Genomic DNA, 57249 nt, shown 5'->3' on the forward strand with positions numbered 1-57249 from the left:
GCCTATCGCGAGGTGATCGGCCGGCATTTTCCAGCGATGGCCGCCATGCAGGTGGTGGCGCTGGTCGAGGACCGCGCCAAGGTAGAGATCCAGGCGACCGCCGTTATTCCGGAATAAACGCCCATCGCTTCGTCATCCTGGGGCGAAGCAAGGAGCGCAGCGACGCGGCGCAGACCCCAGGATCCATGCCGTGAAATCAAAGCGTTGCAGCGGTCCGGAATTCTGCTCCGCCGCACTCCGTCGCTAAGATCGCGGCATGGATCCCAGGGTCTCCGCGACGGAGCTTCGCTCCTGCTCCGCCCAGGGATGACGACGTTGAAATCCTGGCTAGGCCACCGATCATCCCCTTGGCATCGCTGCTACCCGCGAAGCCCGGCCTGCCTGAGCAACGGCAGTACGTGGTCGCAGAAATAGGGCAGCTCCTGCGTGTAGTTGACGAAGGACAGGGCGATGCCTTGATAGCCGTGCTCCGCAATGGCGGCCATTTCGGCGACGATCGTCTGCGGCGTTCCAACCAGCGGATAGGTGCCGGCGCCGCCGGCGAAACGCTGCCGGTAGCGGTCATAGGCATGCGGGTCGTGCGACTGCGAGAATTCCTTCTTGCCGGCCATATGCGCATCGACCGCCTCGTGATCGGCCAGATCGACGGCATATCTGTTGTAATAGGCCTGCGCCTCTTCCATGGTCGGACGGCAGACGACATGGGCCACGGTGTAGACGCCGACCTGCCGGCCAACCTTGTCGGCTCGCTCGCTGATGTCGGCGACATGCTTGCCGGCATCGGCCATCTCGGAAAAGGTCGTGAACAGGTAGTCGCAATGGGCCGCGGCGAAATCGCGGCCGGGGCCGCCGAAAGCGGCGTTCATGGTCACGGGGCGCGGAACCTGCAGGCTGGCCGGCCGGCTGACCGCCTCCTTGAGGTGATAATAGGTGCCTTCGTAGTCCAGCGGCTCCGCCGATGCATAGAGCTTCTCGAGGATCTCGATCCATTCGGCCGCCTGGTCGTAGCCCTTCTCGACCAGCGGCGTGCCGAACATGCCGAATTCCTTCGGGTTCCAGCCGCAGACGATGTTCAGGCCGGCCCGGCCTTGGCTGATGTGATCGACCGTCGCCAGCGCCTTGGCGGCATAGAGCGGATGCACCAGCGGCACGTGCACGGTCATGAACAGGCCGATCCGGTCGGTGGCCATGCTGAGTGCCGCCGCCCAGGTGAAGGTCTCGAAGGACCGCTCGCGCACCTTGTTGCGGCCGCCAAAGCCACGCCAGCGCGCGATCGGCAACATGAACTCCAGCCCGGCGCGATCGGCGATCCGGGCGGCCGTTAGATTGTCCTGCCAGCTCGCCGTCCAGCGTTCCGGCACATCCGATATGGCAAGGCCGCCATCGGCGTTGGTCGAGAAAACGCCAAGCTTCAGTTTGTTGGAGCCGTGCAGCGGATGTGCTTTGTTCATGTCGCGACCTCCCGGCGAAGATCGCACGCTACGGCTCCGCGAAAATATTTCAAGCATGAAATAGCTTCGCCCTGCGCCTGTTTGTCGATATGAATTTGGCGGGATGAGAAAAGGACTAGGCATGAGCGAGTTCCGCCAGAATTGCACCGGCAAGGCCAACCTCGTCGGCTCCTTCGCTGCCATTCCTCACCCCGTCGCGGTCGAAGTGATGGCGCTGTCCGGCCTCGACTTCCTCTGCATCGACTGGGAGCATGCCCAGATCTCACGCGACATCATCGAGACCATGGTGCGCGCCGCCGATGTCCACCGCGTGCCGGCGATGGTGCGCGTTCCTGGTCACGCGCCCGAAGCCATCCAGGCGGCGCTGGACAGCGGCGCGCAAGGCGTGCTGGTGCCACGCGTCTCGACACCGGCACAGGCGGCAATGGCCGTGAAAGCATCCCGCTATCCGCCACGGGGCGAGCGCGGCGTCGGACCCGGTCGCGCGGCCGGTTATGGCTATCGCATTCCCGAATATCTAGCCGGCGCCAATGACCGGATCGTCGTGGCGGTCCAGGTCGAGACTTCAGAGGGATTGGCCAACATCGAGGCGATCGCTGATGTCGACGGCGTCGACGTGATCTTCGTCGGCCCCGGCGATCTCTCCGTGTCGATCGATGCGATCGGACCGAAGGGCGCCGACAAGCTCACGGACGCGATCCGCAGGATCGTCGGCGTGACGATCGCGCACGACAAGACCTCCGGCATATTCTGCGCCAGCCCGCAGGCCATCGGCCAATGGGCGGCAATCGGCGCCAGCTTCTTCGTCCTGGCCAGCGACACAATGTACCTGGGTGCGGGCGCCGCGGCCAATTATGCCGCCGCCCGGGCCGAACTGGCGCGGGAGGACCCGCGCTAGCGCTGGGTTGCACAAGCGATCAAGCCAGGAAACTTTTTAAGCTTAAAACTTTTGCCTTGAAAAGCGCCGCGCTTTGGATAAGCATTCAGGATGGATGGCGACTGTCGGCCTGGAGGGCTTTACGGGCAGTCATCATGGTGCTCCGGGTGGGAGGGGTTTCAGTCCTTGTCGTTTGTGCAGCCCCAATCATCGTCCAGCGCGCGCTACGCTTTCGATGGTGCGCGCGCTCAGTTCCATGACCTGCGTACCGAGACCATCGCCAACCTTTCGCGCGTGAATGCGTATGCGACCGCGACAAAATCGCGGCTGCGCTCGAGCGCATGGCCGCCATCATGAATTGACGCCCCGCTGGGAGGCGGGACGGCAAGAACCGTGCGGGCCAGCCCGCCCGATCAACAACCAGAGGGAACACCCCAGAGGGACCACCAATGAAGCTCAACCGTCGCAATCTCATCCTTGTCGCCGCGGCAATCGGCATCGCGGCCGGACCGGCAACCGCCTATGCCGCCGATGTGCTCAATGTCGGCGCCTACCCGACCAATCCGCCCTTTGAATACAAGAACGAGAGCGGCACGTTCGAGGGTTTCGAAGTCGACATCGTCAACGAGGCGGCCAAGCGCGCCGGCATGACCACCGACATCGCCGATCTCGGCTTTCAGGCACTGTTCGCCGCGACCACTTCGAAGCGCATCGACGTCGCCATCTCCTCGATCACGATCACGCCGGAGCGGCTGAAGTCGCAGTCGTTCACCCAGCCCTATTATGATTCCGACATGGGTATCGCGACCAAGACCGACAGCGCGGTCAACGCCGAGGCGGACCTCAAGGGCAAGATCGTCGGCGTGCTCTCGGGCTCGACCGGCGAGACCTGGGTCAAGGCGCATCAGGAAGCCGACGGCTTCAGCGATGTGAAGGGCTATGACACGCAGCAGAACCTTTTGCTCGACCTCAGCGCCGGCCGTGTCGACGCCGCCGTCAGCGACATTCCCGGCATGGAATATTCCTTCACCAAGATGAAGGACCTGAAGGTCAAGCAGCGCATCAAGACCGGCGAGCAGTACGGCCTGATGATGACCAAGGATCATCCGCTGCTCGGCAAACTCAACGACGCGCTGACGGCGATGAAGAAGGACGGCACGTTGGCCGCGATCCACAAGAAGTGGTTCGGCAGCGACGCCCCTGCCGATTCCTCGACCGTCAAGGAAATGCCCATGCCCAAGGCCTGAGCGGCGGCCAGACGGAATGCGTGCCGGCCCCAAAGGGGTCGGCACGTCCCGTTTTTCACGCATGACTTTCCCGGGACCAGCATCCGTTCGGCATAGCCGATCTCGATGTTCCGGGTCGGGCTCTGGCGTCAGATGACGCAACACCGTTCGGGAATGCCCTGATGTCGCTGATCGACACTTTCTTCAACGCCGACGTCATCGCGTCGAGCCTGCCGGCGTTGCTGCGCGGCTTCCTGAACACGCTGCTGCTCGGTCTGCTCAGCATCGGCATCGGCATTCCCATCGGCCTGGTGATCAGCCTGTTGCGGCTCTATGCGCCGAAGCCGCTGCGCTGGCTGGCGGTCGGTTACACCGACATCTTCCGCGCCTTGCCGGTCCTGGTCGTGCTGATCCTGATCTATTATGCGCTGCCTTTCCTCGGCATACGTCTATCGTCCTGGGCGTCGGCGGTGACCGCGTTCGCCATTATCATGTCGGCCTATTCGGCGGAGGTGTTCCGTTCCGGCATAGAGAGCATTCCGCGCGGCCAGTTCGAGGCGGCGCAGGCGCTTGGCCTGCCGTTCCTTTTGACCTTGCGCAAGGTGGTGCTGCCGCAGGCGGTGCGCGTCGTCATCCCGCCGATGACCAGCAACTGCGTCTCGATGTTCAAGGACACGTCGCTGGCCTCCACCGTGGCGCTGCCGGAATTGCTCAAGGAAGCGACCAATGCACAGTCGCTCTACGCCAATCCCTCGCCGCTGATCGGCGCGGCGCTGGTCTATCTCATCTTCCTTTGGCCGATGGTTCGTCTCGTCAGCCTGCTTGAAGCCCGCTTCAAGACCGAGAAGACCCGCTGACCACTCACCACCCCGCAAGCACTTCGCAGGAGATATCCTTGAGCAATCCCCAGGCCACCGGCGGCTTTCCCGTCGACACCATCCGCGCCATGTTTCCCGCCCTGCAGCGGGCTGGCGATTTCATCTTCATGGACAACGCCGCCGGGGCGCAGATTCCGCAGAGCGTGCTCGACGCGGTGACCAACCACCTGGTCTCGCATAATGTGCAGCGCGGCGGCCGCTATGGCCGCAGCGTCACCGTCGACCAGTCGGTCGCCGATGCGCGGACAAGCGTCGCACTGTTGATCAATGCTTACAGCCCGGCGGAAATCTGCTTCGGCATGAACGCCACCTCCTTCATCCGTCTGGTCAGCCTCGGCATCGGCCAGATGCTTGGAGAACGCGACGAGATCGTCATCACCGACATGGACCACGACGCCAACATCGCCACCTGGCTTGCGCTGGAATCGGCCGGCGCCAAATTCAAGTGGTGGCGCATGCGTGAGGATGGCAATCTGCATGTCGACGATCTCAAGCCGCTGGTTTCGGACCGCACTCGGCTGGTCGCCTGCACGGTGACGGCGCACTCGATCGGTTCGATCGTCGACGTCGCGTCGGTGGCGCAAATCGCCCATGCCGCCGGCGCCGAAGTGTTCCTCGACTGCGTGCATTACGGGCCGCATGGGCTGATCGACGTGCAGGCCTGGGGCTGCGATTATCTCGTCTGCTCCGGCTACAAGAATTTCTCGCCGCATATGGGCTTTCTGTGGGGCCGCTTCGAGACGCTGAAGCGGCTGCCGACCTTCCGCGAGGATTTCATTCCGGACGAGCCTCCCTACAAGGTGGAAGCCGGCACCTTCATCTACGAGAACGTGTCGGGCATGGATGCCGCCGTGCAATATCTGGAACTGATCGGCCGCAATCTGGCGCCCTCCAACAACCGCTCGCGACGCGAAAACATCGTCGCCGGCATGGGCGCTATCCGCGACTACGAACTCATTCTGGCGCGCGAGATGATGGGCGTGCTGAAGGGCTGCGGCGCAACCATCTACGGCGTCGCCGACGAGGCGCGCATCAACGAGCGTGTGCCGACCTTCTGCTTCAACATCGGCAAGCTGTCGCCGCAGCGGATCGTCGAGGAAATGGCCGAGATGCAGATCGGCATCCGCGACGGCCACATGTACGCGCCGCGGCTGATGAAGCGCCTCAACCTCAGCATGGACAGCGGCGCTATCCGTGCCTCGCTGGTCCACTACAATACGGTCGAGGAGATCCACAAGTTCGGTGAGGCTTTGCGCGCCATCATCGCCAAGCTGTCGTAATGAGTCAGGCTCGCGGCAATCGCACCGATCGATCCGGGCCGTCGCGCTGCCCCTCATCCGCCTGCCGGCACCTTCTCCCCGTATAGTGACGGGGAGAAGAGGCTGGCCGCACCCTCGGCACCCTGCTCGCAATCTTGGTGGTGGCGAAACCGGCCGTGAGAGCGTTTTTCTCCCGGTCACTATACGGGGAGAAATGTCCGGCAGGACAATGAGGGGCGGCGCTGACGTCGGCCATTTGCATGGCTTGCGACCTTAGGCGGCCTTCTTCTTCGCCAGCCTCGCCTTGATGCTCGCCACGTCGGCGCGCGGTGTCGCGGCGAACAGCGTCCTGGTGTAGCTGTGCTTGGGGTCGGCGAAGACCTCGTCGCGCGGGCCGTATTCGACCGCCTCGCCGAAATACATCACCATCACGTCGTCGGCGATGTAGCGCACCACCGACAAATCGTGGCTGATGAAGACATAGGTCAGCTGGAATTCGTCCTGCAGGTCGGCGAGCAGGTTGAGCACCTGCGCCTGCACCGAGAGATCGAGCGCCGAAACCGGCTCGTCGAGCACCAGCAGGCTTGGGTTGAGCATCAGCGCACGGGCAATGGCGATGCGCTGGCGCTGGCCGCCCGAGAACATGTGCGGGTAGCGGTTATAGTGCTCGTGACCGAGGCCGACCTTCTTCAGCATCTTCATGGCGAGGTCACGCCGTTCGGCGGCTGGCTTGTCGGTGTTGATGAGCAGCGGCTCGCCCAGCACATCGCCGATCTTCTGGCGCGGATTGAGCGATCCGTAAGGGTTCTGGAAGACGATCTGCACCTTGCGGCGCATCTCCTTCGTCAATCCGCCTTTGGCGATATCGACCTTGTTGCCGTCGATGAACAACTCGCCCGACGTCGCGGGATCGATCAAGGTGATGATGCGGGCGAGCGTGGACTTGCCGCAGCCGCTTTCGCCGACGATGGCCAGCGTCTTGCCCTTGTCCACCGTGAAGGAGACGCCCTTGACGGCATGCACGGTGCGCGGCCCAGTGAACAGGCCGCCGCCGATATGGTAGTCGCGAACGATGTTCTTGCCTTCGAGGACCGTGGTGCTCATGCCGAAGCTCCCGCTGCCGAAGGGGCAGGCTCGAACAGCATGTCGGACACAGTCGGCAGCCGGTCGCCGACGGCGTTTTCCGGCAGCGCCGACAGCAGCGCGCGCGTGTAATTGCTTTTCGGCGATTCAAACAGCGACAGCACGTCGGCCTCCTCCATCTTGCGGCCCTTGTACTGGACGATGACGCGGTCGGCGGTCTCGGCCACCACGCCCATATTGTGGGTGATCATGATCAGGCCCATGCCGTATTTGGCCTGCAGCGAGACCAGGAGATCGAGGATCTGCTTCTGGATGGTGACGTCGAGCGCGGTGGTCGGCTCGTCGGCGATCAAGAGCTTCGGATTGCAGGCGATGGCAATCGCGATCATGACGCGCTGGCACTGGCCGCCCGACATCTGGTGCGGAAACGAGCTCAGCCGTTCTTCCGGATCGGCGATGCCGACCAGCTTCATCAGCTCGATGGCGCGCGCGCGGCGCTGGGCGCGATCCATGCCCATGTGAAAGCGCAACACTTCCTCGATCTGGAAGCCGACGGTGAAGCATGGATTGAGGCTGGCGATCGGCTCCTGGAAGATCATCGAGATGTCCTTGCCGACGATCTTGCGGCGTTCGGACGGGCTGAGCTTCAACAGGTCGACACCATCGAAAGCCATGCGGTCGGCCTTGACCGTCGCGGTGTTGGGCAACAGCCCCATCACCGCCAGCATCGAAACCGACTTGCCGGAGCCGGACTCGCCGACGATCGCCAGCACCTCGCGCGGTTCGACCGAAAGGTCGATGCCTTGCACGGCCATGAACGGTCCGGCGGCGGTGTCAAAGGAAACGGTGAGATTCTTGATCTCGAGCAGGGACATGCTCACGACCTCTTCAGCTTGGGGTCGAGCGCGTCGCGCAGGCCGTCGCCGATCAGGTTGATGGCAAAGACGGTGATCAGGATGGCGAGGCCGGGAAAGGTCACCACCCACCAGGCGCGCAGGATGAACTCGCGTGCTTCGGCAAGCATGGTGCCCCATTCCGGCGTCGGCGGCTGCGCGCCCATGCCGAGGAAGCCGAGGGCGGCCGCCTCAAGAATGGCGTTGGAGAAGGACAGCGTCGCCTGCACGATCAGCGGGGCGATGCAGTTGGGCAGGATGGTGACCAGCATCAGCCTGAGATGGCTGGCCCCGGCGACCTTGGCCGAGACTACATATTCGCGGGTCTTCTCCGCCATCACGGCGGCGCGGGTGAGCCGGGCGAAGTGCGGCTGCAGCACGAAGGCGATGGCGATCATGGCATTGACGAGGCCTGGGCCGAGCACCGCGACCAGCACCAAGGCCAGCAGCAGCGACGGGAAAGCCAGGATGATGTCCATGATGCGCATGATCAGCGTGTCGACCCAGCCACGGCAGTAGCCGGCGAGCAGGCCGAGGATAACGCCGGAGATCAGTGCCGTGGTGACGACGACGAAGCCGATGGCGAGCGAGAATCGCGAGCCGTAAATCAGGCGCGAAAGCATATCGCGGCCGACGGCGTCGGTGCCGAGCAGGAACTGTGCGTTGCCGCCCGCCTGCCAGGCCGGCGGCGTCAGGAAGAAGTCACGGAACTGGTCATCAGGCGAATGCGGGGCGAGCAACGGCGCGAAGATGGCGATCAGGATCAGCAGGGCGAAGACGAAGAGGCCGATCACCGCGCCCTTGTTGATCGAGAAATAGTGCCAGAATTCGGCGAACATCTGCAGCCGCGCATCCTGCGGCTTGACGACGGTTGCGGCTTCGATGGTGGCTGGGCCTTCATTGGTCATGTCAATTCGCCCGGATGCGCGGGTTGATGACGGCATAGAGCACGTCGACGATAAGGTTCACCGACATGACGATCAGCGCGATCAAAAGCAACCCGCCCTGCACGGTGAAATAGTCGCGCTTGGAAATGGCATCGATCATCCACTTGCCGATGCCCGGCCACGAAAAGATGCTCTCGGTCAGGATGGCGCCGGTCAACAGCGTGCCGACCTGCAGGCCGATCGTGGTGACGACCGGGATCAGCGCGTTGCGGAAGGCATGCAGGCCGATGACGCGCCGCGGCGCCAGGCCCTTGGCGCGCGCGGTGCGCACATAATCCTCGCCCAGCACTTCGAGCATGGCCGAGCGGGTCTGCCTGGCGATGACCGCCAGCGGAATGGTGCCGAGCACGATGGTGGGCAAGATGAGGTGCGACACCGCCGAGCGGAAGGCGCCCTTCTGGCCCGAGATGAGGGAATCGATGGTCATGAAGCCGGTCACCGGCTTGAAGAAATAGAGAAGGTCGATGCGGCCCGAGACCGGCGTCCAGTGCAGCGTGCCGGAAAACACGATGATCAGCAGCAGCCCCCACCAGAAAATTGGCATGGAATAGCCGGCGAGCGCGGTGCCCATGGTCAGCTGGTCGAACCAGGAGCCGCGGCGGATGGCAGCAAAAATGCCGAAGGCAACACCGAAGATGACGGCGAAGATCATGGCGAAGATGGCGAGTTCGACCGTGGCCGGGAACCGCACCAGGAAATCCTTGAGCACCGGCGTCTTGGTTGAAAACGAGGTGCCGAAATCGCCGCCGAGGATATTGGTCAGATAGGTCAGATACTGTTGCCAGATCGGCAGGTCGAACCCGAACTGGTGCATCAGCGCCGTATGACGTTCGGGCGACAGGCCACGTTCGCCCGCAAGCACCAGCACCGGATCACCGGGCAGGATGCGCACGAAGCCGAAAGCGAGGATGGTTATCCCGATGAAGGTCGGGATGATGAGGGCGAGCTTGCCGAGGATATAACGCAGCATGGCGGGCGAGGTGGGGCGGCGCCTTGTGGCGCCGCCCCGTTTCGCGAACCTTATTCGGCGATATCGACGCCGTCAAAGCGATGGATACCGAGCGGATCCATCGCAAAGCCGGAGACGGTTTTCTGCATCGGCATGAACACCTTGGAGTGGGCGAGCGTCGCCCACGGTGCCTGCTCCTTGAAGATGACCTGTGCCTGTTCGTAGAGCTTGGTGCGCTCGGCCTGGTCGGAAACCGTCTTGGCCTTGTTGATGAGCGCATCGAAGTCCTTGTTGCACCATTCCGCGCGGTTGTTCGAACCGACGGAAGCGCAGCTCAGGAGCACGCCGAGGAAGTTGTCCGGATCGCCATTGTCGCCGGTCCAGCCGACGATGACGGCGCCGTCGTGATCGACCGCGGAAGCGCGCTTGAGGTATTCACCCCAATCGTAGCTGACGATGTTGACCGTGACGCCGACCTTTGCGAAGTCCGCCTGGATCAGTTCGGCGGTGCGGCGCGCGTTCGGCATGTACGGGCGCGAGACGGGCATCGCCCAGACGTTCATCTTGAGGTCCTTGACGCCGGCCTCTTCAAGCATCTTCTTGGCCGCGTCCGGATCGTACGGATCGTCCTTCACGTCCTTGTTGTAGGACCACATGGTCGGCGGGATCGGGTTGATCGCCACCTGGCCGGCGCCCTGGAACACGGCGTCGATGATGGCCTTCTTGTTGATGGCCATGTTGAGCGCCTTGCGGACACGCACGTCGTCGAACGGCTTCTGCTGGGTGTTGTACATCAGCGCGCCGACGTTGAGGCCTTCCTGCTCCGCGACCGTCAGGTTCGCATCAGCCTGCAGGCCGGCAATGTCGGCCGGTGCCGGATAGGACATGATGTTGCATTCGCCGGCCTTCAGCTTCTGCGCGCGCACCGCCGGATCGGTGGTGATGGCGAAGACCAGATCGTCGATCTTCTGCTTGCCGCCCCAATAGTCCGGGTTGGCCTTGTAGCGGATGGCGGCATCGGTCTGGTAGTCGACGAAGATGAACGGCCCAGTGCCGACCGGCTTTTGGTTGAACAGTTCAGGCGTCTTGTCGGCCTGCAGCTTGTCGGCATATTCCTTCGAGACGATCGAGGCGAAATCCATGCCCAGCGTCGGAATGAAGGTGATCGCCGGTTCCTTGAGGGTGAACTTCACCGTCAGGTCGTCGACCTTCTCGACCTTGGTGATGTTGTCGCCGAACTGGTCATTGTAATACTGGTAGGCAATGCCCGGTATGTACTGGAACCAGGGGCCGTTCTTGTCGACCTGGCGCTCGAAAGAGAACACCACGTCGTCGGCGTTCAGGTCGCGGGTCGGGGTGAAGTAGTCGGTGGGCGCGAACTTGACGCCCTTGCGCAGCTTGAAGGTATATTCCTTGCCGTCGTCGGAAATGGTCCAGCTGTCCGCCAGGCCGGGCGAAACCGAGGTCTTGCCGTGATCGAATTCGACAAGGCGATTGAAGACGGTACGCGAGGACGCGTCGAATGTCTGGCCCGCGGTATACGGCGCCGGGTCGAAACCCTCCGGCGACGCTTCAGCGCAATAGACCAGAGTTTTCGCGTTGGCCACGCCGCCCAGGACGCTTGCAGCCAGCAACGCGGCTGCAAAAGTCAATTTCTTCTTCATTGAGCACTCCCTGATGTTCTTCCAAGCCCCTCTATCAGGCTCGCGAAGCGCGCATATAAGCACCGTTTTTCCGGGTTTGGAACACCCCGTTTGCTTACCCCGCGGGAAGCAGGAAAAAAATCCGCAATTTTGTTAAATGGCAGAAAAAATTAGCACTTTTTTCTATTCACGATATTATTAACGACCGCATTTTTTTATTGATCAGACGTCCGGCGACAAGGGTGCCGCGCCCTGTATTCATCCGCCGCCGGTGCGGAAAGATGCCGTTCCAGCCGTGGCCGGCGGGAAAGGTTTTCGGCGGCAAATCTTTCGGCATCCTGCCGCTAGGGCAAGACTTGCACCGCCGCCGATAGAGGCAATACATAGATAGACAGCTGGCGGCAGCGGAGGGACGTCTCCATCAATCTGGAGGCGGCGCGGTAGGGCCCAGCGAGAACAGGCGACCAGGGTTGTCGAGGAGGAACGGGTGGCAAAAGCATCGAAGGCCCCGGTGAAAGCGTCCGTTAAGGCGAGGCCTAGACCAGCCGCAGGCGACGACGGGCAAGGCAAGGCCGCGGGCAAGGCCGCGACCGCGAAGGCGGCGGCCGGCAAGAAAGCACCCGCGGCAAAAACCGTGGCCACCGCCAGGACCGCCGCGAAGCCGGCGTCGAAGGCCGCGCCGACAAAGGCACCCGCGACCAAGCCCGGATCGGGCAAGGCCGGAACGGGCAAAACCGCGACGACGAAGAGTTCGCCACCGGCGAAGACTGCACCGGTCTCCAAGCCAGCGACAGCGGCCAGCCAACGGCTGCCGAAGGCGCTCACCGAACTCGCCGCCGGCCTGCCGCAAAAGCCATGGCTCAACAGCTATCCCAAGAACATGCCGGCCGAGATCGGCGCCCTTCCCTACGGTTCCATCGGCGACTTCCTCGTTGGCGCCTGCAAGCAGTTCGCCGGCCAGCCGGCTTTCACGTGCATGGGCAAGTCCATCACCTACGCGCAGCTCGAACAGTCTTCGGCGGCCTTCGGTGCCTACCTACAGTCCACAGGATTGCAGAAGGGCGCGCGTGTCGCCCTGATGATGCCGAACGTGCTGCAGTATCCCATAGCGATGATGGCGGTCGCCCGCGCCGGCTTTACGGTGGTGAACGTCAATCCGCTCTACACGCCGCGCGAACTGGAGCATCAGCTCAAGGATTCCGGGGCACAGGCCATCGTCATCCTCGAAAACTTCGCCAACACCCTGCAGGCGGTCGTCGCCAGGACCTCGGTCAAGCACATCGTCGTCGCGGCCATGGGCGACCTGCTCGGCGGCCTGAAGGGCTCGATCGTCAATCTGGTCGTGCGCCGCGTCAAGAAGATGGTGCCGGCCTGGTCATTGCCTGGCCATGTCAAGTTCAACGCGGCCCTCAAGGCTGGCCGCGGCATGGCTTTCAAGCCGGCCACGGTGGCCGCCAGCGATGTCGCCTTTCTGCAATATACCGGCGGCACCACCGGAATCTCGAAAGGCGCGACCCTCTCGCACAGCAATGTGCTGGCCAATGTCGCGCAGAATGCGCTGTGGCTGCAGGACGCCTACACCGTCAAGCCAAAGCCGGCGCATCTCAACCTCGTCTGCGCACTGCCGCTCTACCATATCTTCGCGCTGACGGTGAATGCGCTGATGGGCATGCAGATGGGCGGCCAGAACATACTGATCCCCAATCCGCGCGACATTCCCGGCTTCGTCAAGGAAATGGGCAAGTATCCGATCCATATCTTTCCGGGCCTCAACACGCTGTTCAACGCGCTGCTCAACAATGAGGACTTTCGCAAGCTCGACTTCAAGCCGCTGCTCTTGACGCTTGGCGGCGGCATGGCGGTACAGAAGGGTGTCGCCGAGCGCTGGAAGGCGCTGACCGGTTGCCCCATCAGCGAAGGCTACGGTCTTTCGGAGACCTCGCCGGTGGCGACGGCCAACAAGTTCAGCTCCGGCGAGTTCACCGGCACGATCGGCCTGCCGCTGCCCTCGACCGAAATCGCCATTCGCGACGACGACGGCAACAACGTACCGCTCGGCGAAGTCGGTGAGATCTGCATCAGGGGACCGCAGGTGATGGCCGGTTACTGGAACCGGCCGGACGAGACCGCCAGGGTGATGACCAAGGACGGCTTCTTCAAGTCCGGCGACATGGGCTTCATGGACGATCGCGGCTTTACCAAGATCGTCGACCGCAAGAAGGACATGATCCTCGTCTCCGGCTTCAACGTCTATCCGACCGAACTCGAGGAAGTCGTGGCGGCGCATCCCGGCGTGCTCGAAGTGGCGGCGATCGGCGTGCCGGACGAGCATTCGGGCGAAGTGCCGAAACTGTTCATCGTCAAGAAAGACCCAGCCCTGACCGCTGAGGCCATCACCGCCTTTTGCCGCGAGAACCTGACCGGCTACAAGCGGCCCAGATACATCGAGTTCAGGACCGAACTGCCGAAGACGCCGGTCGGCAAGATCCTGCGGCGGGCGCTGCGCGAATAGTGGGTCTCGCCAAGGACGATACGCCGGACCGGCGCCCGCGCCTCGACCCGGCGGAATTCATCAAGGCGAACATGCGCCTGACATCGGTGCCGGCGCTTCCCGAAATCTGGCTTTATACCGCCCACCCGAGCAGCGGGCTGAGGCGCCTTGTCGAAGGCCATGACGCCGATTCCCAGGAGCCGCAGCCGCCCTATTGGGCCTATGCTTGGGCAGGCGGCGCCGTGCTGGCGCGCTATGTGCTGGACCATCCGGAGATCGTGGCGGGCCGCCGCGTGCTCGACCTTGGAGCAGGCTCCGGCATTGTCGGCATTGCCGCGGGAAAGGCCGGCGCGTGTGAGGTGATGGCCACCGAGGTCGATCGGAACGGTGTTGCCGCGCTGGCGCTGAATGCAGCGGCCAATGGCGTCACGATCACGATAATGGGGAACGACATCACCACCGGGCCACCGCCCGCCGTGGACCTGGTGCTCGCCGGCGACGTGTTCTACGGGCAAGGTGTCGCCTTGGGGATGATGCCTTTCCTCGACCGCTGCCTCGCCGCCGGCATCGAGGTGCTGGTCGGCGATCCGGGCCGGGCCTATCTGCCCCGCTCGCGGCTGCGGCTGCTTGCCGAATACAAGGTGCCGGATTTCGGCGAGGCGAAAGACGCCGCGCTGAAGCCGAGCGCTGTCTTTCGCCTCCAGCCCGAACAGTACGCCGCCCTGCCGATCAGACCGTCTCCTTGACCCGCGTCGAAAGGAAATCCGGCAGATCGGCAACCGAATCCAGGATGACATCGGCGATCTCGGCCAGCGATTCGCGCGTGCCGGTGCCGGAGAGCACGCCCACCGCCAGGCCGCAGCCGCCGGCACGCGCCATTTCGAGATCGTGCCTGTTGTCGCCGACCATGGCGATCTCAGACGGCTTGAGCCCCGTAAGATCGCAAAAGGCCTGGATGGTGTCGGGGGCGGGCTTGGGGTTGGCCACCGCGTCATAGCCATAGGCGGCTTCGAACAGTTGCGCGACACCCAGCGTGACAAGCGTCTTTTCCGCGCCGCTGGTCGAATCGTTGGTGGCGACGCCAAGCCGGTAGGACCGCCTGTGCAGCAGAGCCAGCGTGTCGGCGATGCCCGGCAGCGCCACCGCCATCGTCGAGCCCTGCACCGAGGTGATCTCGTTGAAACGGGCAACGGCCAGCATCTGGTCTTCGTTGGACAGGCGCGGGAACCACAGTTCGACAACGTCGAGATTGGTGCCGGAGGCAAAGATGGAATCGGGCTTGAAGCGCCGGTTGGCGAAATCGAAGCCCGCGGCCGCGAGCAGCCTGTCGGCTTTCCAGCGGTCGCCGTCGGCCGCGTCCATGGCCATGAAGTCGGCGACGCCGAGCCAGGTCGCGTTGAAGTCGACAAGCGTTCCGTCCTTGTCGAACAATATCCCCTTGATGTCAGCCAAGCGCTTCACTCCGAACCACGCAATTGGTGGATGCGTTCCACAAGGCCCCTGGTCGAGGCGTCCCGGTTTGCGGCGCTTTCCTTGCCTTCCACGACAGGCAGGAGGCCGGTGGCCAATTCCTTGCCGAGTTCGACGCCCCACTGGTCGAAGGAGTTGATGTTGAACAGCGTGCCCTCGACGAAGACGCGGTGCTCGTAAAGCGTGATCAGCCGGCCGAAGGTGCGCGGGTCGAGCTTGCGGTAGAGAATGGTCACCGAGGGCCGGTTGCCGGAGAAGACACGATGCGGCGCGATACGGTCGACATCGGCCGGCTTCATGCCCTTGGCCAGCATCTGCGCGCGCGCCTCTTCCAGCGTACGGCCCTTCATCAGCGCTTCCGACTGCGCCAGGCAGTTGGCGAGCAGCAGGTCATGCTGATGCTTGAGATCAGGCTCGTGGCCGACGGCGGCGGCCAGGAACTCGACGGGGATCAAATCGGTGCCCTGGTGCAGCAGCTGGAAAAAAGCGTGCTGGCCGTTGGTGCCTGGCTCGCCCCAGACCAGCGGCCCGGTCGGCGTCGTCACCGGAGTACCGTCAAGGGTAACGCTCTTACCGTTCGATTCCATGTCGAGCTGCTGCAGATAGGCCGGCAGCCTGGACAGGCGCTGATCGTAGGGGATGACCGCGCGGGCCGGATAGCCGCAGACCACGCGGTGCCACCAGCCGACCAGCCCGAGGAGCGCCGGCAGGTTTTTCTGGAGCGGCGCGGTGCGGAAGTGTTCGTCCATTTCGTGCGCGCCGTCGAGGAAGGCGCGAAAGTTCCTCGGGCCGACGGCGATCATGACCGGCAGGCCGATCGCGCCCCACAGCGAATAGCGGCCGCCGACCCAGTCCCAGAAGCCGAAGACGCGATCCGGCTCGATGCCGAACTTGGCCACCAGGTCGAGCGCGGTCGAGACGGCGGCGAAATGCTTGCCCACGGCCTCCTTGCCGAGCGCCTTCTGCACCCAGTCGCGCGCCGTCTGCGCATTGGTCATCGTCTCGACCGTGGTGAAAGTCTTGGAGGCAATGATGAACAGCGTGGTTTCGGCGGACAGCCCCTTCAGCGTGTCGTGGATGTGAGCGCCGTCAATGTTGGAGACATAGTGGGCGCGCGGGCCGTCATGATAGGGGGCGAGCGCCAGCGTCGCCATGGCCGGACCAAGGTCGGAGCCGCCAATGCCGATGTTGACGATATCGGTGATCTTCTTGCCGGTGGCGCCTGTTGCCTTGCCGGAGCGAATGGCATCGGCGAAGGCGCCCATGGCGTCGAGCACGGATATGACATCCGCCTTGACGTCCTGGCCGTCAACCGTGACGCCCTTGCCGCTCAGGTTGCGCAGCGCCGTGTGCAGGACGGCGCGGTCTTCGGTGATGTTGATCTTCTTGCCGGCGAACATGGCGGCGCGACGGCCTTCGAGATCGGCTGCGGCGGCGAGCTTCTCAAGGAAATCCATGGTCGTCGCGTCGACGGCGCATTTCGACCAGTCGAGCAGGAGGTCGCCGTCAGCGGCGGAGAATGTCTTGAAGCGCTGTGGATCGGCGGCAAAGGCCTGGCGCATGTCGCCCGGGGCCGCGGCGCGATGGTCGCGCAGGGCGGCAAGCTGTTTCTGGAAGGCTGACTGATCCACTGGCGGGGACTCCTGGCGTTTTCGACGCACCATATCAGACCGGATGTTTCCGGCGCGTGTCGTCGCGCCCCAACTATTGAGCCGAAATCCATCCGGTCAATACGCGGCGATGACGCAGCACATCACGATGCGATGACACAATGTGTCGAGCAAGGAGGCGGGTATCGAGCGGGGAGGTGGTTATCGAGCAGGGAGATGAGTATCGAGCAGCGAGGGGCCGCGCCTATTTCGAGCTTGAAGGATCACTGGCATAAATCCCAAAGATCAGAAAAATTGATTGGCGCAACCCCTTGTGCCACGGTTACGTTCGGCTGGTCCAGCAAAGCGAAAAAAGCTGGCCATCGAGGAACATCTTCCATGCCACAGAGAAACGACACGGCGATATGGTCCGGCCTGTTCCGGATTTCGGCTGAATCCGGCCAGACCCTGCAGGCGCAGATCCGCCAAGCCATCGTGGCCGCCATTCTCGACCGCCAGATCGCCGCGTCGATGCCACTGCCTTCCTGCCGTATCCTGGCCGAAAAACTCGGCGTGGCACGCGGAACGGTGGTGCTGGCCTTCCAGCAGCTCGTCGACCAGGGTTTCCTGGTAGCACGCGAGCGGCGCGGCCATTTCGTCAATCCGGACGTGCTGGCGACACCCGCCAAGCCGCACCAGAAAGCACCCGACCAGGCCAACGAGATCGACTGGAAGGCGCGCCGGCAGATCGCGGCAAGCGACATGCCGCCGCCCGCAAAGCACGAGAACTGGATCAAGTCCTCCTACCCCTTCGTCTACGGCCAGTTCGACCCGGCGCTGTTCCCGACCGCCGAGTGGCGCGAGTGCAACCGCATGGCGCTGGCCGTGCTGGAGATCCGCAACTGGGCGTCCGACATGGTCGACCGCGACGATCCGCTGCTGATCGAGCAAATCCAGGCACGGCTGCTGCCCCGGCGCGGCATCTTCGCCAATCCCGACGAGATCATCGTCACGCTGGGCGCCCAGAACGCGCTCTATATGCTGGCCTCGCTGCTGATGACCAAGGGCTCGAAAGTGGCGATGGAGGATCCAGGCTATCCCGACGCACGCTCGATCTTCCGGCTCGCGGGCGCCGACATCGAGCCGGTGCCAGTGGACCAGTCCGGTATCGTAACCTCTTCTATTCCCAACGATTCCGGCTTCGTCTTTGTCACCCCCAGCCATCATTGCCCGACCATGGTGCCGTTGTCGGCGGAGCGGCGGCAGGACCTTCTGGCGCGCGCCAACCGGCACAACCAGATCATCATCGAGGACGGCTATGACAGCCAGCTTCTCGACGAGGCGCCGCAGCAGGCCCTGAAGAGCCTCGACCGTTCCGGCCGCGTCGTCTATGTCGGCTCGATGTCGAAGACGCTGGCCCCGGGGCTGCGGCTTGGCTACATCGTGGCTTCCGCTGGACTAATCGCCGAACTCAGGGCGCTGCGCCGCTTCATGCTGCGCCATCCGCCGGCCAACAACCAGCGTGCCGTGGCGCTCTTCCTGTCGCTCGGCCATCACGAAGCGCTGGTGCGGCGGCTGTCGAGCGCCTTCGACGAGCGGCGCAAGCGGCTGGTCCATGCGATTTCGGCCTTCCTGCCGGAATGGCGCTCGACCGATTCGGCCGGCGGCACGTCGCTGTGGCTGGAAGGGCCTCGCGGCACCGATTCCCGCGGTTTGGCCGAAGCCGCGGCCTCGCGCAGCGTTATCATCGAGCCCGGCGACCGCTTCTTCGACCGCACCGAGAAGCCTTCGCGTTTCATGCGGTTGGGCATTTCCTCTATCGCTCTGCAGCACATCGAGCCCGGTATCCGGGAACTCGCCACCGCAGCCGGACGCAGGCCGGCCGCCGCCTGATCCATCAAGCCGATTTCGTGACCGGAGCCGCTTCTCAGCGGCTCCGGTTTGTTTTAGGTCTGGCACATGTAGCTGGGCCAGCTGGCTCATAGGATGGGCCAGTGCCGGCGGCATAGTCGGCTTCAGAGAAGAAGCAGGTTGATGGTGGACCAACCGCCACGAGCTCCTGCCGGTAGAGGTGGAGTGCTTCCATGCCAGTGGCTGTCGAAAAGCAGGACATGCCGGCGAACCGTCGTCCACAACGCTCCGGCGACCGCGAAACGGGGCGTGCGGTGAAATCAGCCATTCCACCAAACGGGCCACTACACCAAGCCATGGAAGGCGGCAGTTACGGGCCGTTGCGCGGAAACGACTGCGAGCGCATCCATGAGGGCGTGCTGACGCTTCTGGAAACGGTCGGCTTCGCCAACGCCATCCCGTCCTGCATAAAAGTCCTGACCAAGGCGGGCGCCATCCATGGCGACGATGGCCGCATCCGTTTCCCCCGTGCGCTCGTACTCGACGCCATCAAGCGAGCCGCGCGGCATTTCACGCTGCATGGCCAAGACCCCAGGCACGACATGGTGATCCAGGGCAAGCGCGTCCATTACGGCACGGCGGGTATCGCCGTGCATCTGGTGGATCTCGAAAAGCGCGAGTATCGCGAATCCAAGCTGCAGGACATCTATGACGCCGCCCGCATCGTCGATGGACTGAGCAACATCCATTTTTTCCAGCGGCCGATGGTGGCGCGCGACATCGCCGACCCGCTCGATATGGATTTCAACACGCTCTACGCCTGCGTGATGGGGACATCGAAGCATGTCGGCACGTCGTTCACCGTGCGCGAGAATGTGAAGCCGGCGCTCGAAATGCTCTATGCCATCGCCGGTGGCGAGGAGAATTTCCGCGCCCGACCATTCGTTTCCAACTCCAACTCCTTCGTCGTGCCGCCGATGAAGTTCGCCGAGGATGCCTGCGGCGTGCTCGAGGCCTGTGTCGAAGGCGGCATCCCCATCCTGCTCCTCTCCACCGGCCAGTCCGGAACAACCGCTCCGGCGGCGATGGCCGGCGCGGTCGCGCAGGCAGTGGCCGAAGTGCTGACCGGCCTGGTGTATGTCAACGCACTCAAGCCGGGACATCCGGCGATCTTCGGCGCCTGGCCGTTCATGTCGGACCTGCGCACCAACACCATGGCCGGTGGCTCGGCCGAACAGGCGGTGGTAACGGCGGCCTGCGCGCAGATGGCGCAATTCTACGACCTGCCCGGCGGCTCGGCTGCCGGCATGACAGACTCGAAACTGCCCGATATCCAATCCGGCTACGAGAAAGGCATCACCAATGTGATGGCCGGCCTTTCGGGCCTCAATCTCGTCTACGAATCGGCTGGCATGCATGCCTCGCTGCTCGGCTTCTGCCTAGAAAGCCTGATCATCGACAATGACATGCTTGGCCATTGCCTGCGCTGCGCACGCGGCATCGAAGTGACGGACGAAGCGCTGTCGATCGACACCATCACCGATGTCTGCCTCAAGGGTCCGGGCCACTATCTTGACAACGAGCAAACGCTCAAGTCGGCGCAGGCAGAGCGTTTTTATCCTGCCTTCGGCGATCGTTCCTCACCGAAGGAATGGAACGAAAAAGGCCGGCCTGATATATTAGCCCGGGCGATCGACGAAAAGAAGCGCATCCTTGCGGAACGATTTCCGCGGCACGTGCCCAAGCTGGTCGACGACAGATTGCGCGCCCGCTTCGGCAACCTGATCCACCTGCCGCGCGCGAGCATGGGCGGCTAGCCAGAAGACCGACATACAGATAGCCACCGACAGAACCAACCATTGGGCAGAACGACAAATGAGCGTCTATCCTATCCAGCAAGCCGCGAATACCGAAGATGCCATCGATCGGCTGGTGGCCTCGCACCGGCCAGGCTACGGCCTGACGCGCCCATTCTACCACGACCAGGATATTTTCGAGCGGGACATGGAACGTCTGTTCCGCCGCCATTGGCACTGCCTGGCGCATGCCAGCGTCATTCCCAATCCCGGCGACTTCGAACTGTTCAAGCTCGGTGACGAGGCGGTCATCCTGTCGCGTGGCATGGATGGCACCGTGCATGCCATGCTCAATGTCTGCCGCCATCGCGGCGCCGAGGTCTGCACCAAAGAGAAGGGCAACGCGAAAGTGTTCGTCTGCCCGTACCATGCATGGACCTATTCCAATGACGGCTCGCTGCGCGCCGCCAGGCTGATGCCGAAGGATTTCGACCGCACCGCGCACGGGCTGAAGAAGCTCCATGTTCGCGTCGCGACCGGCCTTGTCTTCATCTCCTTCGCCGAGACGCCACTCGATTTTGATCCGATCGAGCAATCTTTGCGCACGAGTTGCGGACAATATGGGTGGGGCGATGCCAAGGTGGCGTATCGCCAAAGCTACCCGCTCGAGGCGAACTGGAAGCTCGCCGTCGAAAATTATGTCGAATGCTACCATTGCGGACCGGCGCATCCCGAATATTCGCAGACGCACGCGCTGGAAAAGCCCGCGGAAATGATCGAGCAGCTCAATGCCGCGATGGAACAGCGGACCTGCGCTCTCGGCATCGAGATCGGCAGCGGCGATCGCTGGCAGAATTCGGCCGCCGGCCAGGAGGCGATCCACACATTCCGCTATGCGCTCTATGACGGCGTTTCGAGCGGCAGCCGGGACGGCTCCCCCGTCGCGCCACTGATGGGCCGCTTCACCGACTATGACGGCGGCGTCACCTCCATCCATCTTGGCGGCACGACTTTCCTCGTCTGCTACCCCGACCACGGGATGATCTACCGATTCATCCCGAAAACGGCTCAGACCTGCGAGATGGAACTGATCTGGCTGGTGCGCGGCGACGCTGTCGAAGGCCAGGACTACGATCTGGAGAAACTGACCTGGCTGTGGAAGGTCACCACGGACGAGGACAAGAAGATCATCGAGCATACGGCGCGCGGCGTACGCTCGCACTATTTCGTGCCCGGACCGATCGCGCCGATGGAGTACAACGAGCTGCGTTATATCGGCTGGTATCTCCAGGAGATAAGCCGGGCTTAGAGCGGTTTCAGCGTTTCACGAAAGCGCTCAGTCGGCGCCCAGCCCGAAGCGCTCAACCACCTCGGCGTTGATCAGCTTGGCGTGCAGTGCCATCAGCACGATCTGGGCATCGAGATCGTCGCCGGTTTCGAGAGCGGCCTCGATCCGGCGCTCCGCGTCGAGCCGCTGCTGTGGGCCTTGCGCACGCTCGAAGGTTTCCGGTCCGGCGATGCAGTAGCTGAACAGGTTCGCTACCCGCGGATAGGCCTGCGGCGGCGGCTCCTCGGGCCAGTGGTCCTTCATCAGATTGACGATGGTTAGTTTCACCCCTTCGGGCACGAGGGCGGGATGCAGGTCGGCACCACGCAAGGCGGCATCGAGCTGCCGCAAATCACCCGAGCGGCCGAACATGCCGAGAAAGCCGAGGGAAGAGCGTCGTCCCGCCATTGCTGGTCCAATCCGTTTTCCACCAGTTAGGTGGTTCGGAAGCGGAATACAAAGGAGCCGGAAAATCTAAACCGCGTCGCGTCGAAACGGATCCATGCGACGCGCCTTAGATCTTGTTTCGATGCAGGGCGTTGTCCCGGAACCGAAGACACTCTCGGGCGACATGCATTAGCCGCCCGCGGCGAGCAGCAACACGCCGGCAACAGCGCATCCCGCAAGCGTCGGCAGCACACCGGTTTTCAACTTCAGGATGGCGACCATGGCGGCCACCGAAAGCAGCGCGGCTCGCCAGTCGATCGACGAAAGCACCGGCACATTCATGCCAAGGCCCGTCATGCGCACTTCGCGGAAGACGACGTGCAAGGCGAACCACAGAGCAAGGTTCATGACGACGCCGACCACGGCGGCGGTGATCGCGCCCAGCGCGGCCGACAGGGCCTTGTTGCCGCGCAGGGCCTCGATGTAGGGCGCGCCGAGGAATATCCAGAAGAAGCAGGGTGTGAACGTAACCCACAGCGTCAGCAGCGCTCCAAGCGATCCGCCAAGCAGTGCGTCCAGCGAGCCGGCGTGGCGAAACGCGGCGATGAAGCCGACGAATTGCAACACCAGAATGAGTGGACCCGGCGTGGTCTCGGCAAGGCCAAGACCATCGACCATTTCACCAGGGGCGAGCCAGCCGAAGGACTGCACGGCTGCCTGCGCGACATAGGCAAGAACCGCGTAGGCGCCGCCGAAGGTGACCACCGCCATGAGGCTGAAGAAGCCGCCAATCTGCGTCCACACGCTGCTCCTTCCGGTGAGCGCCCACAGCAACAGAACTGGCCCGAGCCAAATCGGCAGCCAGATCGCGATGGTGCGCGGCGCATGCCATCGTGTCGGCCTGGTATGGGCCAGTTCGCCGCGTTCGAACATCAGGTCGACCGCGCCCCTGATATCGGGAGCGTCGTTCTTGCCGTGCGCCGCGCCGGAAAACAGGGCTGGCGCGACACGGTTTCCCACCCATCCCACCGATCCCGCAATCAGGACGATGAGCGGGAACGGGATGGCGAGCACATAGATGCCGAGAAAAGCGCAAAGCGCGATCGCCACCATCAACCGGTTCTTCAAGGCGCGGCGGCCGATGCGGATCACCGCCTCGACCACGACCGCGAGCACGGCGGCCTTGACCCCGAAGAACAGCGCCGCGACCAGCGGGACATCACCATAGAGCACATAGAGAATGCTCAGGGTGAGCATGACCAGTGCGCCGGGCACCACGAACAGGACACCGGCGACAAGGCCGCCGATCGTCCTGTGCAGCAGCCAGCCGATATAGATGGCGAGTTGCTGGGCCTCGGGACCGGGCAGCAGCATGCAGTAGTTCAGCGCATGCAGGAAACGCTGTTCGCCGATCCAGCGCCGGTCCTCGACCAATTCCTTGTGCATGAGCGCGATCTGCCCCGCCGGCCCGCCGAAGCTCAGCAATCCGATCTTCGCCCAGAGTTTCGTGGCTTCGCGGAAGCTCGGGACCGCCGGCGCCTCGACGAGGTCGGCATCATTGCCCGAAATGAGGCTGCTCATGACGGCTTTGCCCCGCCCGGCCAGTTGTGCGTCTCGTCAGTGGCGTCGCGACACCAGCGGAAGAACGCGTCATAGAGTATCGTGCCGGCCTCCAGCTGCTCCAGATCGTCGCGGAACATGCGTGACAGGCCAAGCGAGGCGGCCAGAAATCCGGCTGCCTGAGGAACCAGATCCAGGCGTGCGGTGTCGGCCGCGCGCACGATCGTGGCAAGCCGATCGAGTGCCTGGGATTCCAGCCCGAACTCCTCGATCATCGTGTCGAAGGTGCAGCGCTCGCCGCGATGACTCCAGAACACATTGTCGATGTCGAAAGGCACGGCCTGAAAGCGGTCTGCGACAGCCGGAACTTCAGCGGGTTCGACGAAGAGAAACACCGCGTCGGGATCGATGAAGCGCCGGATCAGCCATGGGCAAGCGATGCGATCGACCTTGGGGCGAGCCCGCGTCACCCAGACGGTGCGGCCCTTTTCATCGCGGGAAGGTATCTTGTCGGCGCGGACCAGAAGCCCGCCGGCATCGCGCCAGGCTTCGAAGCCGCCTTCGAGGGATTCGGCGGCAATGCCTTCATGCCGCAGCCACGCGGCAACCCCTTGCGAAAGCTTTTGCCCCTTCTGGCAAACGACGGCCACTTGGCTGCCGGCAAGGTCGTTTGCCCAAGCCGAGACCGTTTTGAAATTGCGCCGGTGAGAGGCCGGCAGCAGGCGCGGGTCGGCGTCGTAGTCTTCATCGATACGGACATCGACGATCAAAGGCGCGCCCGGCAGACCAATCAGACGGGATAGTTGCTGTACGGTGATAGCGGTTGTTGACGGCATGGCGTCCACCTCCTGAAGAAGCCTGGACGCGAACATTGGGCTGACGCCTCACGGGGTCGTCGCGATACACCCCTTGCGATGATGGTGGAATTGTTGGGCTGGCTTGTCAAGGACAGAGCGTTTCCCGGCCCGTGGCTGTGACACGGCGGCCTGATCGAAGGCCGCCGGTCGTCGTGATCCATCATCAGTGACCAGCCCGGAATAATCGATGACTATTCCCGGGAATAATCAATGATTGTCGCGAGGCACCCCCATCGTGTGGGCGACATCCTGATATTTCACCGCCGGCTTCAGCACCATGCCGGTCGAGAACTGGTCGACCATGCCGCGCTGGATCTCCTGCCAGGGCGTCTGGTGCTGGGGATAATGATAGCCGCCATCCTTCTGCAGCTCGGCGCGTCGCCGTGTGATCTCGTCATCGCTGACGAGGATGTTCGCCGTGCCCTTCCGCAGGTCGATGCGGACGCGGTCGCCGGTCTTGAGCAGCGCCAGGCCGCCGCCGACCGCGGCTTCCGGCGAGGCGTTCAGGATCGACGGTGAGCCCGACGTGCCGGACTGGCGGCCATCGCCGATGCAGGCCAGCGCGTGGATACCCTTCTTGATCAGGTAGGCCGGCGGCTGCATGTTGACGACCTCGGCGCCGCCGGGATAGCCGACGGGACCGGCGCCGCGCATGAACAGGATGGTATGCTCGTCTATGCCTTGCGCCGGATCGTCAATGCGGGCGTGGTAATCCTCGGGCCCGTCGAAGACCATGGCGTTGCCTTCGAAGGCTTCCGGGTCGTTCGGGTTCGACAGATAGCGCTCGCGGAATTCCGGCGAAATGCCGCTCATCTTCATGATCGCCGAATCGAATAGGTTGCCCTTGAAGTTGATAAAGCCGGCATTGGCCTTCAGCGGCTCGGCCACCGTGCGGATGACGTCGGTATTCTCGTTGGCGACGCCCTCGCAATTGGCGCCGATCGACTTGCCATTGACGGTCAAGGCATCGGGATGCGGCAGCATTCCGGCCTTCATCAGTTCGGCGACCACGGCAGGCACGCCACCGGCGTGGTGATAGTCTTCGCCCAGATATTCACCTGACGGCTGCAGATTGACGATGAGCGGCACTTTGAGGCCGATGGTCTGCCAGTCGTCATTGTCGAGCGGCACGCCGAGATGGCGGGCGATGGCGTTGAGATGGATCGGCGCGTTGGTCGAGCCGCCGATCGCCGAATTGACGACGATGGCGTTTTCGAAAGCCGCGCGGGTCATGATATCGGACGGTTTCAGGTCTTCGTGCACCATGTCGACGATGCGCTTGCCGGTTTCGTAGGCGATCTGGCCGCGCTCGCGGTAGGGCGCCGGAATGGCGGCCGAACCGGGCAGTTGCATGCCGAGCGCCTCGGCCAGCGAATTCATCGTGGTGGCCGTGCCCATCGTGTTGCAGTAGCCGGTGGACGGCGCCGAGGACGCGACGATGTCCATGAACTCGTCATAGCCGATTTCGCCGGCCGACAGGCGCTGACGCGATTCCCAGACGATGGTGCCCGAGCCGGTGCGCTTGCCCTTATGCCAGCCATTGAGCATCGGGCCGACCGACAGCGCGATGGCCGGGATGTTGACGGTCGCCGCCGCCATCAGCAAGGCAGGCGTGGTCTTGTCGCAGCCGATGGTGAGCACGACGCCGTCGAGCGGATAGCCGTAGAGCACCTCGACAAGGCTGAGATAGGCGAGGTTGCGGTCAAGGGCCGCGGTCGGCCGCTTGCCGGTCTCCTGGATCGGGTGACAGGGGAATTCGAAAGGAATGCCGCCCATCGAGACGATGCCTTCGCGCACGCGCTTGGCAAGTTCGATATGGTGCCGGTTGCAAGGCGAAAGGTCAGAGCCCGTCTGCGCGATGCCGATCAGCGGTTTGCCCGACATCAGCTCGGCGCGAGTCAGCCCGTAATTCAGGTAGCGCTCGAGATAGAGCGCCGTCATTCCCGGATTGTCGGGATTGTCGAACCACTCCTGCGAGCGGAACTTTTTCTTTTTCGTGGGGGCGCCGGCCATCATGGTCTCCGTATTTGTATGACAAATCGATATGACAACGCGCGGATGCAGGCAAGGGGCACGCGTGATCTGAATCCGGACTTTGGTGCGATAGACAGCTATCGAGCCGCACGCTACGACCAATCCGACATAGGCGATGCGGGAGGTTTAGATGGCTTTGGTGATCGAGGGCGAGGAACGTATCGCCGCACCCGTGCAGAAAGTGTGGGAAGCGCTGAACGACCCAACCGTGCTGAGGGGCGCCATTCCGGGCTGCCAGAGCCTGGAAATGAAATCGGCGACCGAGATGGCGGCAACGGTGGTGCTGAAGATCGGGCCGATCAAGGCCACCTTCAATGGCGAAGTGACGCTCAGGAATCTCAAGCCGCCGCATGCCTACACCATCCAGGGCGAAGGCAAGGGCGGCATCGCCGGCTTCGCCAAGGGCGGCGCCGACGTCACGCTCACCGCCGACGGGCCGGACGCGACGGTCCTCAAATATGCGGCCAAGGCAGAAGTCGGCGGCAAGATCGCGCAACTCGGCAGCCGGCTGATCGAATCGACGTCGAAGAAACTGGCCGGACAGTTCTTTTCGGCTTTCGGCGAGAAAGTGGGCGGCTGACGCACTCCCCGTGAGGGTTCACTCAAAGACGATACTCGGCACGGCCGCTTCGGCCGCGCCGCGTTCCTCGTTGACCCTTTCCCAGACCTTGGAAGCGATATCGCGGTAGATTCTCGCCTCGGCGCCATCCGGCTTCGAGACGACCACCGGCGTGCCGGCGTCAGAGCTCTCGCGGATCCCCATTTCAAGCGGCACCTCGCCGAGGAAGGTGACGCCCAGCCTCTCCGCCTCGCGGCGCGCGCCGCCATGGCCGAAGATGTCGTACCGCTTGCCGGTATCCGGGGCGATGAAGTAGCTCATGTTCTCGACGATGCCGAGCAGCGGCACATCGACTTTCCTAAACATATTGAGGCCCTTGCGGGCGTCAATAAGTGCCAGGTCCTGCGGCGTCGAGACGATGACGGCACCGGCCAACGGCACCTGCTGGGCCATGGTCAGTTGCGCATCGCCCGTGCCGGGCGGCATATCGACGACGAGCACGTCGAGCCGCCCCCATTCAACCTCGCGCAGCATCTGCGTCAGCGCCGACATCACCATCGGCCCGCGCCAGATCATCGGCGTCTCCTCATCGACGAGGAAACCCATCGACATCACCTTGAGGCCGTAGTTCTCCATCGGTTTCAGGATCTTGCCGTCGATCGTCTGCGGCCGGCCATGGATGTTAAGCAGTCTGGGCATCGACGGGCCATAGATGTCGGCATCCAGCACACCGACCCGCAAGCCATTGGCGGCCAGGCCAAGCGCCAGGTTGACGGCCGTGGTCGACTTGCCGACGCCACCCTTGCCGGAAGCAACCGCTATGATCGCCTCGATGCCGGGCACGCCGCGCTTGCCCTGGCTCTGCGAAGCAGGAGCATGCGGAGCCGCCCGCGATGCCGCAGCGACCGGAGCCGTCGGCGCCGGCCTGGGTGCGGGGCGCGATGGGACCGATCCCTCCATGCCGCCGCCTTTCTTTTCGGCCGTCAGCGCGACGACCGCACCGGCGACGCCGGGAATGGCCTTCACCACCCGCTCGGCGGCGGCGCGCAACGGCTCCATCTCCTGAGCGCGCGCGGCGGGAACGGTGATCGAGAAGAACACTTTCGAATCGGCGATGAAAATCTCCGAAACCATGCCGAGGTCGACGATGTTGCCGGTAAAATCCGGCCCGTTCACCGTCTTCAGGCGCTCGGTGACGATTTCCTTGGTGATGGACATGGCTGTTGTTCCCTGGCGTTCGGCTGCAGCTCACATAGTGCAGATCGCGGACCGCTCCAAGCGCCAGGCATGATGGCGGTCGTCAAGCGGCCTGGGCGACCTATTTCCATGACCAGAGGGAATGACAACCAGGGAAGGAGACGATCATGCTTGCAAACAGCAACGCATCGGCAAACCTCGCCGTGAAGGATCTGGCAAGGGCCAAGGCCTTCTATGAGAGAACACTCGGCCTGGAACAGGTGCACGATGAGGGCGGCGAATTGATCGTCTACAAAAGCGGCGATACCACGATCAATGTCTATCGCTCCGAATTCGCAGGGACCAACAAGGCGACGGCGGTAACCTGGAGGGTCGGCGACGCCATCGCCGATGTCGTCGACGCCCTCAAGTCGAAGGGTGTCGCCTTCGAGCATTACGAGATGCCCGGCCTAACGATGGAGGGTGACCTGCATGTCGGCGGCGGCATGAAAGTCGCATGGTTCAAGGATCCGGACGGCAACATCCTCAATCTCGTGGATCGGTAGATCCCGGCGATCGAGGCAGCGCGGCGCGATCGCTTTTTTATGCATGTCGTTGTCCCAAAACCGAAGTCACTTTCGGGCGACATGCATTGGAGGTTTGAGCGCGACACCATCTGGCGCGACGCCACCGCGCCGGATAGCTTCCGCCAATGATCGACAAGCTGGAATTCTTCATCGCGCTGGCCAAGGAAGAGCACTTCGGCCGGGCGGCCGAGGCGTGCGGGGTCACCCAGCCGACCCTGTCGGCCGGCATCAAGCAGCTCGAGGGCCAGCTCGGCGTCATGCTGGTCAATCGCGGGTCGCGGTTCCAGGGGCTGACGCCGGAGGGCAAGCAAGTGTTGGTCTGGGCGCGCCGCATCGTCGGCGACTCCAGGACCATGCGCGAGGAGATGCGCGCCGCCCGGTACGGCCTTTCCGGCCGCATCCGGATTGCCGCAATCCCGACGGCCTTGGCGATGGTCGCCAGATTAACGACGCCCTTTCGAGACAAGCACCCAGGCGTCACCTTTTCGGTGCTGTCGCGAACCTCGATCGAAGTGCTGTCGCTGCTCGGCAATTTCGATGTCGACGCGGGCATCACCTATCTCGACAACGAACCACTGGGACGGGTGACCAGCGTGCCCCTTTATGACGAGCGCTACCAATTGATCACCGCAATCGGCAATCCCTATTCCGACCGCGACAAAGTGACATGGTCCGAGATCAGCCAGTTGCCGCTGTGCCTTCTGACGCCGGACATGCAGAACCGCCGCATCATCGACCAGCACCTGGCGGAAGCCGGCGTGCAGGTGCGGCCGACGCTGGAATCGAATTCGATGATCGTGCTGTTCTCGCACATCCGGACCGGCAAATGGTCATCGATCATGCCACTCAACCTTGCGGAAACATTCGGTTTTTCCGAACCGATCCGGGCCATTCCGATCGTCGAGCCCGATGCCAGCCACACAGTCGGGCTGGTCGCCGCGCCGCGCGAGCCGCACACGCCGCTGGTGCAGGCGCTGCTGGACGAGGCGATGGCGCTGGCAGACGATTTCCGCGCCCACCGCTAGGCTAGACAATGCTGAGCGAAGCTCATCGATAGAAGATTTCTATCGAGCAACGAAACAGCTTTATTGATTTCGCGGGTTTCCTCTGATTTTGTAAAGACTTAGCGATAAAAGCTATCGACCAGGGAGGGCGCTGCATGACGATGCAGCCTGCAAGTACCGAGATCGCATCGCGCACGGCGGCGATTATCGAGGAGTTGAAGGACCTCGAGGGTCCGCTGCTGCCGATCCTCCACGGCATCCAGGAAGAATTCGGCCACGTCCCGCAGGATGCCGTCCCCATCATTGCCGACGGCCTGAACCTGTCCAGGGCCGAGGTGCATGGTGTCGTGACTTTCTATCATGATTTCCGTGCGCGCCCGGCCGGACGGCACGTGCTCAAGCTCTGCCAGGCGGAAGCCTGCCAGTCGATGGGTTCGGACGCGGTCGCCGCCAAGGTCAAGCAGTTGCTCGGCATCGACTTCCATGAGACCACGCGTGACGGATCGGTTACGCTGGAACCGGTCTATTGCCTCGGGCTGTGCGCCTGCTCGCCGTCTGCGATGCTGGATGGCGAGGTGATCGGTCGGTTGGATGACGACAGGATCGACGAGATCGTCGCCGAGGTGCGCTCATGACCCCCCGTATCTATATTCCCGGCGATTCCGGCGCACTGGCGCTGGGCGCGGAAAAGGTCGCGAAGGCCGTCGCCAAGGAGCTCGCGGAGCGCGGCATCGAGGCCAAGATTGTGCGCAACGGCTCGCGCGGCGCCTATTTCCTCGAACCGATGGTCGAAGTGGCGACGGCCAATGGCCGTGTCGCCTACGGGCCGGTGAAACCGTCGGACGTGAAGAGCCTGTTCGACAGCGGTTTTCTCACCGGCGGCCATCACAAGCGCTGGCTCGGCGCACCGGACAAGATTCCGTTCCTGGCCAAACAAACTCGCTTGACGTTTGCACGTTGTGGCATCAACGACCCGCTGTCGCTCGATGCCTACAAGTCGCTCGGCGGACTGAGCGGCCTGCGGAACGCGGTGGCCATGACGCCCGCCGACGTCGTCAAGCAGGTCACCGACTCCGGCCTGCGCGGCCGCGGCGGCGCAGGCTTCCCGACCGGCATCAAATGGAAGACGGTGCTCGATACGACATCGGAGCGCAAATACATCGTCTGCAACGCCGACGAGGGCGACAGCGCCACCTTCGCCGATCGCATGATCATGGAGGGCGACCCCTTCGTGCTCATCGAAGGCATGACCATCGCCGGCATCGCCACCGGCGCGACCAAGGGTTTCGTCTATATCCGCTCGGAATATCCGCACGCGGTGGCTGTCATGAACAAGGCCGTCGAGATCGCCCGCAAGGCCGGTGTGCTCGGCGTCAATGTGCTGGGTTCGCCCAACGCCTTCGACATGGAAATCCGCGTCGGTGCCGGCGCGTATGTCTGCGGCGAGGAAACCTCGCTCTTGAACAGCCTGGAAGGCAAGCGCGGCGTGGTGCGCGCCAAGCCGCCGCTGCCCGCGATACAGGGTTTGTTCGGCAAGCCGACGGTGATCAACAACGTCATTTCGCTCGCTTCCGTACCCATCATCATGGACAAGGGCGCCACCTTCTACAAGGATTTCGGCATGGGCCGCTCGCGCGGCACGATCCCGATCCAGATCGCCGGCAACGTCAAGCAAGGCGGCCTGTTCGAAACCGCTTTCGGCCTGACGCTGGGCGAGATCGTCGACGAGATCGGTGGCGGCACGTCCACCGGGCGTCCGGTGAAGGCAGTGCAGGTCGGCGGCCCGCTCGGCGCCTACTTCCCGCGCGCACTGTTCGACACGCCGTTCGACTACGAGGAATTCGCCAAGCGCGATGGACTGATCGGCCACGCCGGCATCACGGTTTTCGACGATACCGCCGACATGCTGAAGCAGGCACGCTTCGCCATGGAATTCTGCGCCATCGAAAGCTGCGGCAAGTGCACGCCTTGCCGCATCGGCTCGACGCGGGGCGTGGAAACCATCGACAGGCTCGCCGCCGGAATCGAGCCGGAAAAGAACCTCGCTTTGGTCACCGACCTCTGCAACACGATGAAGTTCGGTTCGCTCTGCGCGCTGGGCGGCTTCACGCCCTACCCGGTGATGAGCTCGATCACGCATTTCCCCGAGGATTTCAAGCCCGCGCCAGCGCGCGTGGCTGCTGAATAGGAGCTGGCAGATGAACATCAAGGCCGACTTCCCAATACTGATCGAAGAGATTGACTACGGAACTCCGGAGTCGAAGGCGCAAAAACAGGTCACGCTGACTGTCGATGGCCGCAGCATCAGCGTGCCTGAAGGCACGTCGATCATGCGTGCGGCGATGGAAGGCGGGGTGGAGATCCCCAAGCTCTGCGCCACAGACATGCTGGACTCCTTCGGTTCCTGCCGCGTCTGCCTCGTCGAAATCGACGGGCGCGGCGGTACGCCGGCTTCCTGCACGACGCCTGTCGGCGAAGGCATGGTGGTGCGCACGCAGTCGGACAGGCTCGACGCCATCCGCCGGGGCGTCATGGAACTCTACGTCTCCGACCATCCGACCGGCTGGCACGAGAAGGCCGGAACTGGCGCCAGCGAGTTCGATGTGGTGGCGAAGTCCGTCGGCCTGACCGAAAATCGCTACGGCGTTGAGGGCCGCAACCACGTCAAGGAAGAAAATGGCGTCGCGCCGGGCCATGGCTCGCTCGCGGTCGACTACATCGCCCGTGATGAGTCCAACCCCTATTTCACCTATGATCCGGCGCAGTGCATCGTCTGCTCGCGCTGCGTGCGCGCCTGCGAGGAGGTGCAAGGCACTTTCGCGCTGACCATCGAGGGCCGCGGCTTCGAATCGCGCATGGTCGCCGGCATGCACGAGGACTTCATTGCCTCCGAATGCGTGTCCTGCGGTGCCTGCGTGCAGGCCTGCCCGACCGATGCGCTGCGCGAGAAGACCGTGCTTGAAAAGGGCCTGCCGGAGCGCTCGGCCGTCACCACCTGCGCCTATTGCGGCGTCGGCTGCTCGTTCAAGGCCGAAGTGAAGGGCGACGAGGTCATCCGCATGATGCCCTACAAGGAGGGCATGGCCAACCACGGCCATTCCTGCGTGAAGGGCCGCTTCGCTTACGGTTATGCCACCCACAAGGACCGCATCCTGTCGCCGATGATCCGCGAAAAGGTCAGCGATCCCTGGCGCGAAGTGAGCTGGGAAGAGGCGATCGCCCATACGGCCAAGGAATTCCGCCGCATCCAGTACCAGTACGGCCGCACCGCGATCGGCGGCATCACCTCCTCGCGCTGCACGAATGAGGAGACCTACCTCGTCCAGAAGCTGGTTCGCCAAGGCTTCCGCAACAATAATGTCGACACCTGCGCGCGTGTCTGCCATTCGCCGACCGGCTATGGGCTCGGCCAGACCTACGGCACCTCGGCCGGCACGCAGGACTTCGATTCCGTCGAATTCACCGACGTCGCCGTCATCATCGGCGCCAATCCGGCTTCCGCGCACCCGGTGTTCGCCTCGCGGCTGAAGAAGCGGCTGCGTCAGGGCGCCAAGCTGATCGTGCTCGACCCGCGCCGCACCGAGATGGTCAAGTCGGCCCATGTCGAAGCCGACTACCATTTGCCGCTGAAGCCCGGCACCAATGTCGCCGTGCTGACCTCGCTGGCGCACGTCATCGTCACCGAGGGCCTTTTCGACGAAGCCTTCATCCGCGAGCGCTGCGACTGGGCTGAGTTCCAGGACTGGGCGTCCTTCGTCGCCCTGCCGGAAAACAGCCCCGAAATCGTCGGCAAGCTGTCCGGCGTCGATCCGGAGTTGATCCGCGGTGCCGCCCGTCTCTACGCCAAGGGCGGCAATGGCGCGATCTATTACGGCCTCGGCGTCACCGAGCACAGCCAGGGCTCGACCACGGTGATGGCGATCGCCAACCTCGCAATGGCCACCGGCAATATCGGCCGGCCTGGCGTCGGCGTGAATCCGCTGCGCGGCCAGAACAATGTGCAGGGCTCCTGCGACATGGGCTCGTTCCCGCATGAACTGCCGGGCTACCGGCACATTTCGGGTGACGCGGTGCGCGACATCTACGAAAGCCTCTGGGGCGTGAAGCTCGACGACGAACCCGGCCTGCGCATTCCCAACATGCTGGATGCCGCCGTCGACGGCTCGTTCAAGGGCATCTACATCCAGGGCGAGGACATCCTGCAGTCCGATCCCGACACCAAGCATGTCGCCGCCGGCTTGGCCGCGATGGAATGCGTGGTGGTGCACGACCTCTTCCTCAACGAGACGGCGAACTACGCGCATGTCTTCCTGCCGGGCTCGACCTTCCTCGAGAAGGACGGCACGTTCACCAATGCCGAACGCCGCATCAATATGGTGCGCAAGGTGCTGGAACCGAAGGCGCGCTACGCCGATTGGGAGGCGACGCAGGAACTCGCCCGTGCGATCGGCCTCGACTGGAACTATACCCATCCGTCCGAAATCATGGACGAGATCGCCAAGACGACGCCAAGCTTCGCCAACGTCTCCTTCGACCTGCTCGACCGGGTCGGCTCCGTGCAATGGCCCTGCAACGACAAGGCGCCGCTTGGCACGCCGATCATGCATGTCGACGGCTTCGTGCGCGGCAAGGGCAAGTTCATCCGCACCGAATATGTGGCGACGGACGAAAGAACCGGACCGCGCTTCCCGCTGCTGCTGACCACCGGCCGTATCCTGTCGCAGTACAATGTCGGCGCGCAGACGCGGCGCACCGAAAATGTCATGTGGCACTCCGAGGACAGGCTGGAAATCCATCCGCACGACGCAGAAAACCGCGGCTTGCGCGATGGCGACTGGGTCCGGCTGACCAGCCGTTCGGGCGAGACGACGCTGCGCGCGCTGATCACCGACCGGGTATCGCCGGGCGTGGTCTACACCACCTTCCACCATCCCGACACGCAGGCCAACGTCATTACCACCGACTTCTCCGACTGGGCGACCAACTGTCCCGAATACAAGGTGACCGCGGTGCAGGTCGGCGCTTCCAACGGCCCGTCGGAATGGCAACGCGACTATGACGAGCAGGCCAAGCAGAGCCGTCGCATCGCACCGCTGCAGGCGGCGGAGTAGTCTTGGCCGCGCGCCGCAAAGCGACGACGCAGATATCGCGACTGGCGCACCGCGCCAGCGGCACGGCTGCGGCCAACCGCATGGTGCCGGAAGAGACGCCGGTGGCGTTCTCCTTCGCCGGCACCACGCATGCGGTGATGATGGCGAGCCCCGCCGATTTCGAGGACTTCGCGCTCGGCTTCTCGCTCACCGAAGGCATCATCGCTGCGCCTGATGAGATCGAAGCCATCGAGGTCGAGGATCATGGCGCCGGCATCGACATCCAGATCCGGCTGAAGGACCAGGCCAATACGCGCTTCGAGGCGCGGCGGCGGCGGCTTGCCGGACCGGTGGGCTGCGGGCTGTGCGGCATCGAATCGATCGAGGAAGCGATGCGCTCGGTCGATCCGGTGGGTGCGTCGAAACTTACGCTTGAGGCCGACGATATCACCCGCTCGGTCAAGCTGCTGTCGAAGGTACAGCCGCTGCATACCGAGACAGGCGCCGTGCATGCAGCCGGCTTCTACGTCCCTGGCAAGGGCGTCGTCATGGCGCGCGAGGATGTCGGCCGCCACAATGCGCTGGACAAGCTAGCCGGCGCGCTGGCCAAGGCCAATATCGATGGCGCATCGGGCGCCGTCGTGGTGACCAGCCGTGTTTCGGTCGAAATGGTGCAGAAGACGGCGGCGATCGGTTCAGCCTTCATCATCGCCGTCTCGGCGCCGACGGCCCTTGCCATCCGCACCGCGGAAGAGGCCGGCATGACGCTGGTGGCGCTGGTGCGTGGCGACGATTTCGATGTTTTTACCCACCCCGACCGGGTGATTTCGGGAGTTGCCCAGCATGTCGCATGACGAAGAGCACATCATGAGCACGGGGGAAAAGCTGGTGCGCATGGCCAACCAGATCGCCGCCTTTTTCCACTCCAGGCCACGCGAGGAAGGCGTTGCCGGCGTCGCCGAGCATATCAACAAGTTCTGGGAGCCGAGAATGCGGCGCCAGTTCTTCGAGATGCTGGACAGCGGCGGTGAAGGCTTCGACGAACTGGTCGTGGTCGCTTCGGCCAGGATCAAACGGCCGATCACGCCGGCGGAGGCCGATCTCAAGCTCGGCCTCGCGGCCTCGCCTGGCGACGTCGCCGCGTCGCAAAAGTAACCGCGTCGGCCGCCGGCTACATTCATTTCCGCTAAAATATAAGCTGCCGCAACCGGCGCGGCTCTGCTATGGTTGGCGATCAGAAATCGTCAGGCCGGGCGGACACCCTCGTGAGGCCGATCGAGACCCGATACGCCCTTAGCGGCGAGGTGCGGATCGCCTATCAGGTGGTCGGCCAGGGGTCGTTCGACCTCGTCTTCGTCCCCGGCTTCATCTCCAACCTCGACCTGCACTGGGAAGACGAGGGCTATACCAGGCTCCTGAGGCGGCTTTCGGCCTTCTCGCGGCTGATCCTGTTCGACAAGCGCGGCACGGGTCTTTCCGACCGCGTCGATGTCCATCACCTGCCCAGCCTCGAGACCCGCATGGATGATGTGCGCGCGGTGATGGATGCGGTCGGCAGCGGCCGCTCGGCGATCCTTGGGGCATCGGAAGGCGCGCCGCTGGCGATGCTGTTCGCCGCCACCTATCCGGAGCGGACGCGGGCCCTGGCGCTCTATGGCGGCTATGCGCATTTCCACAAATGGGTGATGCCGCCGGAGCGTCTGGAAGCCTTCATCGCGACGGCCGAGACGGCCTGGGGCACAGGCGCCACCTTGCCCAATTTCGCACCGGGCAGGGTCGACGATACCCGCTTTTCAACCTGGTGGGCGCGCTTCGAGCGGCTGTCGGCAAGCCCTACCGCGGCGGCGACGCTGGCGCGGATGAACGCGGGGATCGATGTGCGCGGCATCCTGGCGGCAATCGGCGCGCCGACGCTGCTGATCCATCGCCGCAACGATGTGCGGGTCGACCTCGACGCCAGCCGCTTTCTGGCCAGGAAGATCCCCAACGCGCGGCTGGTCGAAATCCCTGGACGCGACCACCCGATCTGGACCGGTGATGTCGACCGGGTCGCCGACCTGATCGAGGAGTTCCTGACCGGCGAGCGCGCCGTGGTGGAAGCCGAACGCGTTCTGGCTGCGCTTCTCGTGACTCGGATCTACGACACGGCCCGCCTCGGAGACCGGATGTGGAGCGAACGCAGCCAGCATTTCCATGAGACATGGCGGACCCTTGTGACGCGCCATGGCGGGCGCTGCGCGGACATGCACTCCGAGATGATGATTTCGCGCTTCGACGGCCCTGGGCGTGCCTTGCGTTGCGCGGCGGCGTTGCGGGACGCGGCGCAGCAAATCGGGGTGGCAAGCGCGCAAGGGGCGCATGTCGGCGAGATCGAGTCGCGTGGCCCTCCTGCAGGATTGACGGGCCGCGTGACGATGCAACTCGCCGCTCACGCCGGGCGCGGCGAGATATTGGCGTCGAGGCTGGTCGCCGATCTGGCCGTCGGCTCGGGTCTTCATTTCGTCGATCGCGGGCGTGTGGGCATCGACGAGCTGGACGAGCCGCTGGCGTTTGTGCTTGCGATGTCCGAACAGCACCTGGAGCCGGCCTGCCGGCCCAAGACCAAAGCGGCCGAACCGGCTTGCCTGACCGCGCGCGAGAGCGAAGTCGTGAATTTGATCGCCGACGGCAAGAGCAATGCGGCGATCGCCGCCGAACTCAGGCTGAGCGAGCACACGGTCAAGCGCCACGTCGCCAACATACTGCTGAAGCTCGACCTGCCGTCGCGAGCGGCCGCGGCGGCATTTTCCGCCAGGCAGACTGGCCCGGACGGGCCATGAGAGCCATGGCGCTTTCGGGCGAAGCAGGCACACTGCCATAGGCGCTATCAATCCCCCATGCAGGCCAAGGCGGATATCGCCGGAAAGGCGCTGCGAACGGAGGATGAAATGCCCAAGTCAAAACTGAATGTCAGGTCACTCGTGATCGCGGCGGGCATTGGCGCGCTGTTCACGATCACCCCGGCGAAAGCCGAGGATGCGTCGGCGGCGGCAGCCTACAAGGACATCGAGGCGACGCTCGGCTCGGTGCCGGATATGTTCAAGACACTGCCTGACGTCGCCATCGCCGGCGCCTGGGCCGAGATCAAGGGCGTCCAGCTCAATCCCAAGACCGCGCTCGACGGCAAGACCAAGGAGCTGATGGGGCTGGCGGTCGCGTCGCAGATCCCGTGCCAGTATTGCATCTATTTCCACACCGAGGCGGCCAAGCTCAACGGCGCATCGGACGAAGAGATCAAGGAGACGATCGCGATGGCCGCGATCGTGCGCCACTGGTCGACGATCCTCAACGGCAGCCAGGTCGATCTGGCCACCTTCAAGAAGCAGACCGACGGCGTGTTTGCGGCAGTTAAGGCCAAGTCACAGTGAAAGACACCGCCCGTCGGCGAGCGCCGGGCGACACCTCAAACGCCAAACGCCCGATCTTGAAGACGGGCATAGGGAGGATAAAATGCTGACCAAGACCCAAGCCGTGGATGGCGCGGCGATCAAGAAAGCGATCGAAGGCCGTGACGGCAAGATGCTGTCGAGCTTCTATGCCGATGATGCGCTGGTGCGGGTGATCGACCGCAACAATCCGCCGAGCAAGCCGCGCGAAATCCGCGGGCGCGCGGCGATCACGACGTTCTGGGACGACATCTGCAGCCGAGCGATGACCCACAAGGTCGACACCACCATCGCCCACGGCGACAGCCTGGCATTCACCCAGGCATGCGCCTACCCGGACGGCACCAAGGTGTTCTGCGCGGCAATGCTGGAGCTGAAGAACGGCCTGATCGCGCGCCAAACCGTCGTGCAGGCCTGGGACGAGTAGATCAACCCGCGGCCTGAGCCGCAAGTGATGGAGGAGAACCAACATGTTCAGCGCCAGATGGCAGATCGATGCCAAGTTCGGGCACAAGCAGACGGTGCTCGAGCTGATGCGGAAATGGGAACGCGAGATCGGCTCGCAGGTCGGCCTCACCGAGCTCAAATTCCAGATCATGACCGGATCGATCGGCGCCCGTGAAGCGACGGTCGAGTCGCATCACCAGGTCGAAAGCCTGGCCCAGTTGGAGGCGATGTTCGCCAAGATCGGCAAGATCGACGCGCACGCCAAATGGGGCAAGGAGATGGAGCCCTATGTCGTGTCGGGCACCAGCCTGTGGAACATCTATCGCATCGTGGAGTAGCGGCTGGAGTTCTTCTCCCGTTCACGGGAGGAGATGCCGCAGGCAGATGAGGGGCAGCGCCGGCATCGTAGAAGCTTGCGCTGCCCCTCATCCGGCGCCCGGCCCTTCGCTATGGCTCCGGGCGTTCGTCGCTTCGATCGACAAATCGTTGTCGATTGATCGCCAGCGGCGACCGCTCCTCACCCATGCGCAACCATCACATGGCGCACGGCGGTATAATCCTCCAGCGCATAGAGCGACATGTCCTTGCCGTAGCCGGATTGTTTCAGGCCGCCATGCGGCATCTCGTTGGTCAGCATGAAATGGGTGTTGATCCAGGTGCAGCCATATTGCAGCCGCGCGGCGGTCGCCATGGCGCGCGAGACGTCCTTGGTCCACACGGATGACGCCAGGCCGTAATCGCTGTCGTTGGCCCAGTTCACCGCTTCGTCCACTTCCGTGAAACGGGTTATCGAGACAACGGGGCCGAACACTTCGCGGCGCACGATCTCATCCTCCTGCAGCGCGCCGGCGACGACGGTCGGCTGGTAGTAGAAGCCGGTGCCCTCGCCCGGCTTGCCGCCGGTGGTGATCTCGATGTGCTTCAGCTCCGAAGCACGTTCCACGAAGCTCGAGACGCGGTCGCGCTGGCGCCGCGAGATCAGCGGCCCGATTTCGTTCTCGGCGTCGTCTGATAGATTGTATTTGATGGTCGAGACGGCGGTGGAGAGATCGGCGACAAGCTTGTCGTAGATCTTCTTGCCGGCATAGATGCGGCAGGCGGCGGTGCAGTCCTGGCCGGCATTGTAGTAGCCGAAGGCGCGCAGGCCTTTGACGACGGCGCCAAGGTCGGCGTCGTCGAAAACGATGACCGGCGCTTTGCCGCCGAGTTCCAGATGCGTGCGCTTGACCGATTTGGCGGCGGCCTGCAGCACCTTCTTGCCTGTGGCGACGTCGCCGGTGATCGAGATCATGTTGACCTTGGGGTGGTTGATCAGCGTGTTGCCGACGCTGTCGCCGCGGCCAAGCACGACATTGACGACGCCCTCGGGCAGGACATCGGCCAGGATCGTCGCCAGCTTCAGCGCCGTCAACGGCGTCTGCTCCGACGGCTTGAAAACCACCGTGTTGCCGCCGGCGATTGCCGGCGCCAGCTTCCAGGCCATCATCATCAGCGGATAGTTCCAGGGCGCGATCGAGGCGACGATGCCGATCGGGTCGCGCCGGACCATCGAAGTGTGGCCGGGCAGGTATTCGCCCGCGACCACACCTGGCATAGAGCGCACCGCCCCGGCGAAGAAGCGGTAGCAGTCGACGATGGCCGGGATTTCGTCATTGAGCACCGCATTGATCGGCTTGCCGCAATTCAACGCCTCCAGCGTCGCGAACTCCTGCGCCTCGGTCTCGATGCGGTCGGCGATCTTCAGGAGGTAGCCGGAGCGCTGTGCCGGCGTGGTGCGCGACCACAAGGCGAACGCCTTTTCGGCGGCGCTCACCGCCGCCTCGATCTGTGCCTGGCTGGCCTCGGGCAGATTGAGGATGGTCGCCCCGGTCTTCGGATTGAGGATCGGCTCCTCGGTCTCGGTGCCCTTCTCGAATTTCGAGCCGATCAGCATCTGGGTGTCCATTGGTGTCTCCTTGGGCAGAAGCGAATGGGGTAATTAGTGAGTAGTGAGTAGTTAAAGAGCGGACCAAATCTACTCACTACTCACTACTCACTACTCACTACTTTCATTTGCCCGAACCGGCGATCTGGTCGCCGTCGCGGGTCAAGTAATAGGCAACCAGGATCGGCAGCAGCGTCACCAGCACAACCACCATGGCCACGACATTGGTGACCGGGCGCTGGCGCGGGCGGATCAGTTCCTCCAGCATCCAGATCGGCACGGTCTGCTGCTGGCCGGCGGTGAAGGTGGTGACGATGACCTCATCGAACGAGAGGGCGAAGGCCAGCATGCCGCCTGCGAGCAGTGCGGTGGCGATGTTGGGCAGCACGACATGGCGAAAGGTCTGGAAGCCATCGGCGCCGAGATCCATCGAGGCCTCGATCATCGAACCGGAGGTGCGGCGGAAACGGGCGACCGCGTTGTTGTAGACGACGACCACGCAGAAAGTGGCGTGGCCGAGCACGATCGTCCAGAACGAGAACGGGATTTCGGCCAGCGAAAAGGCCGAGCGCAGCGCGATGCCGGTGATGATCCCGGGCAGCGCGATGGGCAGGATGACCAGCAGCGAGATGGTCTCGCGGCCGAAGAATTTCGTCCGTGACACCGCGGCGGCGCAGAGCGTGCCGAGCAGCAGCGCGATCGCGGTCGAGATGGCGGCGACGCGCACCGACAGCGACAGCGCTTCCCAGACATCGGGCCGGTTCCAGGTGACGGCGAACCATTGCGTGGTCAGCCCGGGCGGCGGCCAGACGAAGCTCTTCTCTTCCGTCGTGAAAGCATAGACGAAGATCAGCAGGATCGGCAGATGCAGGAACAGCAACCCGCAGGCGGCGGCGATCTTCAGGCCGAGGGGAGCGGATTGACCACGGTCAGAGCGCATCGAAAGCCCCCATTCGCTTGGCGCCCCAGAGATAGAAGCCCATGATGACGATGGGCACCACGGTGAAGGCGGCGGCGAGCGGTATGTTGCCGGCGGTGCCTTGCTGCGAGTAGACGGCCTGGCCGATGAAGAGGCGCGAGGTGCCGATGATCTGCGGGATGATGTAGTCGCCCAATGTCAGCGAAAAGGTGAAGATCGAACCGGCGACGATGCCGGGCAGCGCCAGCGGGAATAAGACGTTGCGGAATGTCTGCCCCGGCGAAGCACCGAGATCGGACGAGGCCTCGACCAGATTGCCAGGCACCCGCTCCAGGGCTGCCTGAACGGGGAGGATCATGAACGGCAGCCAGACATACACGAACACGATGAAAGTGCCGGTGAACGACACCGACAGCGAATTGCCGCCGACCACCGGCAGCGACAGCCAGGCGTCGAGCAGCCACAACAGGTTGAGCTTGGCGAGCAGCCAGGTGAGGATGCCTTCCTTGGCCAGGATCAGCTTCCAGGCATAGATCTTGACCAGGTAGCTCGACCACAGCGGCAGCATGACCCCGAGATAGAACAGCGCCTTCCAGCGGCCGCGCGCATAGCGCGCCGCATAGTAGGCGATCGGGAAAGCGATTATGGCGGAGGCAAGCGTGACCAGTGCGGCCATCGTCACCGTACGCAGGATGATGTCGAGATTGGCGGCCTGGAGCAGGTCGCCATAGGTCTTCAGCGTGAATTGGCGATTGATCAGGCCCGAGAACTCGTCGATCGAGAAAAAACTCTGGGCCAGCAGCGCGAACAACGAGCCGATATAGACGATGCCGAGCCACAGCACTGGCGGCAGCAGCATCAGCAGCAGCAGGACTTTTGGCCGGCGCCAGAAGAGGTCGGAGAGCGCACCGCGCATGCCGCCGCTGCCGGGCAGGATGGCGGGCGCCGTGGCACGCGGCATGGTAGCGTCGAGGCTCATACCGGCTCGTCCATCAGGTGCAGATGCTCGCGGTTGAAGGTGAGCATGACCGCCTCACCTTCCGCCGGCAGGGGCGTTCCCGCAGGCACCACGGCGTGCAGTTTCAACCCGTCGGCATCGAGCGCCAGCCTTGTCGTGGCGCCGAGATAGTTGGTCGAGACGAGGCGCGCGGCGACGCCTTCGCCGCTCGCCGCGCGGCCGACACGAATGGATTCAGGGCGCAGGCTGCCCCAGCGGTGCTGGCCGGAATAACGCTGGACGAAATCCGGCGGCAGCACGTTGGAGGAGCCGACGAAATCGGCGACGAAACGCGTGCTCGGCCGCTGATAAATATCCTCGGGCGTGCCGATCTGCATGATCCTGCCATCGTTGAAGACGGCGACGCGATCGGCCATCGACAGCGCCTCGCCCTGATCGTGAGTGACGAAGACGAAGGTGATGCCGAGCGCCTTCTGCAGCGATTTCAGCTCTTCCTGCATGTTTTCGCGCAGCTTGAGGTCGAGCGCGCCGAGCGGCTCGTCGAGCAGCAGCACCTTGGGCTGGTTGACCAGGGCACGGGCGAGCGCGACACGCTGGCGCTGGCCCCCGGAAAGCTGGCCGGGCCGGCGCGCGCCATAGCCAGGCAGCCGCACCAGCGAGAGCGCTTCTTCCGCCGCCTTGTGCCGCTCGGCCTTGCCGACACGCTTGACCATCAGCCCGTAGGCGACGTTGTCGAGCACGTTGAGATGCGGGAACAGCGCGTAGTCCTGGAACACGGTATTGACGTTGCGGCGGTAGGGCGGCACGCCCTCGGCCCGCTCGCCGAAGATCGAGATCGAACCCGCCGTCGGCTGCTCGAAGCCGGCGATGAGACGCAGGCACGTGGTCTTGCCCGAACCAGACGGCCCGAGCATGGCGAAGAATTCGCCGGGCGCGATGTCGAGATCGACAGCGTCGACAGCGCGAACGCTGCCGAAATGGCGCGAGGCTTTTTGAAAGGAAACGGCTGATGTCATGGGGTGTCCTGATCTTTCAGGCTCATCAAATTTTCAGGCGATCGCGCCGCCCCTCGTTCGCCTGCCGGCACCTTCTCCCCGTATAGTGACGAGGAGAAGGAAGCTGGTCGCGATATTGGCGCTTATTCTGCAACGTTGGTAGTTGGCGAAACCATTGATAACAGCGTCTTTCTCCCCGCCTCTATACGGGGAGAAATGTCCGGCAGGACAATGAGGGGCAGCGCCAAGCTCTCAGCAAAGCGCGATTACCGTCCGCCGATGACGCCGATATAGTCCGATACCCAGCGATAATAGGGCACGCACTGGTCGTTCTGGGTGGCGCATTTGGAAACCGGCGTCTTCCAGAACTTGATCTTGTCGAAATTGTCGTAGCCGTTGGTCTTGCAGCCTTCCTCGCCGAGCAGCTCGTTGCCCTTGCAGGCGGCCGGCACGACCGGCAGCGAGCCGAACCAGGCGGAGACATCGCCCTGCACCTTCGGCGCCAGCGAATGCTCGAGCCACATATAGGCGCAGTTCGGGTGTGCCGCGTCGGCCTCCATCATGGTGGTGTCGGCCCAGCCGGTGACACCTTCTTCCGGCACGGTCGAGGCGACCGGCTTCTTGGCGGCGACCAGCGTGTTGACCTGGTACGGCCACGAGCCTGATGCAACGACGCCTTCGTTCTGGAAATCGTCGACCTGGATGGCGGCGTCGTGCCAGTAGCGGCCAACCAGCGTGCGCTGGACGCGCAGCAATTCGAGCGCCGCCTTGTACTGGTCCTCGTTCAATTCGTAGGGATCCTTGATGCCGAGTTCCGGCTTGTGGAACATCAAATAATTGGCGGCATCCGCTATATGGATCGGTCCGTCATAGGCCTGGACGCGGCCTTTGTTGGACTTGCCATCCGGCAGCTTCATCTCCTCGAAGACGACGTTCCAGCTCTTCGGTGCTTCCTTGAAGACTTCGGTGTTGTACATCAGGATGTTGGGACCCCACTGATAGGGGACGCCGTAATGCACCTTGTCGACGGTGAACCAGGGCGCGTCCTTCAGCCGGTCGTCCACCGTCTTCCAACTCGGGATGAGATCGGTGTTGATCGGCTGCACGCGCTTGCCGGCGACGAGCCGCAGCGAGGCATCGCCCGAAGCTGTGACGAGGTCGAAGCCGCCCTCGTTCATCAGCGAGACCATTTCATCCGAGGTGTTGGCGGTCTTGACGTTGACCTTGCAACCGCTCTCCTTCTCGAAGGCGCTCACCCAGTCATAGCCCTTGTCGGTCTCGCCGCGCTCGATGTAGCCCGGCCAGGCGACGATGTTGACCTGACCTTCGCCCTTGCCGAGTTCCTTCACCTGGGCGATGGCCTGACCGGAGAAGGTCAGCGCGACCGTCAAGGCAGTGCACGACTTCAGGAATGAATGCATATCGATCTCCCATTTTGGCACGTGATCCTGAAACCGCTCCGGTTGTCGCCAGATCACGCGCGGACTGAAAAACTTGTCAGCTCGTCCGTTGGACTTGACGCCACTCTGATGGCAGCTTTGGTCCTTCCAACGGAAGGTGCTTTGAAAATCCCGGTTTCGCAAATTCATTTATCAGAAGGCCGATATCGGTTTTTCCGATATACTCCCTCAGGCCAGCGCCGTCACCAGCCAGCAGGCGGCGTTGAAACGAGCCTGACCATCCTTTACGAAAGGGGCGAAGGCAGCAGGCAACACCGTGATAATTTTTTCGGCCGTCGCCTGGTCGGCCTCGCGCAGCGCGGCGGCGAGCGGCCCTAGCCGGGTGGCATACATCATCAGATCCCCTTCGGCGATCTTACATGGTAAGTTCGCCTGTCTGACGTCGATTGACGACCAGCCGCTCGCTTCAAGTATCCGCTTCACCTTGGCGCCGTCGGCAAAGGCAAACTGCCCCGGCGCATCGGGGTCTGGCGCGGGTGCGGTCGGCAGGAAAGGCGCAGCCGCTCGCGCGGCGGTCGTCATGAAATCATTCTCCGCCGGACTGCGCCAGGCAACAAAGGCGAGTTTGCCACCGCGCCTCGCTGCCTGTCTTATGTTGGAGAGCGCGGCCACGGGATCATCGAAGAACATGATACCAAAGCGCGAGACAACAGCGTCGAAGCGACCTGATTCGAACGCATACGTCTGGGCATCGCCCACTTCAAAACTTGCGTTTGCCACCTCTTCCGCCTGCGTGCGTTCTGTCGCCAGAGCGACAAGCGGCTGCGAAATGTCCAGCCCAACACAACGTCCGTTGTTGCCGACGCGGCGCGCCATCGCCAGAGTTGTCGCGCCGGCGCCGCAGCCGATGTCCAGGACGTTGCCCCCTTCCCGGGGATAGCCGGCATCGACTACCAGCCGCTCGAACGGCGCCAGAATCTCGTCAAGGATCGGCTGCATTTCGACCCAGGCCTTTCCGCTGGCGTCGTTCCAGAGCGCGGCTTGCCGTGTGTTTGGCTGTGCGGATCGCGACATAACGGACCTCACTTTTCTGTTGCTCTCACCAATCGTCGCCATCACTTTACGAGTTCAAGCCGACTTGAGGTCAAGCATGAAAGATATGGACATTGCCGAAGTGTCGCGCCGCACCGGCGTACCCGCATCGACACTTCGTTACTACGAGGAGAAGGGCCTAATTGCTTCGATCGGCCGTCGCGGCCTGCGCCGCTTGTTCGATCCGGCTGTCCTGGAACGGCTCGCCTTGATTGGGCTTGGACGCGCGGGCGGATTCGCACTGGACGAGATTTCCGCGATGCTGACGCCCGACGGCCTGCCGAAAATGGATCGGGCGCGCCTGGATGCGAAGGCCAACGAACTGGACCACACCATCCAGCGCCTGACCGCGATCCGGGAGGCTCTGCGTCACGCCGCCCGATGCCCCGCCGCTCGGCCGATGGAGTGTCCGACGTTTCGCCGCGCCGTCAGGCTTGCCGGCGCCGGCCGCTTCGAGGTTGCTCCGCTCGGGCCTTTCAAAGCGGAGCCGGTTCCCGCCACAAAGCGCAAGCGCAAGACTGGCGGCGTCGCCGGGAGCAGACCACACTAGCGGCGCACCGTCCGCTGCGACTGGGCAAGACCCACAAAATCGCGCGCCGCGGCGGCCAAGCCAGATCCCCGCCGCCAGACCATGCCAACCTGCACCACCGGCAAGGAACCGGAAATGTCGCGCGATTCGATGCGGTCGCCCTCCAGCGACCAGGGTCGGTAGACGAGGTCAGGCAGCAGCGCCACGCCGGCCCCGGTGGCGACGAGGCTGCGAACGGCCTCCACGGAACGGGTGCGGAAGGCGACATGCGGCCTGGCGCCGATCGCCGTCAGCAGCTTGCCGGTGTTTTCCTCGATCTCGTCAACGGTCAGCATGATCAGCGGTTCGGAGGCGATATCGCCGATGCCGATAATGTCGGCGCCAGCCAGGGGATGGCCGAGCGGCAGCCACAGCCGGTAAGCCGAGACTTCGAGGATTTCCGATTGCAGTGCGGTGCGGTCGCGCAAATTGGAGGTGACCATGACGGCAATGTCCAGCTTGCCGCCGATCAGGAGATGTTCGAGGTAGTCGCCATTGTCCTCGATGGCCGAGACCTCGACGCCGGGATAGGCGCGGCGGTAGCGTGAAAGCAGGTCCGACAGCACATAGCCGGCGACCAGTGAGGTGACGCCCAGTTGCAGCCGCCCGCCCGCCACGGCCTGCTCGCCGGAAAAAGAACGGCGGGCGTCGGACACATCGGCGAGAATCTTTGTCGCGTGGCGCAGGAACTGGTGACCCTTGTGGGTGATGTTGAGGCCGCGCGGATGGCGCTCGAACAGTTCGACGCCAAGATCGCTTTCAAGTTCCTTGATCGCCTCGGTGACCGACGACTGCGAGATGGAGAGGTTTTGCGCCGCGCGCGATACCGTGCCTTGCTCGGCGACGGCGATGAAGAACTGCAACTGCCGGATGGTGAAGGCCATGGCCGGACTAAACACCGCCGCAACCGCGAAGAAAAGCCGATGGCGACGCTTATCCCATGGCTGGATGTCCCATGGCTGAATGTCTGGCCGTGGCTCAGCCGAGCATCGGCCGGATGCGCCGCCAGCATGCCGGGCCGTAGCGCAAGGCAAGCATGAATGCCGTTTCCAGCGCCAGGACAATAGCGATGATGCGAAAGCCGACGGCGAGCGGGCTCTGGCCGCTGCCATGCAGCGCATAGCCTGTAAGCAGAAATCCGGCATTCCAGAGCGTGGCTCCGGCTACCGTCGCGACCACGAAAGGTAAGGCTGGCAGGCAGAGCGCGCCGGCCGCGATCGGCAAATAGTTGCGCACCGTCGGAATGAACTGCGCCAGCAGGGAAACCCTGACATGGTTGCGGCGATAGGCTTGGCCAAGCTTGCGGTAGGTCTCGGGGCGCAAGAAGACATATCTGCCGAACCGCTCGACCAGCCTGTCGGCGCGATCGATTCCGATCCGGCGGCCGACAGTGTACCAGACGAGACAGCCTGTCGTTGAGGCCAGCGTGGTCACGCCAAGCAGAATTGCCAGCGTCCCATCGTCAGGCGCCGCCGTCATGCCGAGGAACAGCAGCAGCACATGCGAGGGCGGGATCGGCAGAATCTTCTCGGTAAAGGCGAGGCAGAAGACGCCGAACAGGCCGAAGCCGAGAATGGCCGACAATGGTCCCGTCATGCGAAGCGCCAGTCGTAGGTTCCTGACGTCTTGAGCCTGGCGATGCGATAGACCGTCGCCGGCGGGAAGTTGCGAAAGGTGTGGCCAACCCGCGTAACCCCGAGATCGAGCCTGTCGAGCAGCGACTGGTCGAATGGGCAGCGCCGTCCGAGCGTGAACTGGTAGAGCGCTCCGCCGGGGCGAAGGTTGGCGAAAACACCTTCGAGAATGGCAAATGTCCTGCGCGGCGAAATCAGCCGGAAAGGCAAGCCGCTGACGGCGGCGCCAATCGCAGGCCGGTGGAAGAGCGAGAGATGGCGCAGACCGACGGCGTCCATTTCGAAAATCCGGGCAGCAGGAAAACGACGCATGAGCAGTGCGGCGAAATCCGGATCGGATTCGATCAGCGTCAAATCTTCCTCCTTCACCCCGCGCGACAGCAGCGCCCTCGTGAACGGCCCGGTTCCCGGACCGAGTTCCAGCACGGGGCCAGTCTCGGGTCCAATGTCACGGGTCATCAATGCCGCCAGGCTGGAGCTGGACGGCGTGACGGAGCCGACCCTGAACGGCGCGACGGTCCACGCCATGAGAAAAGACAGAGCATCATTTGCGGGCATGGTAACCTCGATCCCGGACAACATCACGCCAACCAGTTTGGTGTGCCCACGTGGTTTCGTTTCAGCGCCATTTGGTTTCGAGCGTCAGGCCCGACCTGTTGCATATTCGGGCCTGACGCCGTCACGTCGGCGCGAGCGATTCGTGCCGACCCGGCGTTGTTTGCCGCGATTGGGTTGCATAGACATTGCGCAATTTCGCTGAGGCAAGAAAGTGCCTGTCGACCGCAGTCCTTCGGCTTTGCCATGTTCACGCAATGTTGGCGCGGTAGCGCCCGACGCGGTGTTCTGAGGGATTGTCGATGCGTATCTTGCTGGTCGAAGACGAACCCGAGATGGTCTCGGCCCTGCGGGCCGCGCTGAAGCGCCACGACATGGTGGTCGATCACGCCGGCACATTGCTGGAGGCGGAGGGGTTCGTTGCCGTCGACAGCTATGACGCCATCCTGCTCGACCGCCAGTTGCCGGATGGCGACGGGCTGTCGCTGGTGCCGAGACTGCGTTCGGCCAGGAACACCACGCCCGTGCTGGTGCTGACGGCGAGAGGCGACACGTCGGACAAGGTCAATGGGCTGGACATGGGCGCGGACGATTATCTGGCAAAGCCATTCGCGTTCGAGGAACTGCTTGCCCGGTTGCGCGCGCTGCTCAGGCGCCCGGCGCCGCTGCAGTCGCAGTTCATCCGGGCCGGCGATCTGGTGCTCGACGTCGGACATCGCGAAGCGTCGATCCGTGCCGAACCGCTCAGCCTGCCGCGCCGCGAACTCCTTGTGCTGGAGGCTCTGATGCGCCGCACCGGCCGCATGGTGCAGCGCGAGGCGCTGATGGAGGCGGTGTTCGGTCTCGACGACGAGATCCAGTCCAACGCGCTCGACACGCATGTCTCGCGCCTGCGCCGCAAGCTCGCCGATGCCAATGCCGGGGTGACGATCAACGGCATTCGCGGCGTCGGCTATCTCCTGCGCGAGACGACATGAGCGCCAAGCGATGAGCCTCAAGCGCCCGCATTCGCTGAAATGGAGCTTGGTGCTGCGCATCGCCTTGCTGCAATGCGCCATGCTGACCCTGATCATCGTCGGCATTCTCGGCGCCATGCTGGCCACCGGCCTTATCCCGCACGATTACGAGGACGGCACGATGGACGTGCTGGCGGATGCGGTGACACGCGATGCCGGCGGCAAGTTGGTTCTGCGCGAGACCTCGGACCTGACGAAGCTGCGGTCAGGTGTTCCCGACCTCTGGTTCATCATTCGAGACAAGCAGGGGCAAAGGCTGCAAGAGGGGACCGTGCCGCCCACCTTCCAGCCTTTCACCGGACTGCTCGACACGATCAGCGACGCCCGTATCGACCATGCAATCGGACAAGCCGCGCCGCCGGAGGGAAAGATCCGCTGGACCGACACGATGGCCGGCAACGTCCAGATTTTCAGCGGCACCAAGGGCGGGCTTTCGCTGCTGCGTCTGCTCGGCCAGGCGCCGCAATTCTTCCTGCAGGGCATATTGCCGCTCGCCGGGCTGATGGCGCTGGCCACGCTGTTCGCGACGCCATGGGTGGTGCGTGGCGCTTTGTCGGGCCTTGGCCATGCGGCGGCCGAGGCTGAGCGCATCGACATCGACCAGCGCGGCGTGCAGTTGCCGCTGAAGGACGTGCCCGCGGAAGTGACGCCGCTGGTCAAGGCCGTGAATGCTGCCCTTGCGCGCCTCGACAAGGGCTATGAGCGCCACAAGCGCTTCCTCACCGACGCCGCCCATGAGCTCAGGACACCGGTCGCCATCCTCAACACGCGCCTGGCCTCGCTGCCTACGACACCGGAGCGGGCACGGCTGCTGCAGGACGCGGCCAGGCTTTCAACGCTGACCGACCAGTTGCTCGACCTGCAGCGCCTCGACCGGCAGACGTCGCCGTTCGAAGCGGTCGATCTCGTGGCGACCGCGCGCGGCGTTATCGTCGACCTCGCGCCGATGGCGTTTTCTGCCGGTTACGAAATGTCGTTCGAGCCGGAACGGGACACGATTTTCGCCACCGGAGACCGCACCGCCATCGAGCGCGCGGTGACCAACATCGTCCAGAACGCCATCGAGCATGGCGGCCGCGCTGGCAAGATCACCGTCGGCGTCACAACGCCCGCCATCATCGAGGTCCGGGACGAAGGCGACGGCGTCCCGCCGGGCGAGCGGGAGCGCATCTTCGAGCCCTTCTATCGGCTGCGCCCGCAGGATCATGGCGCCGGCCTCGGCCTCAATCTCGTGCAGGAAATCATGTATCTCCATGGCGGCCGCATCGATATCCTCGATGGCAAGCCCAGCGGCGCCTGCTTCAGGATGAGTTTTCGCGCTTTACCCGTTTAGCCTTGCCGCCAACCTCGCAAGGCCGCTGGTGCGTTTGACATTGCGATAAATCGTAACTAACTAAGTTGCATGAAACGCAATAGCCGACTGTCCTCCACTCTGCACATCCTCGTTCACATGGCCGAGGAGCCCGAGCAGGCGCTGACCTCCGAGCAGCTTGCCACCTTCATCCATACCAATCCGGTGGTGGTGCGCCGGACCATCGCAGGCTTGCGCGACGCGGGCATCGTCACCTCGTCACGCGGACATGGCGGCGGCTGGCTGCTCGGGCGCGCGCCCGAGAACATTTCACTGGCCGAGATCAGCCTTGCCCTTGGCGAGACGCTGCTGCCGTTCAGCACCGAACCGGAAAGCCCGGGCTGTCTCGTCGAGCAAGCGGTGATCGCCGTGCTCGACGATTTTCGCATCGCGGCCGAGAAGCTGCTGGCGGAGAAGCTCAGCCGCATCACGCTGGCCGACCTGACAGCCGATTTTCACCGTCGTTTCGACCTCGTTGGAGTTTCCAGCCATGCAGTATGATCTTGCCGTTATCGGCGGCAGCTTCGCCGGCCTGTCCGCCGCCATGCAGGCGGCGCGGGCGCGGCGCACCGTGCTGGTGATCGACGCCGGCCAGCCGCGCAACCGCTTTGCCGCGCATTCGCACGGCTTTCTCGGCCAGGACGGACGCACGCCTGGAGCGATCCTGGACGATGCAAGGCGGCAATTGCTTGCCTACCCGACGGCCAGGCTTGCGACCGCACGGGCGGACAAAGCCATTGCCAACAGCAGCAGCGATTTCGAAATCACCACCGATGGCGGCGAGACATTCGGCGCCGCACGACTGGTGCTGGCAACCGGCGTGCGCGACATCCTGCCGGAGGTTCCCGGGCTTGCCGAGCAATGGGGCAGAACCGTGCTGCATTGCCCCTATTGCCACGGCTACGAGGTTTCCACCGGGCCGCTCGGCGTGCTCGCGACCGGCCCGATGTCCATGCATCAGGCGCAACTGATTTCCGATTGGGGCGACATCACGCTGTTCGGCAACGGACTGATCAAGCCCGATGCCGACGAGATGCATGCGCTTGAGAGCAGGAATGTAAGGTTCGAGCCCGCGACGGTCAACGAACTGAGCGATGATGGCTCCGGCGGCTTGGTTGTCCATCTCGTCGATGGCCGGCAGGCTGGCGTCAAGGCGATATTCACCGCGCCACGCAACACGATGGCGAGCCCGCTGGCCGAACAACTCGGCTGCGGCCTCAAGGACGGCCTGCTCGGCCCGATGATATCAGTCGATGACCGGCAGCAAACGACGGTTCCCGGCGTCTATGCCGCCGGTGACGCGGCACGTGCGATGCACAACATCGCCTTCGCCGTGTCGGGCGGCACCTTCGCGGGCGTGTGCGCCCACCAGTCGCTGGTCTTCGGCTAAATTCCGCCGGCCACGCTGAGGCGCGCCCCGGCTTGCGCCAGTGCCGCGGCAATGTCGTGCGGCGGCGCGCGGTCGGTGGCGAGTTCGGAAAAGCCGTCGAAGCCGCAGACCTGGACCAGGCCATGGCGGCCGAACTTCGTGTGGTCAGTGACGACCAGCGAGCGCTGGCCCCGCGACAGCACCATGCGGGCGAATTCCGCCTCGTCCAGATCAAAGTCCATGACACCCGTCACCGCATCCACGGCGCCGGTGGAGATGATGGCGTGGCTGACCGAGAAGCGGCTGACGAACTCGATGGCCGACGTCCCGAACGCGGCGCCTGAATCGCTGCGCAGCTCGCCGCCGGCCATATAGACCTTGTTGCCGTTGATGGTGGCCAGGGTGCGGGCGATGTCGGACGAGTTGGTGACGACCGTCAGGCGCCGGTGGCCGAGCAGTTCGCGCGCCAGGAACGAGGTCGTGGTGCCGGTGTCGAGCATGATCGATTCGCCGTCGCGGATAGTGGCCGCGACCGCGCGGGCAATGCTTCGCTTGGCGTCGGCATGCTCGCGCATGCGCCGTTCGAACGGCGCTTCGCCGACCATCGACGGCAGGCCGATGGCGCCATGCATCTTCAGAACCGAGCCGTCGCCGGTGAGCGGCTTGACGTCGCGGCGCACGGTCTCGAGCGAAACGCCCAACCGGTCGGCCAGGCTGGCGATAGTGACGGTTCCCTCTTCCTGCAGCAGCCGCAGGATCTCGCCATGCCGTTTCGAGTGGTTCATATGGGCGTCCCAAATGACCGTTTCTAAGGCATTCTTAGCGCTTTTAAAGGAGCTGCCCATGCTTTCGGGCAAAACACCCAAAAAAAGTCACATCTTTTCATTGACAGAAGAGCAACCCCGGCGTGAAATCCATCTTCAACGGGTTCGGAACTGCAGCGGGATGGTAATTGGCAGAGCCGCAATTCACTGACCCCAGGCAGCCTGTAACGTGTCTGGCGCAAGGAATTTTCAGATCCGCGGGGGCGGATGCCGGGCTCATAAACCTGGCCAAGGGGCTCGTCGGTGCGGTGCGGGATACCGATCCTGGCATCCCGCACCGACGAGATTGTTTGCGTTTCACCACGCCGCCGTTGCGCGGCCCATGGCGCCATACCGAAGCCCAGCAAACCAGGCCTGCCAACCAGGGATGATCCCGTGATTGCCGAAGACCGCATCCACGCCCTGCCGTGCTGGACGGGCGCCATCGAGATCGCGCCGCTGCCCGGCGGCCTGAGCAACGCCAATTATGTGGTCACCGATGCGGCCGGCAAACATGTGGTGCGTTTCGGCCAGGATTATCCGTTCCACCATGTCTTCCGCGAACGGGAGGTGATGACCGCGCGGGCGGCTCACGCGGCGGGCTTCGCACCGGCGGTCCGTTACGCCGAACCGGGGATCATGGTGACGGCGTTTCTTGGCGCCAGAACCTATCTGGCCGAGGACGTGCGCGCCAATCTCGGCCGCGTCGCGACGCTGATGCGCGGCTTTCACCGCGAGATGCCCAACCATATCTCCGGCGCCGGCTTCATGTTCTGGGTGTTCCACGTCATCCGCGACTATGCACGCACGCTGGACGAGGGCAACAGCCGCAAGCGCGGTGACCTGCCGCGCTTTCTGGTGTTGGCCGACGAACTGGAGCGCGCCCAGAAATTGCTGCCGATCGTCTTTGGCCACAATGATCTTTTGCCGGCCAACATTCTGGACGACGGCGGCAGGCTTTGGCTGATCGATTTCGAATATGCCGGCTTCAATACGGCGATGTTCGACCTTGCCGGCGTCGCCTCGAACGCGGGCATGAGCGATGAGGAATCCTTCGCCTTCCTGACCGCCTATTTCATGAAGGAACCGGACGAGGCGATCCGCCGCTCGCACGCCGCCATGCAATGTGCCTCGCTGCTGCGCGAGGCGATGTGGAGCATGGTGTCGGAGCTCTATCTCGACGCCCCCGGGATCGATTACGTCGCCTACACCGAGGAAAACCTGGCGCGGCTCGACGCGGCGCTGGAAAACTACCGGATAAAATACGGGATCCTGAAATCATGACCTTGCCTAGCCAGGCCGAGATCGTCGTCATCGGCGGCGGCATCATCGGCTGTTCGACGGCCTATCATCTGGCGCGTGACCACAAGGCCGACGTGGTGCTGCTCGAACAGGGCAAGCTGACCTCGGGCTCGACCTGGCATGCAGCCGGCCTGGTCGGCCAATTGCGCTCGTCGGCCTCGATCACGCGAGTACTGAAATACTCGGTCGACCTCTACAAGGGGCTGGAAGCCGAAACCGGTCTTGCCACCGGCTGGAAGATGACGGGGTGCCTCAGGCTCGCCACCAATGCCGACCGCTGGACCGAATACAAACGGCTGGCGACCACGGCGAAAAGCTTCGGCATGGACATGCAGCTGCTGTCTCCGGCGGAGGTCAAGGCGATGTGGCCCTTGATGGAGACCGGCGATCTCGTCGGCGCCTCCTGGCTGCCGACCGACGGCCAGGCGAGCCCTTCCGACATCACGCAGTCGCTGGCCAAGGGCGCGCGCATGCACGGCGCCAATCTCTACGAGGACGTGCGCGTCACGGGTTTCGAGATGAAGGGCGACCGCATCACGGCGGTGAAGACCAATCAAGGCGACATCGCTTGCGACAAGGTCGTGAACTGCGCCGGGCAATGGGCGCGGCAGGTCGGCGCGATGGCCGGCATCAACGTGCCGCTGCAGCCGGTCAAGCACCAGTATATCATCACCGAGAAAATCGCGGGGCTGGGAACCGACGCGCCGACGCTGCGCGACCCCGATCGGCGCACCTATTTCAAGGAGGAGGTCGGCGGGCTGGTGATGGGCGGCTATGAGCCGAACCCGCAAGCCTGGACGACCAATCTTCCCGGGGGCGACGTGCCCAATGATTGGGAGTTCCGGCTGTTCGACGACGACTACGATCATTTCGAGCAGCACATGGCGCAGGCGATCGCGCGGGTGCCGGCGCTGGAGACGGTCGGTGTCAAGCAGATGATCAACGGATCGGAAAGCTTCACGCCGGACGGCAATTTCATCCTCGGTGTGGCGCCCGAATGCCCCAACATGTTCGTCGGCGCTGGCTTCAACGCCTTCGGCATCGCCTCGGGCGGCGGGGCCGGCTGGGTGCTGGCGCAATGGGTGGTCGACGGCGAGGCGCCACTCGACCTTTGGGTGGTCGACATCAGGCGTTTTTCCAACCTGCACCGCGACCGGCAATGGGTGAGCGAACGTACGCTGGAAGCCTATGGCAAGCATTACGCGATCGGCTTCCCGCACGAGGAACACACCAGCGGCCGGCCGCGCATCGTCTCCCCGCTCTACGACAGACTGAAAGCACATCGCGCCGTGTTCGGCTCCAAGCTCGGCTGGGAACGGCCGAACTGGTTCGCGCCGGAGGGCGTCGAGCCGAAGGACATCTATTCGATGGGCCGGCAGAACTGGTTCGCCGCCGTCGGCGACGAACATCGGCACGTGCGCGAGCATGTCGGTATCTTCGACCAGTCGTCCTTCGCCAAGTACGAGCTGAGCGGGCCCGACGCGGCGAGAGCCTTGGACTGGATCTGCGCCAACGATGTCGGCAAGCCGGTCGGCCGGCTGACCTACACGCAACTCCTCAACTCGCGCGGCGGCATCGAGGCCGACCTGACCGTGTCGCGGCTGGCCGAGGAAAAATTCTACATCGTCACTGGCACGGGTTTCCGCACCCATGATGCCTCGTGGATCAGCGACCATATTGGCCACGGCCTCGATGCACAGCTCGCCGATGTCACCGAGGATTTCGGCACGCTGTCGCTGATGGGACCGCGCGCCCGCGACGTGCTTTCAGCGGTCACCGATGCGGATGTGTCGAATGCCGGCTTCCCGTTCGGCCATGTGCGCGAGATCACAATAGCCGGTCACACAGTCCGGGCGCTGCGCGTCACCTATGTCGGCGAACTGGGCTGGGAACTGCATGTGCCGATCGCCGCTACCGGCGAAGTCTTCGACGCGCTGATGGCGGCCGGCGGGAAGCACGAGATCCGGCCGGTCGGCTACCGCGCGCTGGAATCGCTGCGGCTGGAAAAGGGCTATCGCGCCTGGGGCTTCGACATCACGCCCAACGACACACCGCTGGAAGCTGGGCTCGGCTGGGCGGTCAAGCTGCGCAAGAACACCGACTTCGTCGGACGGCGCGCACTCGAGAAGATTGGCGGCGCCTCGCTGAAGAAGCGCTTTGCCGGCTTCACGGTCGACGATCCGGAGATCGTGCTCGTCGGACGCGAGACCATCCTGCGCGATGGCCAACCGGTCGGCTATCTCACCAGCGGCGGCTACGGCTACACGGTGGGAAAGAACATCGGCTACGGTTATGTGCGCAACGCTGACGGAGCAAGCGATGATCTTCTCGCCTCGGGCAGCTATGAACTTGTGGTGGCGATGGAGCGGACGCCGGCTCAAATCCATCTTGAGCCGCTATACGACCCGGCAATGGAGCGCGTGAAGGCTTAACTCACGCGCAAAGCGAGGCCACGGCTGGGGACGGTATCGGCCTCGCCTGGCATTGAGACATATGGTCGTGTTTCC

General features: G+C 63.7%; 53 protein-coding genes (2 of these 53 running past the window's edge). 29 read left to right on the plus strand and 24 right to left on the minus strand.

All coding sequences use genetic code 11. From position 1 onward, the window contains the following. A protein-coding gene (locus MESAU_RS00540; protein WP_015314092.1) for a RidA family protein crosses the window boundary here: on the plus strand, positions 1-117 show its 3' portion. 279 nt of this gene lie to the left of the window's left edge; only the last 117 of its 396 coding nucleotides appear in the window; its start codon lies beyond the left edge, outside the window; it ends in the stop codon at positions 115-117. A gap of 242 nt (positions 118-359) precedes the next feature. Here the strand turns inward: MESAU_RS00540 and MESAU_RS00545 are convergent, their stop codons facing one another. Beyond that, on the minus strand, positions 360-1451 hold the full coding sequence (locus MESAU_RS00545; RefSeq protein WP_015314093.1) for an LLM class flavin-dependent oxidoreductase: 1092 nt from the start codon (positions 1449-1451) through the stop codon (positions 360-362). Between the two features lie 121 nt (positions 1452-1572). On the opposite strand from MESAU_RS00545, the gene MESAU_RS00550 reads away from it, so the two are divergent. From MESAU_RS00550 to MESAU_RS00565, 4 genes are all read left to right on the plus strand, one after another. After that, positions 1573-2349, plus strand: coding sequence for an HpcH/HpaI aldolase family protein (locus tag MESAU_RS00550; protein ID WP_015314094.1), 777 nt, complete (start codon positions 1573-1575; stop codon positions 2347-2349). Between the two features lie 428 nt (positions 2350-2777). Further along, positions 2778-3575 (plus strand): ABC transporter substrate-binding protein, encoded by a 798-nt coding sequence (locus MESAU_RS00555; RefSeq protein ID WP_015314095.1) that lies wholly within the window; start codon positions 2778-2780, stop codon positions 3573-3575. A gap of 161 nt (positions 3576-3736) precedes the next feature. Next, positions 3737-4411, plus strand: coding sequence for an amino acid ABC transporter permease (locus MESAU_RS00560; protein WP_015314096.1), 675 nt, complete (start codon positions 3737-3739; stop codon positions 4409-4411). 38 nt (positions 4412-4449) lie between these two features. Next, positions 4450-5712 carry a cysteine desulfurase-like protein gene (locus tag MESAU_RS00565; RefSeq protein ID WP_015314097.1) on the plus strand — a complete coding sequence of 421 codons (1263 nt, stop codon included), beginning with the start codon at positions 4450-4452 and terminating at the stop codon, positions 5710-5712. A 252-nt stretch (positions 5713-5964) separates the two neighbouring features. Here the strand turns inward: MESAU_RS00565 and MESAU_RS00570 are convergent, their stop codons facing one another. From MESAU_RS00570 to MESAU_RS00590, 5 genes are all read right to left on the minus strand, one after another. Continuing rightward, positions 5965-6795, minus strand: a complete 831-nt coding sequence (locus tag MESAU_RS00570) for a dipeptide ABC transporter ATP-binding protein (RefSeq protein WP_015314098.1) — start codon at positions 6793-6795, stop codon at positions 5965-5967. Then, positions 6792-7649, minus strand: coding sequence for an ABC transporter ATP-binding protein (locus tag MESAU_RS00575; protein ID WP_015314099.1), 858 nt, complete (start codon positions 7647-7649; stop codon positions 6792-6794). Before MESAU_RS00575 ends, MESAU_RS00570 begins: the two co-directional genes overlap by 4 nt. A 2-nt stretch (positions 7650-7651) precedes the next feature. Next, the gene (locus MESAU_RS00580) at positions 7652-8506 is read right to left on the minus strand and encodes an ABC transporter permease subunit (RefSeq protein WP_174361976.1); all 855 of its coding nucleotides are present in this window, start codon (positions 8504-8506) and stop codon (positions 7652-7654) included. A gap of 70 nt (positions 8507-8576) precedes the next feature. Further along, the gene (locus tag MESAU_RS00585) at positions 8577-9584 is read right to left on the minus strand and encodes an ABC transporter permease subunit (RefSeq protein WP_015314101.1); all 1008 of its coding nucleotides are present in this window, start codon (positions 9582-9584) and stop codon (positions 8577-8579) included. Between the two features lie 50 nt (positions 9585-9634). Further along, entirely contained in the window at positions 9635-11227 is a 1593-nt protein-coding gene (locus tag MESAU_RS00590; protein ID WP_015314102.1) for an ABC transporter substrate-binding protein, read from the minus strand. 466 nt (positions 11228-11693) lie between these two features. Here MESAU_RS00590 and MESAU_RS00595 point away from each other — a divergent pair, with 466 nt between their 5' ends. Both MESAU_RS00595 and MESAU_RS00600 read left to right on the plus strand, forming a co-directional pair. Continuing rightward, positions 11694-13718: a long-chain fatty acid--CoA ligase gene (locus tag MESAU_RS00595; RefSeq protein ID WP_015314103.1), complete on the plus strand. Its 2025-nt coding sequence runs from the start codon at positions 11694-11696 to the stop codon at positions 13716-13718. Continuing rightward, positions 13718-14443, plus strand: a complete 726-nt coding sequence (locus MESAU_RS00600; RefSeq protein WP_015314104.1) for a class I SAM-dependent methyltransferase — start codon at positions 13718-13720, stop codon at positions 14441-14443. Before MESAU_RS00595 ends, MESAU_RS00600 begins: the two co-directional genes overlap by 1 nt. Here the strand turns inward: MESAU_RS00600 and MESAU_RS00605 are convergent. Further along, positions 14427-15149, minus strand: a complete 723-nt coding sequence (locus MESAU_RS00605) for an HAD family hydrolase (RefSeq protein WP_015314105.1) — start codon at positions 15147-15149, stop codon at positions 14427-14429. The genes MESAU_RS00600 and MESAU_RS00605 overlap by 17 nt on opposite strands. A gap of 5 nt (positions 15150-15154) precedes the next feature. Next, the gene (gene pgi, locus MESAU_RS00610; RefSeq protein ID WP_015314106.1) at positions 15155-16798 is read right to left on the minus strand and encodes a glucose-6-phosphate isomerase; all 1644 of its coding nucleotides are present in this window, start codon (positions 16796-16798) and stop codon (positions 15155-15157) included. Between the two features lie 357 nt (positions 16799-17155). Here pgi and pdxR point away from each other — a divergent pair, with 357 nt between their 5' ends. The 3 genes from pdxR (at position 17156) to MESAU_RS00625 (ending at position 21712) form a co-directional block, all read left to right on the plus strand. Then, positions 17156-18649: a MocR-like pyridoxine biosynthesis transcription factor PdxR gene (gene pdxR / locus MESAU_RS00615; RefSeq protein ID WP_015314107.1), complete on the plus strand. Its 1494-nt coding sequence runs from the start codon at positions 17156-17158 to the stop codon at positions 18647-18649. A gap of 191 nt (positions 18650-18840) precedes the next feature. Next, positions 18841-20424: a trimethylamine methyltransferase family protein gene (locus MESAU_RS00620; protein WP_015314108.1), complete on the plus strand. Its 1584-nt coding sequence runs from the start codon at positions 18841-18843 to the stop codon at positions 20422-20424. 58 nt (positions 20425-20482) lie between these two features. Then, positions 20483-21712 carry an aromatic ring-hydroxylating oxygenase subunit alpha gene (locus MESAU_RS00625; RefSeq protein ID WP_015314109.1) on the plus strand — a complete coding sequence of 410 codons (1230 nt, stop codon included), beginning with the start codon at positions 20483-20485 and terminating at the stop codon, positions 21710-21712. 27 nt (positions 21713-21739) lie between these two features. Here MESAU_RS00625 and MESAU_RS00630 read toward each other — a convergent pair whose 3' ends face one another. The 4 genes from MESAU_RS00630 to MESAU_RS00645 form a co-directional block, all read right to left on the minus strand. Continuing rightward, complete coding sequence (locus MESAU_RS00630) at positions 21740-22138, minus strand: hypothetical protein (protein WP_015314110.1); 399 nt, start codon at positions 22136-22138, stop codon at positions 21740-21742. Positions 22139-22306: 168 nt separating this feature from the next. Next, positions 22307-23698, minus strand: coding sequence for a chromate efflux transporter (gene chrA / locus MESAU_RS00635; RefSeq protein ID WP_015314111.1), 1392 nt, complete (start codon positions 23696-23698; stop codon positions 22307-22309). Beyond that, positions 23695-24513, minus strand: a complete 819-nt coding sequence (locus MESAU_RS00640; RefSeq protein WP_015314112.1) for a chromate resistance protein ChrB domain-containing protein — start codon at positions 24511-24513, stop codon at positions 23695-23697. The genes chrA and MESAU_RS00640 overlap by 4 nt, the downstream gene beginning before the upstream one ends. Before the next feature lie 228 nt (positions 24514-24741). Continuing rightward, on the minus strand, positions 24742-26547 hold the full coding sequence (locus MESAU_RS00645; protein WP_015314113.1) for an IlvD/Edd family dehydratase: 1806 nt from the start codon (positions 26545-26547) through the stop codon (positions 24742-24744). A gap of 151 nt (positions 26548-26698) precedes the next feature. Between MESAU_RS00645 and MESAU_RS00650 the strand changes: the two genes are divergently transcribed. Next, on the plus strand, positions 26699-27148 hold the full coding sequence (locus MESAU_RS00650) for an SRPBCC family protein (RefSeq protein ID WP_015314114.1): 450 nt from the start codon (positions 26699-26701) through the stop codon (positions 27146-27148). Between the two features lie 18 nt (positions 27149-27166). Here the strand turns inward: MESAU_RS00650 and MESAU_RS00655 are convergent, their stop codons facing one another. Beyond that, positions 27167-28345, minus strand: coding sequence for an Mrp/NBP35 family ATP-binding protein (locus MESAU_RS00655; RefSeq protein ID WP_015314115.1), 1179 nt, complete (start codon positions 28343-28345; stop codon positions 27167-27169). Between the two features lie 146 nt (positions 28346-28491). Between MESAU_RS00655 and MESAU_RS00660 the strand changes: the two genes are divergently transcribed. The 11 genes from MESAU_RS00660 to MESAU_RS00710 all read left to right on the plus strand — a co-directional run bounded on the left by MESAU_RS00660 (position 28492) and on the right by MESAU_RS00710 (position 39194). Next, complete coding sequence (locus MESAU_RS00660; protein ID WP_015314116.1) at positions 28492-28869, plus strand: VOC family protein; 378 nt, start codon at positions 28492-28494, stop codon at positions 28867-28869. A gap of 146 nt (positions 28870-29015) precedes the next feature. Continuing rightward, positions 29016-29915, plus strand: a complete 900-nt coding sequence (locus MESAU_RS00665) for a LysR family transcriptional regulator (RefSeq protein ID WP_015314117.1) — start codon at positions 29016-29018, stop codon at positions 29913-29915. 134 nt (positions 29916-30049) lie between these two features. Further along, positions 30050-30529, plus strand: a complete 480-nt coding sequence (locus MESAU_RS00670) for a formate dehydrogenase subunit gamma (RefSeq protein ID WP_015314118.1) — start codon at positions 30050-30052, stop codon at positions 30527-30529. Beyond that, the gene (locus MESAU_RS00675; RefSeq protein ID WP_015314119.1) at positions 30526-32082 is read left to right on the plus strand and encodes a formate dehydrogenase beta subunit; all 1557 of its coding nucleotides are present in this window, start codon (positions 30526-30528) and stop codon (positions 32080-32082) included. The genes MESAU_RS00670 and MESAU_RS00675 overlap by 4 nt, the downstream gene beginning before the upstream one ends. Before the next feature lie 10 nt (positions 32083-32092). Continuing rightward, positions 32093-35005 carry a formate dehydrogenase subunit alpha gene (gene fdhF / locus MESAU_RS00680; protein ID WP_015314120.1) on the plus strand — a complete coding sequence of 971 codons (2913 nt, stop codon included), beginning with the start codon at positions 32093-32095 and terminating at the stop codon, positions 35003-35005. Positions 35006-35007: 2 nt separating this feature from the next. Beyond that, positions 35008-35838 carry a formate dehydrogenase accessory sulfurtransferase FdhD gene (gene fdhD, locus MESAU_RS00685; protein WP_015314121.1) on the plus strand — a complete coding sequence of 277 codons (831 nt, stop codon included), beginning with the start codon at positions 35008-35010 and terminating at the stop codon, positions 35836-35838. Beyond that, on the plus strand, positions 35828-36139 hold the full coding sequence (locus tag MESAU_RS00690) for a formate dehydrogenase subunit delta (RefSeq protein WP_015314122.1): 312 nt from the start codon (positions 35828-35830) through the stop codon (positions 36137-36139). Before fdhD ends, MESAU_RS00690 begins: the two co-directional genes overlap by 11 nt. A gap of 110 nt (positions 36140-36249) precedes the next feature. Further along, on the plus strand, positions 36250-37803 hold the full coding sequence (locus MESAU_RS00695) for an alpha/beta fold hydrolase (protein ID WP_041163239.1): 1554 nt from the start codon (positions 36250-36252) through the stop codon (positions 37801-37803). Positions 37804-37911: 108 nt separating this feature from the next. Beyond that, positions 37912-38391 (plus strand): carboxymuconolactone decarboxylase family protein, encoded by a 480-nt coding sequence (locus tag MESAU_RS00700; protein ID WP_015314124.1) that lies wholly within the window; start codon positions 37912-37914, stop codon positions 38389-38391. Between the two features lie 82 nt (positions 38392-38473). Beyond that, positions 38474-38836 carry a nuclear transport factor 2 family protein gene (locus MESAU_RS00705; RefSeq protein WP_015314125.1) on the plus strand — a complete coding sequence of 121 codons (363 nt, stop codon included), beginning with the start codon at positions 38474-38476 and terminating at the stop codon, positions 38834-38836. Positions 38837-38879: 43 nt separating this feature from the next. After that, the gene (locus MESAU_RS00710) at positions 38880-39194 is read left to right on the plus strand and encodes a hypothetical protein (RefSeq protein WP_015314126.1); all 315 of its coding nucleotides are present in this window, start codon (positions 38880-38882) and stop codon (positions 39192-39194) included. Positions 39195-39373: 179 nt separating this feature from the next. Here the strand turns inward: MESAU_RS00710 and MESAU_RS00715 are convergent, their stop codons facing one another. The 6 genes from MESAU_RS00715 to MESAU_RS00740 all read right to left on the minus strand — a co-directional run bounded on the left by MESAU_RS00715 (position 39374) and on the right by MESAU_RS00740 (position 46126). Then, positions 39374-40801 carry a gamma-aminobutyraldehyde dehydrogenase gene (locus MESAU_RS00715; RefSeq protein ID WP_015314127.1) on the minus strand — a complete coding sequence of 476 codons (1428 nt, stop codon included), beginning with the start codon at positions 40799-40801 and terminating at the stop codon, positions 39374-39376. A gap of 103 nt (positions 40802-40904) precedes the next feature. After that, positions 40905-41720, minus strand: coding sequence for an ABC transporter permease (locus MESAU_RS00720; RefSeq protein WP_015314128.1), 816 nt, complete (start codon positions 41718-41720; stop codon positions 40905-40907). Further along, positions 41710-42660 carry an ABC transporter permease gene (locus tag MESAU_RS00725; protein ID WP_174361977.1) on the minus strand — a complete coding sequence of 317 codons (951 nt, stop codon included), beginning with the start codon at positions 42658-42660 and terminating at the stop codon, positions 41710-41712. Before MESAU_RS00725 ends, MESAU_RS00720 begins: the two co-directional genes overlap by 11 nt. A 14-nt stretch (positions 42661-42674) precedes the next feature. Beyond that, positions 42675-43673, minus strand: coding sequence for an ABC transporter ATP-binding protein (locus MESAU_RS00730; RefSeq protein ID WP_015314130.1), 999 nt, complete (start codon positions 43671-43673; stop codon positions 42675-42677). 245 nt (positions 43674-43918) lie between these two features. Then, the gene (locus MESAU_RS00735; RefSeq protein WP_015314131.1) at positions 43919-45073 is read right to left on the minus strand and encodes an ABC transporter substrate-binding protein; all 1155 of its coding nucleotides are present in this window, start codon (positions 45071-45073) and stop codon (positions 43919-43921) included. Positions 45074-45280: 207 nt separating this feature from the next. Beyond that, positions 45281-46126 (minus strand): class I SAM-dependent methyltransferase, encoded by an 846-nt coding sequence (locus MESAU_RS00740; RefSeq protein ID WP_015314132.1) that lies wholly within the window; start codon positions 46124-46126, stop codon positions 45281-45283. Between the two features lie 76 nt (positions 46127-46202). On the opposite strand from MESAU_RS00740, the gene MESAU_RS00745 reads away from it, so the two are divergent. Continuing rightward, positions 46203-46694 carry a helix-turn-helix domain-containing protein gene (locus MESAU_RS00745; RefSeq protein WP_015314133.1) on the plus strand — a complete coding sequence of 164 codons (492 nt, stop codon included), beginning with the start codon at positions 46203-46205 and terminating at the stop codon, positions 46692-46694. Here MESAU_RS00745 and MESAU_RS00750 read toward each other — a convergent pair. The 3 genes from MESAU_RS00750 to MESAU_RS00760 form a co-directional block, all read right to left on the minus strand. Then, positions 46691-47596 carry a LysR family transcriptional regulator gene (locus MESAU_RS00750; RefSeq protein WP_015314134.1) on the minus strand — a complete coding sequence of 302 codons (906 nt, stop codon included), beginning with the start codon at positions 47594-47596 and terminating at the stop codon, positions 46691-46693. The two genes, MESAU_RS00745 and MESAU_RS00750, sit on opposite strands and share 4 nt — an antisense overlap. 94 nt (positions 47597-47690) lie before the next feature. Continuing rightward, positions 47691-48308, minus strand: a complete 618-nt coding sequence (locus tag MESAU_RS00755; protein WP_015314135.1) for a DedA family protein — start codon at positions 48306-48308, stop codon at positions 47691-47693. Then, on the minus strand, positions 48305-48904 hold the full coding sequence (locus MESAU_RS00760; protein ID WP_015314136.1) for a class I SAM-dependent methyltransferase: 600 nt from the start codon (positions 48902-48904) through the stop codon (positions 48305-48307). The genes MESAU_RS00755 and MESAU_RS00760 overlap by 4 nt, the downstream gene beginning before the upstream one ends. A gap of 299 nt (positions 48905-49203) precedes the next feature. On the opposite strand from MESAU_RS00760, the gene MESAU_RS00765 reads away from it, so the two are divergent. The 4 genes from MESAU_RS00765 to MESAU_RS00780 all read left to right on the plus strand — a co-directional run bounded on the left by MESAU_RS00765 (position 49204) and on the right by MESAU_RS00780 (position 52658). Then, positions 49204-49878, plus strand: coding sequence for a response regulator transcription factor (locus MESAU_RS00765; RefSeq protein ID WP_015314137.1), 675 nt, complete (start codon positions 49204-49206; stop codon positions 49876-49878). Between the two features lie 10 nt (positions 49879-49888). After that, positions 49889-51250 carry a sensor histidine kinase gene (locus tag MESAU_RS00770; RefSeq protein ID WP_015314138.1) on the plus strand — a complete coding sequence of 454 codons (1362 nt, stop codon included), beginning with the start codon at positions 49889-49891 and terminating at the stop codon, positions 51248-51250. A gap of 69 nt (positions 51251-51319) precedes the next feature. Continuing rightward, positions 51320-51769: an RrF2 family transcriptional regulator gene (locus MESAU_RS00775; RefSeq protein WP_015314139.1), complete on the plus strand. Its 450-nt coding sequence runs from the start codon at positions 51320-51322 to the stop codon at positions 51767-51769. Then, positions 51759-52658, plus strand: a complete 900-nt coding sequence (locus MESAU_RS00780; protein ID WP_015314140.1) for an NAD(P)/FAD-dependent oxidoreductase — start codon at positions 51759-51761, stop codon at positions 52656-52658. Before MESAU_RS00775 ends, MESAU_RS00780 begins: the two co-directional genes overlap by 11 nt. Here the strand turns inward: MESAU_RS00780 and MESAU_RS00785 are convergent. Beyond that, entirely contained in the window at positions 52655-53422 is a 768-nt protein-coding gene (locus tag MESAU_RS00785) for a DeoR/GlpR family DNA-binding transcription regulator (protein WP_015314141.1), read from the minus strand. The genes MESAU_RS00780 and MESAU_RS00785 overlap by 4 nt on opposite strands. 414 nt (positions 53423-53836) lie before the next feature. On the opposite strand from MESAU_RS00785, the gene MESAU_RS00790 reads away from it, so the two are divergent. Together MESAU_RS00790 and MESAU_RS00795 are read left to right on the plus strand one after the other, a co-directional pair. Then, on the plus strand, positions 53837-54724 hold the full coding sequence (locus MESAU_RS00790) for a phosphotransferase family protein (RefSeq protein WP_015314142.1): 888 nt from the start codon (positions 53837-53839) through the stop codon (positions 54722-54724). Continuing rightward, positions 54721-57174 carry a GcvT family protein gene (locus tag MESAU_RS00795; protein WP_015314143.1) on the plus strand — a complete coding sequence of 818 codons (2454 nt, stop codon included), beginning with the start codon at positions 54721-54723 and terminating at the stop codon, positions 57172-57174. Before MESAU_RS00790 ends, MESAU_RS00795 begins: the two co-directional genes overlap by 4 nt. Here the strand turns inward: MESAU_RS00795 and MESAU_RS00800 are convergent. After that, a protein-coding gene (locus MESAU_RS00800) for a class I SAM-dependent DNA methyltransferase (RefSeq protein ID WP_015314144.1) crosses the window boundary here: on the minus strand, positions 57171-57249 show its 3' end. It continues 554 nt past the right edge of the window; the window shows 79 of its 633 coding nt (coding positions 555-633); the start codon falls outside the window, past its right edge; the stop codon is at positions 57171-57173. The genes MESAU_RS00795 and MESAU_RS00800 overlap by 4 nt on opposite strands.

Source organism: Mesorhizobium australicum WSM2073 (assembly GCF_000230995.2).
Classification (GTDB): Bacteria; Pseudomonadota; Alphaproteobacteria; order Rhizobiales; family Rhizobiaceae; genus Mesorhizobium; species Mesorhizobium australicum.

Coding starts and splice junctions, on each gene's coding strand:
- MESAU_RS00545 (WP_015314093.1), bottom strand. CDS start 1,451: ATGAACAAAGCACATCCGCTGCACGGCTCCAACAAACTGAAGCTTGGC.
- MESAU_RS00550 (WP_015314094.1), top strand. CDS start 1,573: ATGAGCGAGTTCCGCCAGAATTGCACCGGCAAGGCCAACCTCGTCGGC.
- MESAU_RS00555 (WP_015314095.1), top strand. CDS start 2,778: ATGAAGCTCAACCGTCGCAATCTCATCCTTGTCGCCGCGGCAATCGGC.
- MESAU_RS00560 (WP_015314096.1), top strand. CDS start 3,737: ATGTCGCTGATCGACACTTTCTTCAACGCCGACGTCATCGCGTCGAGC.
- MESAU_RS00570 (WP_015314098.1), bottom strand. CDS start 6,795: ATGAGCACCACGGTCCTCGAAGGCAAGAACATCGTTCGCGACTACCAT.
- MESAU_RS00575 (WP_015314099.1), bottom strand. CDS start 7,649: ATGTCCCTGCTCGAGATCAAGAATCTCACCGTTTCCTTTGACACCGCC.
- MESAU_RS00580 (WP_174361976.1), bottom strand. CDS start 8,506: ATGTTCGCCGAATTCTGGCACTATTTCTCGATCAACAAGGGCGCGGTG.
- MESAU_RS00585 (WP_015314101.1), bottom strand. CDS start 9,584: ATGCTGCGTTATATCCTCGGCAAGCTCGCCCTCATCATCCCGACCTTC.
- MESAU_RS00590 (WP_015314102.1), bottom strand. CDS start 11,227: ATGAAGAAGAAATTGACTTTTGCAGCCGCGTTGCTGGCTGCAAGCGTC.
- pdxR (WP_015314107.1), top strand. CDS start 17,156: ATGCCACAGAGAAACGACACGGCGATATGGTCCGGCCTGTTCCGGATT.
- MESAU_RS00620 (WP_015314108.1), top strand. CDS start 18,841: ATGCCAGTGGCTGTCGAAAAGCAGGACATGCCGGCGAACCGTCGTCCA.
- MESAU_RS00625 (WP_015314109.1), top strand. CDS start 20,483: ATGAGCGTCTATCCTATCCAGCAAGCCGCGAATACCGAAGATGCCATC.
- MESAU_RS00630 (WP_015314110.1), bottom strand. CDS start 22,138: ATGGCGGGACGACGCTCTTCCCTCGGCTTTCTCGGCATGTTCGGCCGC.
- chrA (WP_015314111.1), bottom strand. CDS start 23,698: ATGAGCAGCCTCATTTCGGGCAATGATGCCGACCTCGTCGAGGCGCCG.
- MESAU_RS00640 (WP_015314112.1), bottom strand. CDS start 24,513: ATGCCGTCAACAACCGCTATCACCGTACAGCAACTATCCCGTCTGATT.
- MESAU_RS00645 (WP_015314113.1), bottom strand. CDS start 26,547: ATGGCCGGCGCCCCCACGAAAAAGAAAAAGTTCCGCTCGCAGGAGTGG.
- MESAU_RS00650 (WP_015314114.1), top strand. CDS start 26,699: ATGGCTTTGGTGATCGAGGGCGAGGAACGTATCGCCGCACCCGTGCAG.
- MESAU_RS00655 (WP_015314115.1), bottom strand. CDS start 28,345: ATGTCCATCACCAAGGAAATCGTCACCGAGCGCCTGAAGACGGTGAAC.
- MESAU_RS00660 (WP_015314116.1), top strand. CDS start 28,492: ATGCTTGCAAACAGCAACGCATCGGCAAACCTCGCCGTGAAGGATCTG.
- MESAU_RS00665 (WP_015314117.1), top strand. CDS start 29,016: ATGATCGACAAGCTGGAATTCTTCATCGCGCTGGCCAAGGAAGAGCAC.
- MESAU_RS00670 (WP_015314118.1), top strand. CDS start 30,050: ATGACGATGCAGCCTGCAAGTACCGAGATCGCATCGCGCACGGCGGCG.
- MESAU_RS00675 (WP_015314119.1), top strand. CDS start 30,526: ATGACCCCCCGTATCTATATTCCCGGCGATTCCGGCGCACTGGCGCTG.
- fdhF (WP_015314120.1), top strand. CDS start 32,093: ATGAACATCAAGGCCGACTTCCCAATACTGATCGAAGAGATTGACTAC.
- MESAU_RS00690 (WP_015314122.1), top strand. CDS start 35,828: ATGTCGCATGACGAAGAGCACATCATGAGCACGGGGGAAAAGCTGGTG.
- MESAU_RS00700 (WP_015314124.1), top strand. CDS start 37,912: ATGCCCAAGTCAAAACTGAATGTCAGGTCACTCGTGATCGCGGCGGGC.
- MESAU_RS00705 (WP_015314125.1), top strand. CDS start 38,474: ATGCTGACCAAGACCCAAGCCGTGGATGGCGCGGCGATCAAGAAAGCG.
- MESAU_RS00710 (WP_015314126.1), top strand. CDS start 38,880: ATGTTCAGCGCCAGATGGCAGATCGATGCCAAGTTCGGGCACAAGCAG.
- MESAU_RS00715 (WP_015314127.1), bottom strand. CDS start 40,801: ATGGACACCCAGATGCTGATCGGCTCGAAATTCGAGAAGGGCACCGAG.
- MESAU_RS00720 (WP_015314128.1), bottom strand. CDS start 41,720: ATGCGCTCTGACCGTGGTCAATCCGCTCCCCTCGGCCTGAAGATCGCC.
- MESAU_RS00725 (WP_174361977.1), bottom strand. CDS start 42,660: ATGCCGCGTGCCACGGCGCCCGCCATCCTGCCCGGCAGCGGCGGCATG.
- MESAU_RS00730 (WP_015314130.1), bottom strand. CDS start 43,673: ATGACATCAGCCGTTTCCTTTCAAAAAGCCTCGCGCCATTTCGGCAGC.
- MESAU_RS00735 (WP_015314131.1), bottom strand. CDS start 45,073: ATGCATTCATTCCTGAAGTCGTGCACTGCCTTGACGGTCGCGCTGACC.
- MESAU_RS00740 (WP_015314132.1), bottom strand. CDS start 46,126: ATGTCGCGATCCGCACAGCCAAACACACGGCAAGCCGCGCTCTGGAAC.
- MESAU_RS00745 (WP_015314133.1), top strand. CDS start 46,203: ATGAAAGATATGGACATTGCCGAAGTGTCGCGCCGCACCGGCGTACCC.
- MESAU_RS00750 (WP_015314134.1), bottom strand. CDS start 47,596: ATGGCCTTCACCATCCGGCAGTTGCAGTTCTTCATCGCCGTCGCCGAG.
- MESAU_RS00755 (WP_015314135.1), bottom strand. CDS start 48,308: ATGACGGGACCATTGTCGGCCATTCTCGGCTTCGGCCTGTTCGGCGTC.
- MESAU_RS00760 (WP_015314136.1), bottom strand. CDS start 48,904: ATGCCCGCAAATGATGCTCTGTCTTTTCTCATGGCGTGGACCGTCGCG.
- MESAU_RS00765 (WP_015314137.1), top strand. CDS start 49,204: ATGCGTATCTTGCTGGTCGAAGACGAACCCGAGATGGTCTCGGCCCTG.
- MESAU_RS00770 (WP_015314138.1), top strand. CDS start 49,889: ATGAGCCTCAAGCGCCCGCATTCGCTGAAATGGAGCTTGGTGCTGCGC.
- MESAU_RS00775 (WP_015314139.1), top strand. CDS start 51,320: ATGAAACGCAATAGCCGACTGTCCTCCACTCTGCACATCCTCGTTCAC.
- MESAU_RS00780 (WP_015314140.1), top strand. CDS start 51,759: ATGCAGTATGATCTTGCCGTTATCGGCGGCAGCTTCGCCGGCCTGTCC.
- MESAU_RS00785 (WP_015314141.1), bottom strand. CDS start 53,422: ATGAACCACTCGAAACGGCATGGCGAGATCCTGCGGCTGCTGCAGGAA.
- MESAU_RS00795 (WP_015314143.1), top strand. CDS start 54,721: ATGACCTTGCCTAGCCAGGCCGAGATCGTCGTCATCGGCGGCGGCATC.